The following is a 56,423-nucleotide window of genomic DNA, read 5'->3' on the forward strand; positions in this document are numbered from 1 at the left end:
ACGATTTCATCTGGCTGGTCAACGACTTCGTGCGCAAGGTGCACGGCGTCAGCCACGCCCTCGTCATGTCCTCCGACGGCTTCCCGCTCACCGCGTCCGAGCGGGTGACCCCCGACGAGGCCGAGCAGCTCGCCGCCATCGCCAGCGGGTTGCTGAGCCTCGCGGGCAGCAGCGCCGCGTTGTTCGACAAGGGCAGCTGCGAGCAGATCATCATCCGCCTGTCCCGCGGTTACTTCCTGTTCATGGGCATCAGCTCGGGCGCGGGCCTCGCCGTGCTGACCGAGCCCGAGGCCAACATGAAGGTCGTCGCATACGAGATGACCCAGTTCGTCACCAATGCCGGCCATGTCCTGACCCCGGAGATGCGCGCCGACCTGCGTCGTGTGCTCACCGCCCGGCGGCAGCAGGCCTGAGCGAGGGATGTGATCACCATGGCCGGCACGCACGCCGACCCGAACACCGCTGCGGAAAGCAGCGATCCGGACACGAACGGCCACCGGAAGCCGCGCAGCAAGCGGATCAGGCCCTACGCCCTGACCGGTGGGCGCACCCGCACCCGCCACCACCTGCTGGTGGAGACGCTGCTGTCGGTGCCGAACTACGACCCGGCACTCGCCGACGCGCTGATGCCGGAGTCGAGAGCCCTGTACGAACAGGCGCGCGGGCGGATCTCGATCGCCGAGCTGTCCGTCGCCCTGGCCCTGCCCTTGGGCGTGGTCCGCGTGCTGACCAGCGACCTGGCCGCACAAGGGGCGATCTTCATCCACCCCACGACCTACGCCTACAAGCAGGACACCATGATGCTGGAGAGGATCCTCGATGGACTCAAGCAGCTCAGCGTCTGACGCGGGTCTGCTCACGATCTCCGCGAAGATCGTCGTCGCCGGTGGCTTCGGGGTCGGCAAGACCACCTTCGTGGGGTCGGTGTCCGAGGTGCCGCCGTTGAACACCGAGGCGTGGATGACCGAGGCCGGTGCGCAGACCGACCCCGTGAGCGAGGACTCCCACAAGACCACCACCACGGTCGCGATGGACTTCGGCCGGATCACCCTGCACGACGACTTGTTGCTGTACTTGTTCGGCACGCCGGGCCAGCCCCGGTTCTGGTTCCTGTGGGACGACCTCTCGCGTGGCGCGCTGGGCGCGATCGTGCTGGTCGACACCCGCAGGCTGGACCAGTCGTTCGCGGCGATCAACTACTTCGAGAACGACTCGGACCTGCCGTTCATCGTCGCGGTCAACAAGTTCGACGGGCGGCTCGCGCACGACCTCGACGAGGTCCGCGACGCGCTGGCGATCAACGACGACATCCCGTTGATCACCTGCGACGCGCGCCAGCCCGCGTCCTGTGTGGACACGCTGAAGTCGTTGGTGACCCACACCCTCGAGCTGGCCACGGTGTCGGGGCCCGGCCAGCCCGCACCACCTACCCACCTCGTCGCGGACGACGACACGAATTCCTGGAGGACCGCCAGCCATGCGTAAGATCCTGATCGTCGGGGCAGGCCAATCCGGGTTGCAATTGGCGCTGACGCTGCAGGAGAACGGCTACGACGTCACGGTCATGTCCGCGCGGACCCCCGACGAGATCCGCAACGGGCGCGTGATGTCCACCCAGGGCATGTTCCACGAGGCGCTGCAACACGAGCGCGACCACAAGCTGAACCTGTGGGAAGACGAGTGCGTCAACATCGACGGCCTCGGCGTCTCGGTCATGGGCCCTGAAGGCAACCGGATCATCGACTGGTTCGCCGAGCTCGACCACTACGCGCAGTCGGTGGACCAGCGCATCAAGATGTCCGGCTGGCTGGAGCTCTTCGAGGAGCGCAGCGGCAAGGTCATCTACCACGGTGTGACCACCGCGGACCTGAACAAGCTCGGCGAAATGTACGAGCTGGTCATCGTGGCCGCGGGCAAGGGCGAACTGGTGCAGCTGTTCGACCGCATCCCGGAGCGCTCGCCGTTCACGGCGCCGCAGCGCGCGTTGTCGCTGGCGTACGTGCACGGCCTGGAGCCGCGCCCGGAGCACCCGGACAAGAACGCGGTGCGGTTCAACATCGTGCCGACGGTCGGCGAACTCTTCATGATCCCGGGCCTGACCTTGTCGGGCAACTGCGACATCCTGTTCTTCGAGGGCATCCCGGGCGGGCCGCTGGACGTCTTCGGCGACCAGCCCAAGCCGCGGGAGCTGCTCGGCCGGATCCTCGAGCTGATGAAGCAGTTCGTGCCGTGGGAGTACGAGCGGGCACGCAACGTCGAGCTGACCGACGAGAAGGCCACGCTCGCCGGCGGGTACACCCCGGTCGTGCGCGAGCCGGTCGGCGAGCTGCCGTCGGGCACCTTCGTGCTCGGCATGGCCGACGTCGTCGTCGCCAACGACCCGATCACCGGCCAGGGCTCGAACAACGCCGCCCGCTGCGCGGCCGTGTACCTCGACGAGATCCTCAAGCGCGGTGACAAGCCGTTCGACCGGGCGTGGATGCAGCAGACGTTCGACACCTACTGGAACTACGCCCAGCACGTGACGACGTGGACCAACGCGATGCTGATGCCCCCGCCGGAGCACGTGCTGGAGATCATCGGTGCGGCAGGCCAGATCCCGGCCGTGGCGCGTCGCTTCGTCAACGGCTTCACCGACCCGTCGGACTTCCAGAACTGGTTCCTGGACCCGGAGAAGGCGAAGGCTTACCTGGCTTCGGTGGCCTAGGCTCGCACACGCACACCCGGCGCATTCCCCATCCGCGCCGGGTGTTTTGTGTGCTATTGCGTGGTCCAGTAGATGTCGTCGACCGCAGCCGCGTTGTGGGACGGGATCCTGGTGTACGGCAGGTACGCCGAGGTGTCGGACTTCGCCAGCTTGTACGACCGCTCCAACTCGGCGGAGTACGTCCTGGAATACGCCATGCCCACGGTCAGCTTCTGGCCGAAGAGTTCAAGGTCCACACCGACCTGGCCGGTCTGCTCCGAGCCGACCTTCGCGCTCCATTCGCCGCTGCCGTCGCGGATGGCCAGCGGCTGCGACCACAGGCGGCACTCCGCCCGGATCTCGCTCTCCGGTTTCTGGCAGTAGTCGTCCACCGGGGCGATCGCGCACTGTTTCGCCACGCCCTTGCCGATGTCGACAACCGTGGCCCGCATACCGAAGGCCACCGCTTCGCCGTTCACCAGCGTGCGGCCGATCTCCAGCCGCAGGGTCGCCGGGACGAGGTACTGCAGGCACTGCCCGTCGGCCGTTTCCCACGCCTGCCCGAGGGTGACCGTGGCCGAAGCGGTGCCGGACGCGTTGAGGCCGACGATCGCGATCTTGCCTTCGACCTTCTCGGTGCGTGCGACGTTGAAGCTCTCCGTGGCGGTGCACCCCGCGTTCTTCGGGCAGTGCAGCCGCATGATCGGCAGGTCGATCGGCCGCTCGGTGGCCGGCTGGTCGTGCTCGGGTTCGAAGGCGACCACCAGGTCCGAACCGAAGAACCGGCCCTTGCGGTACATGACATCCGGCGTGCCCACGAGCTGACGACCCAGCCCGGACACGTAGTTGTTGTCCTGGAACCTCGACGCCATCGACGGGTCGTAGGAAACGGTCACCTGGTTGTCGGGCGCGTAGAGCATGTGCGCGGTCGCGAGATCCTCGCCGGACTCATCGATTTTCCAAAGGTCCGCATATCCGGGCAGGTGCGCAGGCGGGACGACCGCGAAGTCCAGTTCGCGCATGGTTGCCTGCGGGAGCGAAACGTTGCCGTCGAAGTCGAAGGACTCGAACAGCGGCGAAGTCCACAAGGCCTTGGCTGCCGGTTCGGCGTCGACCAGTTCGAAATCCTGGACCGTGAGTTCCATTTCGACCTCCGTGCGCGCCCAGGTACTGGATCGGCGGCACGAATGGACCTGTTACGAGCAGGCCTGTTACGAGCGGGCGCCCCTCGTGGCGCCCGCCGAGGCGGCCACCACGCACAGGACGGCGAGCCATTGCGTCAGGTGCAGTGCCTCCCCGAGCACGACGAGGCCGATGAGGGCGGCCAACGCCGGTTCGAGGCTCATCAGGATGCCGAACACGCGTGGCGGGATCTTGCGCAGGGCCTCCAGGTCCAGCGAGTACGGGATCACCGACGAGAGCAGCGCGACCCCCAGCCCCGCGAGCAGGATCCACGGCTGCAGCAAGGATGTCCCGCTGTCGGCCACCCCGACCGGCACCGCCACGACCGCCGCGATGATCATGCCGAGCGCCAGCCCGTTGCCCTCGGTCGTGTGCCGGCCCAGCGCCGCGCCGAGCAGGATGTAGAGACCCCAGAAAACGCCGGCGCCGACGGCGAACAGGAAGCCGACCAGGTTCAGCTCGCCCCGGCCTTCCATGAGCAGCACCACGCCGCCGGCCGCGAGCACGGCCCAGCACGCGTCCAGCCACCGCCGCGACCCGACCAGCGCCACGGCTAGCGGGCCAAGGAACTCGGTCATCACCGCGATCCCCAGTGGAATCCGCGCCAGGGCCAGGTAGAAGCACAGGTTCATCAGGCCGAGGACGACCCCGTACGTGAGCACCACCGTCCACGTGCGACGGTCCAGGCGCAGCGACGGCCGCCACAGCACCACGAGCACGACCGCCGCGAAGAACAGCCGCAACGAGACGGTCCCGAAGCTGCCCACCTCGGCGAAGAGGTGCTTGGCCAACGCGGAACCGACCTGCACGCTGACGATGCCGAGCACCACCAGCACGGTCGGCGGGATGGCCCCGAACGCGCGCCCGATCGGTCCAGGCGACACCTCAGGGGTGACCAGCGCCGCCGCGGTCACGTCGTTCTCGGTAGCCACCCACCGCACAACACCCGACGACGCCGGTTGCTTCCCGCCCCGGCTACTTGTGGCGCTTGGTCCACCAGTGCGACAGCAGGGCGCTGATCACCGCCACCGACAACAACTTCGTGCGCGAACCACCGTCCACGACGTTCGGCCGGATCACGGCGGGTGGCGGCGCGGGTGGCGGTGTGGGCGAATCGCGGATGGTGCGCATCGCCGTCCACACGGTCGTCAGCAACAACATCCGGGCGGCCAGGTAGATGAACACCAGCAGACCGATCAACGCGCCGAACGCGATCACCGTCGGCGAGTAGCTCAGCAGCCGCAGGTACAGGTTCCCCAGCTGCTTCAGCACTTCGAAGCCCAGCGCCGCGTACACGGCACCGCGCACCGCGTACCGGAACCCCACGGGCCGGCGCGGCAGGCGCGCGATGACCCACAGCAGCACCAGCCAGTCGGTGAACAACGCGAGGACCACAGTGGACACCGCGAGCACGGTGCGCGCGACGAAGGTGTCCTCCAGGTTGAGCAGGTTCAGCCCCCAGTCGTTGACGCCGCTGCCGAGGGCGGTCAGCACGAACGAGAACACCAGCGCGGCGCCGAGCCCGATCAGGTTCAGCACGTCGGTGACGACCATCCGGAGGATGCTCACGTCCGGCTTGTCCTGACCCCACATGGCGGTCAGCGCGTCCCGCACGTTGCTGATCCAGCTCCACCCGGAGTACACGGCCACCACGAGTCCGAGCACCCCGAACTGCTGGCGGTTCTCGATGATCGAGCCCACCAGGTCGTCGACCTGCCCGGCCAGCGACCGCGGCAACGCCTGGACCACTACGCGCCGCACCTCGCCGACCAGCGCGGCGTCGCCCGCGACCACGAACCCGACCACCGAGGCGCTGATCATGATCAGCGGCACGAGGGACAGCAGGCTGTAGTACGTGATCGCGGCGGCGTAGTGGTCGCCGTTGTACTCGATGTAGCGCCCAAGGGTCGAGGACAGGTTGTCCAGCCACGAGTGCCGGTCGCGCAACCGGCGCAGCAGGGAAGGCCGCGGCTCGGCGGTCATCACACACTCCCTGTTCCGGCGGACCGGACAATCATCCCTGATGATCGCCCGGGTCGCGGGATCAGGTGTCGGGGCTTTCGGTCAGCGGCAACCGGACCTGGAAGACCGTGTTGCCCGGCACCGACCGCACGCGCAGATCACCGTGGTGGCGGTTCACCACGATCCGCCACGAGATGTCCAGCCCCAGGCCGGTCCCCTCACCCACCGGCTTGGTGGTGAAGAACGGCTCGAAGATGCGCTGCTTGATGTCGTCGGGCACACCGGGCCCGGTGTCGCCGATCTCGACGAGCACGCACTCGTTCTCCTTCGACGTGCGCAGGGTCAGCGTGCCCCGGCCTTCCATGGCGCTGACGGCGTTGTCCACCAGGTTGGTCCAGACCTGGTTCAACTCGCCCGCGTACGCCGGGATGCTGGGCAGCGACCGGTCGTAGTCCTTCTCGACCTTGATGTGCTCGAACTTGCTGTTGAGCATGACGAGCGTCGAGTCGAGGCCGTCGTGGACGTCGATCCACTGGAACGGCGCGCGGTCCATCTGGGAGTACTGCTTGGCCGCGGCGACCAGCGTCGACACGCGGGTGGTGGAGTCCTCGATCTCCCCCATCAGCATCTCGGTCTCCAGCGCGTACCCGAGCCAGCGCAGCGCCGGTTCGAGGAAGTCCTCGCCGACCGCCACGGCGACGTCCTCGAGGCTCTGCGTGGTCAGCCCCGCGTTCACGAACGTGTCCGCCATGTCCCAGCCCTGGCGGATGTCGTGGTCGTCGAGCCAGTCGGTGATCTCGTCCTCGAGATCGGTCTGCTGCAGCGCGGTGAGCTTCGGCGCCTCCGGCACCTTCTTGACGAAGTTCTCCTGCACCTCGATCAACGACTCGAGCAGGCCGGGGTTGATGTCCTTCTTGGCCAGCATCGCCAGCTTGTTGCGCATCCCGGCGACGCGCTCACGCAGCGCGGCCGTCGCACGCACCGCGGCGGCGGCCGGGTTGTTCAGCTCGTGGGTCAGCCCGGCGGACAACTCCCCCAACGCCTGCAACCGCTGCCGCTGACCGATCACGGCGTCGCTGTTGCGCCAGCCGAGGTACATGCCCGAGAGCAGGTGCGTGGCCATCGGGAACCACTCGCGGAACTTCTCGGAGAACTCGGCCGCGGGCACGCTCAGCAGGCTCAGGTCGCTGATCGCGGTGACCGACGCGGAGTACTGCGACCCGCCCTTGCCGTCGACGAGGAACTGGGTCGCGCCGAAGTACGAGCCGACCTGGTCGCTGCGGGTGATCTCCACGACCGAGCCGCTGACCAGCCTGGACATCGACATGGTGCCGCCGAGGAGCACGTAGAAGCAGGTGGCCGGGTCGCCCTCGGCCACGACCGTCGCGCCCGCGGCGAAGGTTTCCCTGCGCGAGTTCGCGCTGATCCAGTCGAGCTGCTCCGCGGTGAGGTGCTCGAAGAGGAAGAGACGGCGCAACTCATCGTGCGTCATGGTGTTTTCGGTGCTCATCGCTCCTCCAGGTAACGGTGCACGAGCGTGACGGCCATCGCGCCCTCGCCGACGGCGGACGCCACCCGCTTGACCGACTGGGCCCGGACGTCGCCGGCCACGAACACGCCGGGAACGCTCGACTCCAGGTACAACGGATCGCGGTCCAGAGTCCATCCCGGTGGACGGCGTCCTTCCACCAGGAGATCCGGTCCGGTGCAGACGAACCCGTGGTCGTCGCGCACGACGGCGTCGCCGAGCCAGTCGGTGCGCGGCGCGGCGCCGATGAAGACGAACAGGTGGCTCGCGTCGACCTGCTCGGTGATCCCGCTCTCGGAGCAGTGCAGGCTCAGGCTTTCCAGGTGCTCGTCGCCGTGCGCCTTCTCGACCACGGTCGAGGTGCGCACGCTGATGTTCTCGATCGCCTCGATCTGCTCGATGAGGTAGTGCGACATCGACGAGCGCAGCGACGCCCCGCGCACCACGAGCGTCACGCTCGCGGCGTAGCGGGAGAAGAACACCGCGGCCTGCCCGGCGGAGTTCGCGCCGCCGACGATGTAGACGGGCTTGTCCTGGCAGTCGGGTGCCTCCGTGGACGCCGAGCCGTAATAGACGCCGCGGCCGGTCAGCTCCTGCACGCCGGCCGCGTCCAGCGCGCGGTAGGCGACGCCGGTGGACAGCACGATCGCGTGCGCCTTGATCTCCGAGCCGTCGCCGAAGGTCACCACGCGCGCGGAGCCACGCACCTCCAGCCCGGTGACGTCGCGGGCGGTGAGCACCTCGGCGCCGAACTTCTGCGCCTGGCGCCGGGCCCGGTCGGTGAGCTGCGCGCCGGACACGCCGTCCGGGAAGCCGAGGTAGTTCTCGATCCGCGAGCTCTGCCCGGCCTGCCCGCCGGTGGCCTTGCGCTCGACGAGCACGGTCTTCAGGCCCTCGGACGCGCCGTACACCGCGGCGCCGAGCCCGGCGGGCCCGCCACCGATGATCACCAGGTCGTAGAAGTCGCCGGACGGCTGGGTGGACAGGCCCACGGCCTCCGCGATCTCCGGGCCGCTCGGGCTCACCAGCGCGCGACCGTCCGGCGTGATCACCACCGGGATGTCCTCGGGCTGCTTGCCCGCCGCGTCCAGCAGCCGCTGGCCCTCGGCCTCGTCCACGGAGTACCAGCGGTAGGGCACCGAGTTGCGGGCGAGGAAGTCACGCACCGCGTACGACTTGGCCGACCACCGGTGCCCGACCACCTTGGTCTCCTCGACGGGCGCGTCCCCCGCCGCGCGCCAGGCGTCGACCAGCGAGTCGATCACCGGGTAGAGCTTCTCCTCCGGCGGGTCCCACGGCTTGAGCAGGTAGTGGTCGACGTCGACGACGTTGATGGCCTGGATCGCCGCGTCGGTGTCGGCGTAGGCGGTCAGCAGGGCGCGGCGGGCCCTCGGGAACAGGTCCATGGCCTGCTCCAGGAACGCGATGCCGTCCATCTGCGGCATGCGGTAGTCGGCGAGGATCGCGGCCACGGCGTCGCCACGCAGCTTGATCTCGCGCAGGGCGTCCAAGGCGTCGGCTCCGGAGGTGGCCCGGACCACCCGGTAGTCCTGCCCGTAGCGACGGCGCAGGTCGCGGGCAACAGCGCGGGACACGGCCGGGTCGTCGTCGACGGTCAGCAGGATCGGCATGCTCATGACTGCAGTATCCCTTTCGACCTGCCGCCGCGGGCACCTCCGGTTCTAGACTGCCGCGGCCGCGACCGGACCGGTCCGCGGTTCACGCACTCGTCGAGGAGGATCCACCTTGAGAAACCGCGTGCTGGTCGCGGCGGCCGGGCTGGCCGTCGGGCTGTCCCTGATGACGGTCACCACCGCCCAAGCGGCCCCGAGCCAGAACAGCCAGGGTGGCCGCACCGCCACCAACGGGCCGTGCCAGTACACGGTCACCCCGGACGAGCCGCCGGCGCGCCCGGTGCCGTTGCCGCCCGACCCGGCCCACACGCCGGACCACGGTCAGGTCGGCGTCACCCTGGCCACCACCCAGGGCCTGATCCCCCTCACGCTGAACCGGGCGCAGGCGCCGTGCACGGTGCAGAGCTTCCTTCACCTGACCAAGCACCACTTCTACGACCTCACCACGTGCCACCGGCTCACGTCGTACCCGACGCTGAAGGTGCTGCAGTGCGGTGACCCGACCGGCACCGGCGAAGGCGGTCCCGGCTACTCCTACAAGGACGAACTGCCCGTGGGCCTGCCGCCCGCGCCGACCGACCCGACCGGCGCACGCAAGGTGTACGCACGCGGCGTGCTGGCCATGGCGAACGCGGGCCCGGACACCAACGGCAGCCAGTTCTTCGTGGTGTACGGCGACTCCGCGCTGCGGCCGAACTACACGATCTTCGGCACGGTCAACGCCGTCGGCCTGTCCACTTTGGACCACATCGCGGCCGGCGGCACGGTGGTCAACGACGACAACCCCACCGGCGTCGACGGCACCCCGGTGCGCACCACCGAGATCCTCCGGGCCGTGCGCACGCCCTTCCCCTGGTGAACTGACTGGTCTCCTCAGGCGGCAGCAGCCTGCTCGCGCGCAGCCTGCTGCCGCCTGCCCCACATCGACGTGCCGACGACCAACGCGGCGAGCACGACGTAGGGCAGCACGTTGTTGATCACCACCATCGTCGCCACCGGCAGGAACAGCCCGAGCAGGATCCGCAGCACGGCTTCACCGAGGAAGGCGACGCCCCAGACGACGGTGAGCATGCGCTGCCCGCGCCGAAACCCCTCGTACTGCCAGAGGCCGTTCCACCAGGCGATCTTCTCCGGCGTGCCGTCGGTGGCGAACTTGCGCCCGAAGTAGAACATCAGCGGCCGCTTGGCCAGCAACGACGCCAGCAGCACGACCCCGAACAACCCGGTCAGTGCGGATTCCTTGATCAGCAGCACGCGCGCGCTGGTGAACAGCAGCGATGTCAGCACGCCGATGACGAGGAAGATCAGCACCATGATGCTCAACTCGTCGAAGTGGCGCGTGCGTGCGTACGACAGGCCCAGCTCGACCACCGGCCAGATGCCGCTGAGGATCAGCGCGGGCACGTCGGCCATGCCGTTGCCCGAGAGCACGATGTAGGTCGCGATGGGCAACGCGACGTTGAAGACCATGGTGGGGACCCACGTGCGTAATGGGCTCGGCGACGCGCTCATGACCACCCCGATATGTGACATAATCCGTGACGGTCGTGAACGATAACGCATCCGATGAGGCTCGGCACCGGTTCCTCGCGCGCGGCGCGGGACCGGGCATCGTCGCCTTCCTGTTCGGCGTCGCCGGCCGCACCGCGCTGCCTGGCCAGGTCCTGCACCGGCTGCTGACCGACCTGGAGATGACCGATACCGCAGCGCGTGCGGTGATCGCCCGGATGCGCCGCGACGGCCAGCTCGAGTCCGTGCGCCACGGCCGCACCGCCGAGTACCGGCTGGCCGGGCCCTTCCTCGAGTCGTTCCACCGCGTGCGCGACAGCGGCACCCGCCGGCCGACGCCGTGGACCGGCGCGTACCACGCCGTGCTGCACCAGGTGCCCGAGTCGCGGCGGGCCTACCGGGACGCGCTGCGCCGCGCGGCTGTGCTCGGCGGGTTCGGCATCCTGCAGCCGGGCGTGCTGATCTCGCTGACCGACCGGACCGCCGCGCTCGGCGACCTGCTGACGACGGTCCCGGACGGCGCGCGGGTGTACCGCGCGATGCTCACCATGGACGTCCACGAGGCCGCCGCCGCGGCCTGGGACGCGTGGAACCTGGCCGAGGTCGGCGCCCTCTACCGCACGCATGTGGCGACGCTGACCAAGGCGGTGCGCGAATCCGACGAGCACCAGCCGCCGACCGCGGAAACGTTGCGCCGCTTCACCGAGCTGGGGCGCCTGCCGTTCGTCGACACCCTGCGCGACCCGGGCCTGCCGCCCGAACTCGTACCGCCGGACTGGCCGGGTCCGGCGTTGCAGCGCGCGACCGTCGAGGTGGCCCGCCGCTTCGCCCCGGCCGCGAACGCCTACGTGATGAGCCTTCTCGGGCCCTGATCCGGAAACGCCTGCAGCGCCCGCAACGCGGCCCCGATCTCGGCGACGTCCGCCGGGTCGGCCAGCGATCGGCCGAGTTCCGCGGCGATGCGCTTGAGCCGGTAGCGGATCGTGTTGGCGTGGCACGACATCCGGTCGGCGGTGAGCTTGGCCGAGCCTTGGCAGTCGAACCACGCGCGCAGCGTGGCGAGCAGCACCTGCCGGTCTTCGCCGGGCAGGGCCAGGATCGGGCGCAGCACCTGCTGGGCCAGCCGCACGGAGGTTTCGGGCGCGCTCGCCACCAGCCCCGCGAGCGGCGACTCCCCGAACCGCACCACGCCCACCGCGCCCGGCGCCATGCTGCCCAGCGCCACCAACGCGAGGTGCAACGCCTTGGCGGAGTTGTCCAGCCCGCGGTAACCGGGGCTGACGCCGATCCGGGTGGAGTCGTTGCGGCGCAACAGGTCCAGGAGCACGTCGAGCGCCCCCTCCTGCCGTACCGAGACGACGCCGACCCGCCGCTCGGGCGAGTCGCGCCACGCCGAGGCGATGTGCGCCTCGGTCAACCGGGTCTCGATGTCCGGCAACGGTTCCCGGCCCAGGGCCGGCGCCTCGGCGGCGACCACGACGTAGTCGCCGTCCACGGCCAGGCCGAGCACGCGGGCGATGTCCCACAGGTTCCCGTCGAGCGCCGCGCCCCCGGCGAACAACGCGTCGAGCAAAGGTTCGCGACGGGTGCGCAAGCTGTCCGCGGTGGCGTCCCGGTAGGCCTCGGCGACCACGTCGGCGAACCGGTCGAGCAGGCGCCAGAGCATCCCGGCGGTGGCGACCAACTCGGCCGTGTCGTCCGGACGGCCCGTGGCGGTGATGTCCACGACCTGCTGCCACAGCTCGGTGAGCGCGATCCGGTGGAGGTGCAGGACATCCGGCAGCGGCACCTCGGCGGCGGCGTTCTGCCGGGCCGTGACCCGCAGCGGGGTCAGGTCGGGTTCGACGCCGGGACCCAGGGCCCGCACGGCCCAGTCGAGGTGCAACGCGACAGTCTTGCGCACCTCGACGTTGCTCGCGTGCCGCGGCATGTCGTCGATGACCCGCTCGACCGCGTTCTTGACGATTTGCGGCATGCGCAGGGCGAGCTCGCGCGCGACCCGCATCACTCACCACCCGCCGCCAGGGAGAACGCCTGTGCCAGCGATTGAACACGATCACGACGGACCTCGCCCGCGCCCGCGAACCGCCTCCGCACCTGCGGCTTGGCCGTGGTGTCGGGCCCGCACCTGCGGTCAAGGGGCGAGCGACTTGCCCTGCGCTGCGAGCGCCTCCTTCAGGATGCCGAGCGCCTTCGGGCCCATCCCGTGCAGCTTCTTCAGTTCTCGTTCGCTCACGCCGTCGAGCTCGGCCAACCCGCCGTACCCGGCATTGGTCAAAGCCCGCGTGGCCGGCTGACCGATCTTCGGCCACTCATCCATCGCGACTCCCTTCGTCGAGGTCGCGGCGACGCTACCGTGGCGGGGTGACAATCCGACGCATCGCGGAAAGCTGGTACCTGCGGCGGCTGCGCACCCAGGTCGGCGCGGTCCCCCGCCACGTCGCGGTGATCATGGACGGCCACCGGCGGTGGGCCCGCGAGCGCGGCCTCGACGTCCAGGAAGGCCACGCTCGCGGCTTCGACCACGTGGCAGACCTGCTCGGCTGGTGCGCAAGCGCGGGCGTCGAGTACGTGACGGTGTTCTGGGCCTCGATCGACAACCTGCGCAAGCGGTCGGACGCGGAAGCCGACGCCCTGATGCTGGTCATCGAGCGCGTGATCGGCGAGCTGGCGGCGCCGTCGGTCGGCTGGCGGATCGAATCGGCCGGCCGCCTTGACCTCCTCCCCGACCGGACCGCACACGCGATCAAGGACGCGGTGGAAGCAACACACACCATCAAGAACCGCGTTCTGACCGTCGCCGTCGGCTACGGCGGCCGCGAGGACATCGTCGAAGCGGTGCGCGCCCTGCTCGACGACGCCGCCGCGGACGGCCGTTCGCTGGCCGAACTGGCCTCGACGATCACTCCGGCCGACATCGCCCGCAACCTGTGGACCGGCAACACCCCGGACCCGGACCTGGTGTTGCGCACCAGCGGCGAGCAACGGTTGTCCGGATTCCTGCTGTGGCAGTCGGCGCACGCGGACCTGCGGTTCGTGGACGTCTACTGGCCCGGCTTCCGCGAGATCGACTTCCTGCGCGTCCTGCGCACCCGCCGCAGCTGACGGTCACGCGAGATCGCGAGCACGCGCGGAGCGCGGGCCGACTCCGCGCTCCGCGTGGTGCTCACGCCTACCGGGTGGTGATCACCACGGATGCCTTGTCCCCCACGGGAACCCGGATCTCCAGGCCACGCGAGGTCGGCACGGCGGTGAACTGGACCGCGTGCCCGTTCACCGTCACCCCGGCCACCCGGGCGTCCGCGGGCAGCACCGCCCCCGCCACCACCGAGGCGTGCAGGCCGGCGGACCGCACGTCGGTCCGCCACACCTTCCCGTTGTGGGACGCGGACACGTCCACCGAACCGCGGCCGAGCACGATGTCGTTGCCCGCCACGCGGTTCTGCCCGGCGGGCACCTGCGGCACCACGAGCACCTTGCCGCGGCCGAGGTCCGGTGACACACCGAGTTGCTGGTGCACCACCGGCCACAGCACGCCGTAGGTACCCCACGCCTGCAACGCCATCGACCGCGTCGTGAACGAGTGGTCGATGTTCGCCGGGAAGTCCGGTGACGGCGCGATCTCCGGCATGGCGCCGGGCAGCTCCCAGATCGACGGGTCGAGCTGGATGCGTGCGTTGCCCGTGGTGTAGCGGCCCTGCTGGTCGGCGGCGAGCCGGCCGTAGTTGCCTTCGGCCACGGCCATGATGGAACTGTTCAGCGAGAAGATCTCCCGGTCGCTGGCCACACTGGACACCACGCTGTCGCACGACGCACCCGGGTTGCCCTTCGGATCCGACGTCGGGCCGGTGCCGGTGTGGTAGAGGCCGAGATCGCCGGTGTAGCACGGGGTTTCGCGTTGTTGCAGCGCCGTCAGGCCGTGCTCCGCTGTCGACAGCGGCGACGTCGACCCGTCCGGCTTGGTCAGCTCGACCTCCATCGGGGTCACGCCGATCCAGTGCCGCTGGAAGATCTTCGTGTTGTCGTTGGCCGGATCGGCCACGTCGTCGATGGAGTCGGCGTAGGCCTTCGCGTCGCCGCCGTACCACCACTGGTCGTCGAAGCGCTTCTCCAGGTCGTCGGCCTTGCCGGTCGCCCACGCCGCCGTGGCGTGGTCGCCCTTGCTGGTGGCGAGGTCGGCGAGGTCGCGCAGGCCGCGGTCGAGGTAGACCGTCGAGTCCAGCTTCTCGCTGCCCATGCCCGGCCGCTCGACGTTGGCCAGGCCTTCGGGCCAGCCGTCGTGGTCGGCGTCGAGGTGGTCGTAGACGTAGTGCAGGTTGCGGGTGGCGAAGTCGTACATCTCGTCGCGGAACCCGTTGTCCCCGGTCCACCGCCACACCAGCGCGACGATGCTGGGGAACTTCACCGTCTCGTCGGTGTTGCCGGCGTCGGCGTTCGCTCCGAAGTAGACGTCCCCAGTGGACACGACCTCGTGCGCGACCTTGCCGCTGTGGTCGTTGAGCACCTCGCTCACGTCGCGCAGCGCGCGCATGTGGTCCTTGACCACATCGGACTGCCCGGCGGCCACGGCGGCGAACGCGGTGTACTCGCCGTCGGTGGCGAAGAGCCAGGGGTAGTCCGGGAATCCGGCGCCGTACCAGCGCGCCTTGGCGACCGTGCCCTTGGCCGGCGGGTACGCGGTCCCGGCGTTCACCGGCCGCACCTGCAGGTCGCGGGCCTGCTGCACCGAGTCGGCGAGGTTCTGCTTGCTCCACTCGACGCTCTGCTGCAGCAACCGGTCCCCGGGCAGGTCCACCGACGTGTGCGCGGCGACCTGACGGCGGGTCGCGAGCACCTGGCCGAGCGCCTTCTCGGGGTCACGCAACGCGGCGGCCACGGTCGCCTTCGCGTCGCCGACCCCGGTGTCGCCACCGCCGACGGCGAACCACACCGTCTGCGCCGTGCCCGCCTTCAAAGACACCTGGTAGTCCAGCTGTCCGCCGGTGCCCTTGCCGAACGGCGAGTCGTCGCAACGGTAAGGCGCGTCGCCGGTGGCCGGGCACACCACGGCGGGATCCTGCGGGCCACGGTGGTCCTTGCCGAGCTGGTGCCCGGACGGCGCCCGCGAGCCGGCCACGACGGCCGCGTAGTCGCGCTTGGCCTGCCCCGGCGGCGTGCCGGTGTCGGTGAAGACCAGTGCACCGCCGGCGTAGGCGCCCTGGTCGGGGGTCTCGTCGGTCGCGCTGGGCGTCGTGCCGCCCCACGGGTACGCGGGCATCAGCTCGGAGTGCGCGTCCACGGCCAACGACACCGTGCGCGAGGTGGCGCTGCGCAGCGTCAGGCCGACCACGACCGCACGCGACCCGGCGGGCACGAACTCCACGCGACCCGCGTCGAGGCCACTGCTGTGGTAGTCGAAGCGCTGGTAACCCCAGCCTCGGTGATAGGCCGCCGCGGGCACGTCCTTGCCGAGCCACGAACCGTTCACACCGAGCCAGAGCCCGTCGAGCAGCTTCACCGGCGGCGTCCAGTAGCCGCCCATCTCGCCGAGCGTGTGCCACCCGGTCGCCGGGTAGAGCCCGGTCTCATCGCCCATCGCATAGGCGCGTTCGCCGGAGACGAGCGCGCGCCGGTCGGCCAGCCGCGCGGTCTCCGACATCTCCCGGGTCGGGTGCCCGGCCAGGACGCCGGGCATCACCTGGCCTGGTGTCGCGGCCGCCGAACTCGCCGCCGCGGCGGTGGTGAGAGTCGTGGTGAGCAGTGCCGTGCACACCGCTAACGCGGCGCGTGCCGTGCCTTTCATGTCACGCTCCTGGCCGTGGGGGTGGGGATCGGGGCGCTCGCCCTGCTGACGATCTCGCCACGCAGGAGCACCCGGACATCGTGGTGGCCGTCGCCGCCGACGAGGGAGCGCACGAGGGCCTCGGCGATCCGTTCGACCGGCTGGCGCACGGAGGTGAGCCCCGGCTCGACGACCGAGGCGAGCATGGTGTCGTCGAAGCCGGTGACCGCGACGTCCTTGCCGGGCACGAGGCCGCGCCCGGCCAGCTCCTGGCACACGCCGAGCGCGAGCACGTCGCTCACGGCGACCATCGCGGTGGGCGGGTCGGCCAGGTTGAGCAGCCGGCGCGCGGCGGCCCGGCCGTCGGCCATGGTGTCCGCGATCGCGCGCACGACCAACGGGTCGCCGTGCGGCAGCCGGTGCTCGGCGCATGCGGCGCGCCAGCCACGCAGCCGGTCCTGCATCGCGCCGATGCCGTGCCACCACCCGAGGAAACCGATGCGCTGGTGGCCGAGGGAGACCAGCCCGGTGACGATGTCGTGGATCGCCGCGGCGCCGTCGACATCGACCCACGGGGCCGGCTGCTCGCCGTGCGCGGGCCACGTCCGGCCGAACGAGGCGTAGCGGATCTTGCGCTCGGTCAGCCAGCGGTGGCGCGGGTCGTCGTCCACGGCGTCGGAGAGCACGAACGCGTCGACCGCCTGCTGCGCGACGAGGTTCTGGTAGGCGGACATGTCGCCATCGCCCGCCGTGAACAGCAACACGTGCCGGTTCACCGCCTCGGCGGCATTGCAGAGCGCGTGCAGGAAGGTGTCCATCAACGGACCGGCGGGCCGGGACGGGACGCAGTACCCGATCAGCTCGGCGCTGCGGGTCTTGAGGCTGCGCGCGCTGCGGTTGGGCCGGTAGCCGAGGGCTTCGACGGCCGTGAGCACCTTGGCCATGGTGCGCGGGTCGACCCGGTCGGGCGCGTTGAACACATTGGACACCGTCTGCCGGGACACGCCCGCGCGAGCGGCGACGTCCCGCACCGTGGGCGACGACACCATGGGTCGCATCCCTCCCCGACGAGGTATGTTTGACCGTTCAAACAGGCCGCTACTGTTGTCTACGCCACGTCCGCTGTCAACCCCCGGAAGTCGGATTCACGCAGCGTTGATCGCTCGCGAAATACCGACAATCGGCAACGCCCATCAATTCGGGCACAGACACAAGTGTGCCGGGTATCGGTCGTCGATACCCGGCACCACAGGTGCTCGACATTCAGCCGGAGAAGGCGGTCTTCGCGCGACCACGACCCTTGGCCTTCGCCTTGGGGGCGGCCTGGGCGGCTTCGTATGCCTCAACAATGGTCGACGAGAGTCGGCCACGTTCCGACACGTCGTGACCGTTGGCCTTGGCCCAGTCACGGATTGCTTTGGTCTCCTCGCGACTGCGGGCGTCGCCGGACTTCGCGCCAGGGACATTGCGGCGGACACGACCGCCGGTGCGCCGGGCGGAGGCGATGAAACGCTCGAGCTCGCCGCGCAACGAGGCGGCATTCTCCTCGTTCAGGTCGATCTCGTAGTTCACGCCATCAAGGCTGAACTGTACCGACTCGATGTCGCCATCGGTGGAACCGTCCAGGTCATCGATCAACTGGACGATGGTCTTCTGGGCCATGTGCTACCTCATACAAAACGGCGGTTTTGAGGACAGGCGAACCATATCAGGCTTTGCGCCGACCGGTCTCCACGGCGGCACGGGTCACATTTAACCGCACAACAAAAGCCGGAATTCGGTCCGGGCCGGACCGTCCACATCGCACACCCGGGCCCCGGCTCGGTTGACAGGCCCGTCGCGTCGGTGGTTACATACGAGACGAGACGGTCTAGTTTTGTATAGGAGAAGGACATGGGGATCGCGGTGGGCGACGAGACGCGGGTGGCCACGGGCAAGCGCAAGCGCGGCGTGCTGGGGTCGTGGCTGGCCTTGGTGCTGGACGGCGTCATACCGCTGGCCGGCTACTACCTGCTGCGCCACTACGGGATGAGCATGACGATGGCGCTCGCGCTGACCTCGGTCGTGCCGGCCCTGCGGGTGATCTGGGTGGCGGTGCGGGAGCGGTCGACCGAGCCCCTGGCCACCGCGGTCCTGCTGGTCACGGTCATCAGCATCCCGATCGCGTTGATCGGTGGGTCGCCGCGCCTGTTGCTGGCCAAGGAGTCGATCGGCACCGGGCCGGTCGGGCTGTGGGTGATCGTCAGCGCGTTGCGCGGCAAGGGCGCGATGACCGAGCCCTACCGCGCTTTCCTGGTGCGGTCCGCACGCGCCGCGGACGCGTGGGACCGGCTGGTGGCCGGCAACCGCCGGTTCCAGCGCTCGGTGCGGAGCATTTCGCTGGTGTGGGGCATCGCGCTCGTCGTCGCGTTCGCCGTGCACCTGCTGCTCGCGATGACGCTGCCGATCGACACGGCCGTGTGGGCAACGGGCCTCGTCGTGCCGGCCATGGTCGTGGTGGCCTCGATCTGCACCGGACCGATCACCGGCTACCTTCAGGACGAACTGAAGAAGGGGGCGGACGCGTGAGGTTCGGCGTTTATCCACTGGGGGTCGTGGGCGGGCCGGACGGCGTCGTGAGCGGCCCTCCGGACGACATGAATCGGGTCATCGCCGCCCTGACCGAACTGCGGGGCGACAAGGCACCCGTCGTGCCGCGCATGTACGTGCCGTGGACCGGCGACGATTCCGCGGCGCGGTTGGTGGCGCAAGTCGCGGGCGTGCCGTGGGATCTGGTGCTTTGCTACCGCCACGAGACCGGTGACGCGGCCGGGTTCGCCGAATTCGTCGCGGACGTCGTTCGCGCGCACGGCGACACGCTGGATTCGGTGCAGGTGACCGGCGAGCCCAACATGGGCGCAATGCCGTTCGCGGCCGACGGCGCGTTCCCGGACGTGGTGCCCGCGATGGTGCTCGGCGTGCAGGCCGCGGCGGCCGCACGACGGGACGGGCAACCGGTGCGGATCGGTATTGGTCTGGTGCCGTCGGAATTCGAGGATTCCGATTTCTGGTCGAAGGTGGCGGCTTGCGACGCGCCGGCGTTCGCCTCGGCCCTCGACTACGCCGCGCTCGACATCTATCCGGACGTGTTCGGCGGACGGGTGCCGCTGGAATCGGTGCCGGACGTGGTCGAGGGAATGGTCGGCCGATTTCGCGCCACGCTGACCGAGTTCGGCGTGCCCGCCACGACGGAGCTCCGGATCGGCGAGAACGGCTGGCCGACCGGCGCCGACCGGCCGGAAGAGCTGCAGGCCGACGTGCTCGAGGCGGTCATCAGGACGTGCCACAGGCTCGAGGTGGGCCGCTGGCAGCTCTTCGCCCTGCGTGACGCGAACTCCTCCGGAGCCACGCCGTTCCACCACTTCGGCGTGCTGCGCGACGACTACTCCCCCAAGCCGGCCTTCCACCGGTTGCGCATGCTGATCGAGGAACTGTCCGACTAACTGGTCTCCTGCAGTTCCACCGGCAGCTTGCCGCCGAGCTGGGCCTTGGTCCAGTGCTTCACCAGCACCGCGTGCACGATCATGCGCTGGGCGTTGGAGAACTTCGGGTGGCACGTGGTCAGGGTCAGCAGGGCCTTGCGGTCGTCCGCGGGCACGGCCGAGTCCGGCTGGCCCGGGATCGCGTCGACCACCTCGCCCTGCGACGGGTCGACGATGGTGCGCCCGGTGGTCTTGGCGTAGGGGCCGGTGAGCCGGTTGACCTTCTGCTCGCCGTTGGGGCCGCGGCAGAGCGGGTTGTTCGCCCAGCCGGTGCTGCCGTCGTCGAGCGGGAGCATGCGGTAGACGTACCAGTCGCCCTTGGTCTCGACGATGATCGCGTCGCACGGCTCGACGAGGTCGATGTCGTTGAAGGGAGCGCCCTTGCCGACCCGGTGACCGGCAACGGCGAAGTTGCCGGGCTGGCCGGGCAGCTGCGAGCGCGTGTAGTGGCCCGGCCCGATGGCGAGGTCGTCGTCGGTGGTGCCCTCGATGATCGTGAACTTGTAGTCCTCGCCGAGCGCCGGGATGTAGAGCTTCGCGATGCCCTGCCCGTCGGCGGCACTGAGGTGTTCGGTGCGCCCGTCGTCGACGGCGCCGCCCTGGTTCCACTGCTGATCAAGCGCGGCGGTGGCATCGGCCTGGCGGCCCGCGGAGATCAGGTCGGTGATCCACACCTCGTAGACGACGAAGAGGAGCACGACCATGCCGGCGGTGAGCAGGATCTCGCCCGCGAGCTTCGCGTAGGCGGAAACCTTGTCCTTGGGTGGTTCCTCGTCGCCGTCTTCGTCGTAGTAGTCGTCGTCTTCGTAGTAGTCGTCGTAGTCGTCGTCGTAATAGCCGTCGTCGATCCGGTCGATGAGATCGGTCGGCGCGTCCGCCACCCGCGAGATCAGCTCGGTGGGACGTTCCGACGGCGGCAAACCGTTGCCCCGCCCGGAGAGCAGCGGCGGCTCGCCCTCGGGGAGGACGGGCCCCGGCGCCGGCGCCGGCCGCCCCCGGTCGACCGGGGCGACCACCGGCAGGACGGCTTCGGTGGGTGCGTCGGCACTCACCGGGCGGCCGTGCCGACCCGACACCGGCACGTCGGCGACGACTGGGCCATCGAGCGAACCCGAGCGCCCCCGGTCGGGACGGCCTTCCGGGGCCAGGTCCGGGTCGTCCAACCGGCCAGAACGACGATCCGCCGAGTGACCGGTTCGCGGCGTACCGGGCTCGGGGCTACCGGCCACCGGCGGCCGGCCGTTCCTTGTCATGTAAGGCGGAATCGGGTCCGCATCGCTCGCATCGGGCGGCACCGCGCCGGGAGCGCCAGGGCGACCTGTGCTCGACCGACGGCCAGCCGCCGGAACCGGGGCGCCAAGGCGGCGGCGACCGGCCTCCGGCGGACGACCGGTTTGCGCACCGTCAACCGGATCGCCGTGCCGGCCGAAGCCGTCTTCGGGCAGGCGCCCGCTCTGCGGTCGATCAACCGGACCGCCGTGCCGACCACCCTCCGGCACGCGACTGTTCGAGCGACCGTCGACCGGATCGCCGTGACGGCCTAAGCCGCCTTCGGGCAAGCGACCGTCCGAGCCACCATCGATCGGACCGTCATGACGACCAGAACCGCTCTCCGCCGAACGACCGTCAGGGCGGCCATCGACCGGGCCGCCGTGCCGGCCGAAGCCGCCTTCGGCCGAGCGGGCGTTCTGCGCTGCATCAACCGGACCGCCGCGCCGACCAGAACCACCCTCCGGCACGCGACCATTCGAGCGACCGTCGACCGGCCCACCGCGACGGCCGAAGCTGTCTTCGGGCAAGCCACCGTCAGGGCGGCCCTCAACCGGACCGCCATCACGGCCAGAACCACCCTCCGGCACGCGACCATTCGAGCGACCGTCGACCGGGCCACCGTGGCGGCCGAAGCTGTCTTCGGGCAAGCGACCGTTCGAGCCGCCATCGAAGGGACCGCCGCCGCGCCGACCAGAACCACCCTCAGGCGAACGACCGTCAGGGCGGCCATCGACCGCACCGCCGTGGCGACCTGAGCCGCGGTCCGCGGTGCGACCGTTCGGAGCATCCGCCGGCGGGCGACCGTGGCGGGCTTCGCCGGCCGGCTGGGGACGTCCGTCGCGGCCGGCCGCCGAAGTATCGGGCTGCCGGGCGGGGCGGGGACGCGGGCTGGGACTTGGACTGGGGCTTGGCTTGGGGCCTGGACTGGGGCTGGGGCGCGGCGGGCCCGCCTGGTCCTGCTCCACGGCGTCCACCTTCGGGAACTCGTCGGTCGGCTGGTCGCCGGGCGGTTTGCGCTGGCCTTGCGGCTGGCCGGCGCTACCCAGGGACCCCTTCTGCGGGGCGAGCCAGCGGTCGGGGCGATGAGCGCGCGGGCCTGCCCGGTGCCTGGTCGGCCGATCCACCACTTCCCCTCCCCTGACCGGTCGCGAGACCTCTTGTGCATACGAGCATGTCATGCCCCGCACAAAGGACCTGTGAACCGGTCAGCCGGCTCACTGTTATACGTCCGCCGACCGCGTCCGGTTGCCCGCCAAGAACGACCGTGAAGTTGCTCCGGTTGGAAACTTTCAAATTGGTGTCCCCCACGGTTATTCTGTGTTCACCGTCACTCTGCCCCGAGGAGGCCGGCCCATGAGCCGCGCGCGACGCACGATCCGATGGGGAGCCGCGATCGCGGCCTTGGCGCTTTCCGCGACGGTGGCCAACACCGTCGCGTCCGCTGCCTCCGCCGATGCATCAGCCACCCCGCTTGCCCTGACGTCCCAGCAACTCGCCGGCCAGCGGGTCATCTACTCCTACCCCGGCCTGACCCCGCCGCAGTCGCTGTTCAACGACATCCGTGCCGGACGTGTCGCCGGGGTGATCTTCTTCGGCGAGAACATCTCCAGCACGACGCAGATCGCGGGCGTCGTCCAGCAACTGCGCGACGCCTCGGCGCAAAGCCCGGTGCAGCAACCACTCCTGCTGATGACCGACCAGGAGGGCGGCCAGGTGCGCCGGCTGCCCGGTGCGCCCGTGTTGTCGGAAAAGCAGGTCGGCCTGTCGAGCAACCCGCCGCTCGAGGCGACCAACGCGGGCACCGGCGCCGGGCAGAACCTGCGCAGCGCCAAGATGAACGTCAACCTCGCCCCCGTGCTCGACGTGTACCGCACGGCGGGCGACCTGATGGACCAGTACGGCCGTTCCTACAGCCAGGACTCGGCCACCGTCGGCGTCCTCGGGCGCAACTTCATCCGCGCGCAGCAGGCCACCGGCGTCGCCGCGACGGCCAAGCACTACCCCGGGCTCGGCGCCGCGTCGAGCACCCAGAACACCGACACCCGCGCCGTCACGCTCAACGTCTCGCTGTCCGACCTGCGGACCAAGGACGAGCCGCCGTACTACGCCGCGATCGACGCCGGCGTGAAGCTGGTGATGGTGTCCTGGGCGGTCTACCCGGCGCTGGACTCGAGCAGGCCCGCCGGTCTTTCCCGCACCATCGTGCAGACCGAACTGCGCCACAACACCGGGTTCCAGGGCGTCACCATCACCGACGCGCTGGAGGCGGGCGCGCTGCAGGCGTACGGCTCGACCGGCAACCGGTCGGTGCTGGCCGCCGGCGCCGGCATGGACCTGATCCTCGCCTCGGCGCGGGACGTCAGCCAGGGCGAGGCCGCGGTGAACGCGCTCGCGGCGGCGTACGACAACGGAACGTTGAACCAGGCGGAGTTCACCGCCTCGGTCAACAGGATCACGGCCCTGCGATCCACCCTGCCGTGATTCTCCTTGCGAGGGCACAGAAAGGATCCACATGAAGTTGTCGGTCCCCGTCCGGAGGCGGCTCTTGGGCGCCGTCACCGCGGCGGTCGCGTTGGGCGCGACGCTGGTCTGCACGGCCACCGCGGGCGCGTCGTCGAGCAACGCACCGTCGGTCGAACCCGATCACGCGATGGGCTGGAGCATCCGCGCCCATGAGGGTGTGGCCGGGAAGCCGGCGCCCAGCCTGCTGGCCACCCAGACCCCCGGCCTGGACGTGAGCCACTACCAGGGCTCGATCAACTGGGCGACGGTCAAGGCGAACGGCGCGAAGTTCGCCTGGATCAAGGCCACCGAGGGCACGAGCTACCACGACCCGTACTTCAGCCAGAACTACCTGGCCGCCTACAACCAGGGCATCATCCGCGGCGCCTACCACTACGGGCGGCCGGACGTGAGCAGCGGAACCGTGCAGGCCGACTACTTCGCCAGCAACGGCGGCGGCTGGTCCCGCGATGGCCTGACCCTGCCGGGCACGCTCGACATCGAGTGGGGCACGGCCGGCGAGGGCGGCGACTGCTACGGCAAGTCGCACTCGCAGATCGTGCAGTTCATCCTGTCGTTCTCCAACGAGTACCACGCCCGGACCGGCCGCTGGCCAGTCATCTACACGGCGACGAGCTGGTGGACCGAGTGCACCGGCAACACCGGCGACTTCTCCAGCACCAACCCGTTGTGGGTGGCGCGCTACAGCACGAGCGTCGGCACGCTGCCGTACAACTGGGGCTACCAGACCGTGTGGCAGTACGCGGATTCCGGGATCTTCCCCGGTGACCAGGACCGGTTCAACGGCGACTACAGCCGGGTCCAGGCCCTGGCCAACGGCTGACCGGAGGTGGTGAAGGCCGTGGGTCCCGGCGGGGTCCACGGCCTTCGTCACGTCGCGGTGGCGGCGACCGGTTGCTCCTGGGCCAGGATCGTCCGCTTCTCCTTGCGCCGCACCAGGAGCGACTCCGCGGTGATCATCGCCAGGGCCAGCCAGACCAGGCCGAAGCCGACCCACCGCGCGGTGGTCATCGACTCGTGGAACACGACGAGCCCGATGGTGAACTGGATGCTCGGCACCAGATACTGCAGCAACCCCATGGTCGTCAACGGGACGCGGGTGGCGGCGGCGCCGAAGCACAGCAGCGGGATGGCCGTGATGATGCCGGTGCCCGCCAGCGCGATCGCGTTGCCGAGGCCGAAGTGGCCGAAGGTCGCGTGGCCGGCGAACCCGGTGATCAGCAGGTAGCCCAGGGCGATGGGTGCGAGCAGCACCGTCTCGACCGTGAGCCCCTCCACCGTGCCGACGTCGGCCTTCTTCTTCATCAGCCCGTAGGTGCCGAACGAGCACGCGAGGGTCAGCGACAGCCACGGCACCTGGCCGTAGTCGAAGGTCAGCTCGACCACCGCCGACGCGGCGACGGCGAGCGCGAGCCACTGGAACCAGCGCAGCCGCTCGCCGAGCACCAGCACACCGAGCACGATGGTGACCAGCGGGTTGATGAAGTAGCCGAGCGAGGTCTCCACGACGTGGCCGGTCAGCACACCGAGGATGTACATGCCCCAGTTGATCGCGATCACCACGGCGCCGACGGCCAGGAACCGCACCTTGCGACGGTCGCGCGCCAGCACGCGCAGTTGTGGCAACCGCCGCGTCGCCGCGACCAGGATCGCGACGACGATCAGCGTCCAGACGATCCGGTGCGCGAGGATCTCGAACGCGCCCGCGGGGGCCAGCAACTGCCAGTAGAGCGGGAAGAAACCCCAGGACAGGTAGGCCAGGAGGGCGAGCACGAACCCGCGCCGCTGCTGACCCACGGCCTGCCTCCGATCATCCCATGACTGCGCCGCGCCCAGTGTGGCATCCGGGAGCCGGGGTCCGGTACGCGAGCCTCGTCACGCCCTCGCGGGTTCGCCGGTGTGGCCGAGGAACCCGTTACACCGCAGCGGTTTCCGGGGCACGGCGGTCGCTGCGCACCAGCTCGGCGTACCGGCCGTCGAGGGACATCAGCTCCTCGTGGGTGCCGCGCTCGACGACCTTCCCCTTGTCCAGCACCACGATCTGGTCGGCACCCCGCACAGTGGACAGGCGATGGGCGATGGTGATCGTCGTGCGGCCCTCGGACAACGCGTCCAGCGCCTGTTGCACGGCCTGCTCGGTGCCGGTGTCGAGCGCGCTGGTCGCCTCGTCCAGCAACAGGATCGGCGGGTCGCGCAGGATCGTGCGGGCGATGGCCAGCCGTTGCTTCTCGCCGCCGGAGAAGCGGTAGCCGCGCTCCCCCACCACCGTGTCGTAGCCGTCGGGCAACGACATGATGTGGTCGTGGATGCTGGCCGCGCGCGCGGCGCGGTACAGCTCCTCGTCGGTCGCGTCGGGCTTGGCGAAGCGCAGGTTCGCCGCCACCGACTCGTGGAACAGGTAGGTGTCCTGCGAGACGACGCCGACCGCGTCGGCCAGCGCCGCGAAGCTCAGCGACCGCACGTCGACGCCGTCGATGGTGACCGCGCCGCCGGTCACGTCGTACAACCGCGGCAGCAGGTAGCTCAGCGTTGTCTTGCCCGAACCCGTCTCACCGACGATGGCCAGGCTGGAGCCGGCGGGCACCGTGAGGTCCACGTGCGACAGGGTCGGCGTCTCGTCGTAGCCGAAGCTCACGTCGTCGAACCGCACGTCGCCCCGCACCTCGCCGAGCGCACGCGGCTTCGCGGGTTCCTTGATGTCGACCGCGAGGTCCAGGTACTCGAAGATCCGCCCGAACAGCGACAACGAGGTCTGCACGTCGACACCGGTCCGCAGCAAGGACACGGTCGGGCGGAACAACGTCATCTGCAGGGTGGTGAACGCGACCACCGTGCCGATCGAGGTCACGTGGCTCAGCCCGGCGGTCAGGTAGATCACCGCGGGCAGCGCGGACATCACGATCTGGATGGTGGACTGCCGCCAGCGCCCCGCCATGCTCGACCGGACCTCCAGGTCGGCGAGCTCGTCGGAGGCGTCGGTGAATCGGCTGGTCAGCGCGGGCGACTGGCCCATGGAGCGACCGAGCAGGACACCGCTGACCGACAGCGATTCCTGGACCATCGCCGACAGCCCGGCGAGCTTGCGCTGGCGCTCGCCGGCGATCCGGCGCCGCTCGGCGCCGACCTTGCGGCTGATCGCCACGAACACGGGGAGCAGCAGCAGCGACACGACGGTCAGCCGCCAGTCCAGCACCAGCATCGCGACGATGGTGGCGAGCACCGTGGTCAGGTTGGAGACGATCGAGGTCGCGGTCGAGGTGACGACGGACTGCATGCCCCCGATGTCGTTGGCGATGCGCGACTGGATCTCACCGGTGCGGGTGCGGGTGAAGAACGCCAGCGACATGCGTTGCAGGTGCCCGTACACCGCGGTGCGCAGGTCGTGCATGACCCGCTGGCCGACCGTGGTGGAGATCAACGTCTGCAGCACGTCGAACACGCTGGTGATCACCGCGACCGCGACCATGCCGGCGACGAGCGCGGCCAGCAGTCCGGTGCGGCCGTGCGGGATCGCCACGTCGAGGATCTCGCGCAGCAGGAACGGCGACGCCAGCGCCACCAGCGACGACAAGATGATGAAGAGCCCGACGACGGCCAGCCGGCCTCGGTACGGGCGGAACAGCCGGACGATGCGCCCGATCGGCGCCTTTGGTTCCTCGCTCACTCAATCCCCTCTCATTTTCGGACGTAAGCTCAAACAGAGGTTACCTCACCTTTATTCCTCTCAACACTGAGTTACCCTCACGCCGTGGACAGCGAACTCGCCGACCTCGTCCACCGCGTGGGTCGCAGGCTCAAGCACGGCTACGCCGCCGGGTTCGCGCCGCTGGGGTTGAGCCCAGGTCAAGCGCGGGCCCTCGGCGCCATCGCGCGCGCGGGCGAGCCGCTGCGGATGGTGCAGCTTGCCGACGCGCTGCGGATCGCGCCGCGCTCGGTCACCTCGGTGATCGACTCGCTGGAGGAGGCCGGCTTCGTCCGCCGGGACGTCGACCCGGCCAACCGGCGCTCGACCCTGGTCAGCCTCACCCGCGAAGGCCAAGATGCGGTGACCGAGGTCGCGGAGATCCGTCGCGACGTCGCGACCCACACGTTCGGCGTGCTGACCGAGGAGCAGCAGGGCCGGCTCGCCGATCTCCTGCGTGCGGTCGACGCCGACTAGTCCGGAGGTAGTCGTGCCCGTTCCCCCGCGCGAGGGCCGCGGCCCCATGCGCAACCGCGTGACCCCGATGGGCGACATCGTGGCCGTCGAGCTGCGTGGCGCCTGGTGCGGCAACCGCGGGGTGCTGCACGAAGGCTTCGACGTCGTGCGGTTCCACCGCAGCCAGCTGTGGATCACGTGTGCGCTGCGGTTCAAGGACTGGCGGCTCGCGCAGTGGGAGCCCAGCCACTTCACGCTGCTGTTCTTCCACGACGAGGCCGTGTCCTTCGCCGCGGGCCACCGGCCGTGCGCCTTGTGCCGCCGCGCCGACTACAACGCCTACCGTGCGGCCTGGGTGGCCGGGCTCGGCGTGGCGCAGCCGTCGGCCAAGGAGATGGACCAGCAGCTGCACAGCGAGCGCATTGTCCGGGGCACACACCGGCGGCGCCTGCACCCCACGCCGTGGCGGGACATCCCGGAAGGCGCGTTCGTCGCTCTCGACGACCAGCCGGCGCTGGTGCTGGACGACGCGGTCGTGCCCTGGACCACCGAGGGCTACGGCACGGCGCGATCGCGGCCGCGGACCGGGTCCGCCGACCTGATCACGCCGCCGGCGTCGGTCGCCGCCTTGCGCGCGGGGTACGAACCTCAGCTCGACCCGTCCGCCACGGCGCACCGCTGACGCCACCGCTCGATGTCGATGTAGTACTCCACCTCGCCGTGCTCCGTGCCGGGGATCGGGTCCGGCCAGTCGACGACGAACGTGCGCACGTACTCCAGGCCGGCCTTCTCCATGACCCGCCGGGATCGGGCGTTGACGGCCATGGTCTGGGCGATCACCCGTTCAGCGCCGTCGTCGAAAGCCTTGCGCAGCAACGCTTTCGCGATCTCGGTGCCGTAACCGCGACCCCATGCCGCCCGCACCAGGCGATAGCCGAGCTCGTACGTGCTGAACCCCTGGAAGGTCAGTTCACCCCAGCCGAGGAACGCGCCGGTCGCGCGCTCGATCGCCGCCCAGTAACCGCCGCCGTCCACGTAACTGCCCAGGATCGATGGCAGGGTCTTCTGCTCGACGTCCTCGCGGGTGCGGGGCTTGCCGGTGTCGAGGTAGCGCATCACCTCGGGGTCGCCGTCCAGCGCCACCAGCTTGTCCACATCGGACTCGGTGAACCGGCGGAAGCGCACCCGCGCGGTGTCCGGGACGGTCATCGCGCCACCTCCAGCAACTCGTCGACGACCTGATCACGGCCGTCGGACAACCGGCCGATCGCGTGGAACGTCGCGTTGACCTTGGTCCACTCGTACAACCGGTCACCGTCGAGGCCACAAGCGACCGCCACTCGTTCGCATCGTGCATCGATTCCTTCCCGGCCTGCGCCGTCGACAACCAAGTCGAACGCATCGAAGCACGGGTCACCGACACAAACCTTCGGGTCGATCGCGACCAGGCCGTCGGCACCACCGTCGAGGGCGTTGCCCAGGTGCAGGTCCCCGTGCAGCAGGACGGTGCGCGACTGGGTGTCCAGCAGCCGACGGCACCGCTCTTCGGTGGCACGCCACAACTCCCCGCTTACGTTCGCGCCGATCGCGGGCTCCGCCAAGCGTTTGCCGATCCGCGCGAGCGATTCCTCGCACCGGGCGCGCAACGTCCGCGTCAGGCCCTCGGGCGGCGCGACGGCATGCAGGTCGGCGAGCAGGCCGCCCCACAGCCCGGGCAGCGACTCCGCCGGCAGGTGCTCGGCTTCGGTCCCCGGCCTGACTTCCGTCAGCACCACGGCACCCTGGTCCTGGTCGGCGGCGAGCACCGCGGGCACGCGGCCGGATGCCCCGAGCAGACGCAGCATCCAGACCTGGTCGCCGAGCAACGCGCGGTCCGGGCTCAGCTTCAGCACGGCAGGCGTGCCGTCGGTCCACTCGCACCGGAACACCACCGAGGCCGCCCCGCCGGCGAACAACTCCCCCAGCTCCATCCCCCAGCGCCGCGAAACCCGTTGCGCCACAGCGGGAACCTCGTCGATCCAGGACCGGACCCCCGGCCCGAACCGCTCCTCGATCCAGCGGAACACCTCGTCCACACCCACCTCCGCCGTCCACGATCGCACGGTCGGCAACTCGAATTCGGCTCGAACGCCTGTTCGAGAGGTGGTGTACAGTGGTCGCCATGCCCGAAGCACTGCAGGCCAGCCTGCTCGACGTGACGGACGAGGTACGCCTCGCTCCGCTCGCGAGCTCGGTGCGCCGCGTGCCGTTGAGCGCGGGCGCGTGGATCGATCTCGCGCCTGGCTGGCTGTCCGGTGCCAGTGCGCTGTTCGAACGACTCGCGGCCGACGTGCCGTGGCACGAGGAGCGGCGCGTGATGTACGACCGCACCGTTACCGTGCCGCGACTGCTGAGCTTCTACGGTGAGGGCGACCCCTTACCGCACCCGGTGCTCGACGAGGCGCGGGACGCGTTGAGCGCGCACTACGCCGGCGAGCTCGGCGAGCGGTTCCGCACCGCCGGGTTGTGCTACTACCGCGACGGTCGCGACAGCGTGGCCTGGCACGGCGACACCATCGGCCGGGGCAGCACCGAGGACACCATGGTGGCCATCGTGTCGGTCGGCGCGCCGCGAGCGCTGCTGTTGCGCCCGCGCGGAGGCGGGCAGACCATCCGGCACGGCCTGGGTCACGGGGACCTCATCGTGATGGGCGGCTCGTGCCAGCGCACCTGGGAGCACGCGGTGCCCAAGACCGGCAGGCCGGTCGGCCCGCGGATCAGCATCCAGTTCCGCCCGCGCGGCGTGCGCTGACCCGTGTGACGGCGCATTCCGGATCGCCCGCGCCAACCACCACTGCGGCCAGACAGCGCCGAGCCTCACCACGAGACCAAGCCAGCTGCGCCGCTGAGGCCCGCTACCAACGAGACGTGGCGGCAACGGGTGCCGCCGAAGCCCGGGCAATTTCGAGCGCAAGCCGGGCACCACGCGCGCTGTCAAGCCTCACCGGCACAAGGCCAAAGCAGTCACACAAGCCCGCTGAGGCCCGGTGCCAACGAAACCCAGGCCGCAACGGCAAACCGGTGCCGCCGAAGCCCGCACCACCCCCACTGCAAGACGCACACCGCGCCACTGACGACCAGCCGCCAGCGAGACCAAGCCGCACCGACATCGCCACCCAACTCGAGACCCACCCGGACCAGCGGGCACACCGGGCCGAAGCAGGGGACACACCGGGTCGGAGCAGGGGACACACCGGGTCGGACGAGGGGACACACCCGGCCTGAGTGTGGGACACACCCGGAATGCGTGAACCCCGCTACCAGGCCGAACCGCAACTCCGTCAGGTGGGTTCCGGACCACAGGCCAGGCCAAGCCGCGACCGCACCAGGTCATGGTCTGCACGGCGGCCACACGCTGGGACCGCTGGAATGATCGTGGAATGGGACCTCATCGGCAGGACCGCCACGCGCAGCTCTCAACCAGACTTGCGTCGTGCAGCGACATCGAGCTCGCCGCACTCGCGCCCGTCGACCAAGCCATCGGCGTGGGCGGCGGGTCCGGAGTGGCCGAACTCGACGGGCTGCCGGTGTTCGTCAAGCGGATCCCGCTGAGCGACCGGGAAGTCGAGCGGCCGCAGTGCACGGCGAACCTGTTCGGGCTGCCGGTCTTCGCCCAGTACGGGGTGGGCGGCCCGGGGTTCAACGCCTGGCGTGAGCTGGCGGCGAACCAGGCGGTCACCGACGCGGTGCTGGCCGGGGAAACGACCGCCTTCCCGCTGCTCCACCACTGGCGCGTCCTGCCGGGACGTCCGGCGCTCGCGGACGAACACGCCGACCTCGACTCGGTCGTCGCCGCGATGGCGGGTGATGCGGCCGTGCGTGCCCGGCTCGAAGCGTTGGCGGGCGCGACGCACAGCCTCGTGTTGTTCTGCGAGTACCTGCCGGTGGCGATGGACGACTGGCTGGGCGACGATCCGGTCGGCAAGGCGGAGCTCGTCGAGCGGCAGTTGGCGGAAATCGTGGCGTCGTTGCGCCGTCTGGAGTTGCTGCACATGGACGGGCACTTCGGGAACATGCGCTGCGACGGCGACCGGATCCACCTGACCGATTTCGGCTTGGTCACGTCGCCGCGGTTCGAGTTGTCCGCGGCTGAGCAGGATTTCGTGCACCGCAACGCCCGGCACGACGCGGGGTACGCGGCGATGACGTTGGTGAACTGGTTGGTGCGGGCGGTGTGCCTGCCGGACCGCGGGATCCCGGAGCGTTACGAGTACGTGCGGCGCTGCGCCGATGATGGCGTGGCCGGCGACGTGCCGCCCGGCGTGGCCGCGGTGCTCGGCCGGCACGTACAGGTCGCCGCCCGGATGAACGACTTCTACTGGAGGGTGTTCGGCGGGGACGTCCTTGCCGAGTACGCGGATCCGTACGTGGAGGTGGCCGGGTGATCGAGCGGGAGCGGGAGTGGCCGTCGGCGGACGTCGGCGTGCCCGAAGCGATCATGGCGTTCTTCCGGTTCCTGCACACGACGTGTGTGAACAAGGTGGCCGGGTTGACCGAGGAGCAGGCCCGCACCGCACCGGTCCCGACGTCCGATGTGGTCAGTCCGCTGGGGTTGGTCAAACACCTGACCGCGGTGCAGCGGCAGCACTTCCAGCGGCACATCGGCGGGAGTTCGTTGCCGTTGCTGTGGGGCGCCGAGGACACGACGCTGGACTTCCGGGTCGGTCCACAGGAGACGATCGAGTCGGTGGTCGCCGCGTTCGACGCCGAGTGGGTGCGCTCGCAGGAGACCCTGGCCGCGGCCGACTGGGCCGCCACGGTGAGCGTCTACGACCGGCCGGTCCGGGTCGGCCGGCTGGTGGTGGACGTCCTGCAGGAGACCGCACGGCACGTGGGACACCTGGACATCGTGCGGGAACTGATCGACGGCGCCACCGGGGAATAGCCTGCCCCGCAAAGAAAAGACCGGCCGTCCCCGAGGGGACGGCCGGTCTTTTCGGCCAGGCTCAGTGGGTGAGCATCACCGGCGGTGCCTCGGTGGCGTCGCCGTCCGTGCTGGGCGCGGGGGCGGGCTTGCGCCACGGCAGCATCATTGCCGGGATCAGGCACAGGGCGATCAGGATCGCCGCCCACGTGAAGGTGTGGGCGAACGCGTCCGTGGCCAGGGTCGGCGCCTGGGCGTGGGTCGGGAACCTCGGGTCGCGGATGGCGACGGTCGCCACCAGCTGGCCCTGCTCGGTCGGCACGCCGAAGCGGGTCGCGAGCAGGCCGGCCAGGATGACCGACATGATCGCCGAGCCGATGGCACCCGCGGTCTGCTGGACGATGTTCAGCGTGGTCGACGCGTTCGGCACGTCCTTGTGGGTCAAGGTCTGCAGCGCCGCCGTCATGATCGGCATCATCGTGAAGCCCATGCCGAGGCCCATCAGGAACAGCGTCCCCATGATCTGCCAGTAGTTGGTGTCGGCCTCGATCTGGGTGAAGATCGCCATGCCGACGATGATCAGCCCCAGCCCCGGCAGCACCAGCTTGCGCACGCCCGCCTTGTCGGCCAGCCGGCCCGCGATCGGCATGGTCACCATCGCGCCCAGGCCCTGTGGGGCCAGCAGCAGACCGGCGTGCAGCGCCGACTGCTCCCGCACCAGGATGAAGTACAGCGGGAACAGCAGCATCGCGCCGAAGAACGCGACGGCGAAGAACGTCATGGTGATCACCGACGAGGCGAACACCTTGTTCTTCAACAGCCGCAGGTCGATCAGCGGGTTCTCGAACCGCAGCGCGCGGAACACGAAGCCGGCGATCAGCACGACACCCGCGAGCATCGGCAACCACACCTTGGTGTGGCTGAACCCACCCGCGCTCGGCACGTTCGACACGCCGTAGATCAGCAGCGCCACGCCGGGCGAGAGCATCAGCATGCCGGGGAAGTCGAACTTCTTCGCCCCCTCCGGGTTGTCCTTGGGCAGCACCCGCCAGGCCAGCACCAGCGCCACGATGCCGATCGGCACGTTGATGAAGAAGATCCAGTGCCAGCTGAACGAGTCGACCAGCCAGCCACCGAGGATCGGGCCGCCGATCGGGCCGAGCAGCATCGGCACGCCGAGCACGGCCATCACGCGGCCGACCCGGGCCGGGCCCGCCGCCTGGGTCATGATCGTCATGCCGGCCGGCATCAGCATGCCGCCGCCGAGACCCTGGATGACCCGGAAGAGGATCAGCGACTCGATGTTCCACGCCATGCCCGCGAGCACGGAGCCGACGAGGAACATGAAGATCGACAGCATGTAGAGGCGCTTGGTACCGAAACGCTGGCACGCCCAGCCCGTGACCGGGATCACGGTCGCGAGGGCGAGCATGTAACCGGTCGCCACCCACTGGATGGTGTCCAGCGAAGTCTTGAACGCCTGGCTCAGCGCCTGCAGCGCGACGTTCACCACGGTGACGTCCACGATGGACATCACAACGCCGAGGACGACGACGCCCGCGACCTTGAGCACGCCACGGTCCAGCTTGTCTGACGCTGGGCCTGCGGATATATCGGGTTGTGCGGTCATGAGGTCCGTTTCGATACAAGGCCGTGTCATGGCCTGGCGAGCAGTCCGTGGAGCCCCCAGCCGTCCCCCGAACGGCGGCTCATCTTCAGTGTGCCCGAACCCACCGACAATTTCCGCTCATTTGTGCATGAATGCACAAGCTAACGATTATCGTGATCAATCAGGCACACAACGTCATCGACCGACCGTCCCCAGTGGACTCGGCGCCTGCCGCCCGAGTTCGCCCAGCGCGTGCCCCGACGCCACGATCAAGGTCTGCTTGGCCGACTCGCGCAGCCGGGCGTCGACGGTGACGACCGGCACCCGCGGATCGATGGCCAGCGCCTCGCGGACGTCGTCGGCCGTGTGCTGGTGGGTGCCCGCGAACTGGTTGATGGCCACCACGAACGGCAGCCCGCGGGACTCGAAGTAGTCGATCGCACCGAAGCAGTCGGTGAGCCTGCGGGTGTCGACGAGGACCACGGCGGCCACGGCGCCGCGCGACAGGTCGTCCCACATGAACCAGAATCGGTGCTGGCCCGGCGTGCCGAACACGTACAACACCAGGTCGGCCGCCAGCGTGATGCGGCCGAAGTCCATCGCCACCGTCGTGGAGGTCTTGCCTGGCGTCGCACTGAGGTCGTCGACGTCCATGCTCGCGGCCGTCATCACCGCCTCGGTGCGCAGCGGCTGGATCTCCGACACGGCGCCGACGAACGTCGTCTTGCCGACCCCGAACCCGCCGGCCACCACGATCTTGGCCGACGTGGTCCGCTCAGAGCGCACGAAGTCCACCGAGCACCCGTTCGATCAGGTCACGGCGCTCGTCCCACGTCGCGTCACCGCTCAGCGTGGCGTGCACCGAAACAAGCCCCTCGTCGACGAGGTCGCCAACGAGCACCCGGGCCACGCCGATCGGCACGTTCAGCAGCGCGGCGATCTCGGCGACCGACCTCGGCTGCGTGCAGAGGTTGGCCACCGACCACAGGACGCTGGTCTCCTCGTGCCGCCCGGTCCAGTCGGACATCGTGGTCTGGATCAGCGCCTCGAGCGCCAGTTCGACCGTCGGCCGGGTCCGGCCGTCGGTCAGTGCGTACGGACGGGCCAGCGCCGCGGGCTTGCCCGCGGGTCTGGCATCAAGGGGGTCCGCGGTCATCATGTACTCCTGGCTCCAGCCGCCCCCACCGGCCCGCGCATCGGCGTGTCGATCACCTTGCCGACCCGGTCGACGAGCAACGTCATCTCGTAGCCGACAAGGCCGATGTCGCACCCGGGCGCGGCGAGGACGGTCAGGTTGGACCCGTCGCCGACGCTCATCAACATCATGAAGCCGTGCTCCATCTCGATGACCGACTGCACCACGCGGCCCGCGGTGAACAGGTCGGCGGCGCCCACGGTGAGGCTGGACAAGCCGGACGTGAGGGCGGAGAGCTGGTCCGCGCGGTCACGGGGCAACCCGTCGCTCGCTGCGACGAGCAACCCGTCGGCGGACACCAGGACGGCGTGCGCGACTCCCGGCACGTCCCTGGTGAACTCCGATACCAGCCAGCCGAGCGAAGGCTGCTGCTCCTGGCGCTGCTGGTGACCCGGCCCGCTGCTGGTCATGTGCCCCTCCTCCATCACCGCTTGTCCGGCTCTGCCTTGGTGCGCTGGCGTGCCCTGCGCATACCTTCGTAGTGGCGGGACAAGTTGTTGCGTATCGCCGCCGGATCGCGGAAATCACCGCGATCGGTCGCGGTCCCGCTGCCCTTGCCGCCCGGGGTCGCCGGGCGTGCAACGTTCTGGTTGTTCGGTTGTGCGTTGGTCAACGCGCCCGGCGCGAGCCGGGCCCCGGGCTTGCGCATGGGCAGCCCGGCCGACGTGGTGCCGCCGACGGGCGGCGGCGGTGTGGGGACGGATTTCGCCGGCGGGCCGACCGCCTCGCCAGCGGCACGCCAGGCGGCGTCGGCCGGGGTGTGCCACACCGGCGGCTGGGGCGGCTCGTCCTCGTCCACCGGCTCCGGGGTGAACCACCGGGACGCGAGCTGGTCGAAGATCGGCGTGGCCGGCGGGCGGCCGGGCGCGGTGTGCCCGTTGGTGGCCGTCGGCGCGGGGTTGCGCGGTGGGACCGGCCGCGCGTGCAGGCCGGAACTCGGCTGGAACGTCGGGTTCGCCTTCACCGTGGGCAGCGGCTGCGAGACCGCGGGCGCCGGGGCGGGCGCCGGGATGTCCGGCAACAACGGCTGCGACGGCTGGGTCGACTGCAGCGGCTGCATCGGCTGCAGTGACGGCATCGACTGCGACGGTTGCAATGGCTGCGATGGTTGCGTTGAGGGCGGGACCGGTTTCTGCGAGTGGCGGGACTCGGCCTCGGGCCCGCGTTGCGCGCCTTCGGCGTCGGTGCCGCCCGCGACGATCAGGTCGCCCGGCACGTGCACGCTCGCGGTGATGCCCGTCTTGCCGGCGGTGGACGTGGTGGACCGCAGCCGCACGGTCACACCGTGCCGCTCGGCCAGCTTGCTGACCACGAACAGGCCCATCCGGCGGGTGGTGTCCGGGTTCGCGGCGCCGGTCGCGGCGAGCCGTTCGTTGGCCGCGGCGAGGTCCTCGGCGGTCATGCCGAGACCGCGGTCCACGACCTCGACGAGCAGGCCGCCGTCGGTGCCGCGGTCGGCGGTCAGCAACACCTTCTGGTCCGGCGGGGAGAACCGGGTGGCGTTCTCCAGCAGCTCGGCGAGCACGTGCACGACGTCCGCGGCGGCGTGACCGCGCAGCAGCGCGGACGGCGCGCGCCCGACGCTCACCCGGCGGTAGTCCTTCACCGCGGACGTGGCCGCGCGCAGCAACTCCACGACGGTGACCGGGCCCTGGTCGCGGCGGGCGGGGGCGCCGCCCGCGAGCACCTGCAGGTTCTCGCCGTTGCGGCGCAGGCGGGTGGCGAGGTGGTCGAGGCGGAAGAGGCTGTCGAGGCGTTGCGGGTCCTGCTCCTGCGACTCCAGCGTCTCGATCTCCGAGAGCTGCAGTTCGACCAGCGACTGGCTGCGCCGCGAGAGCGTCATGAACATCTCGCTGACCTGGCGGCGCAGGTCGGCCTGCTCGGCGGCCATGCGCACGGCCTGGCGGTGCATCTCGTCGAAGCCGCGGGCGAGCTGACCGATCTCCTCGTTCGAGCTCACGCCGACCGGTTCGATGCGGGACCAGTCCACGGCCTCGCCGGCGATGATCCTTTGCACGGTCTCGGGCAGCTCTTCCTCGGCCGCCTTGCGCACGGCGCGGTGCAGCCGGCCGATCGGGCGGACGATCGAGCGGGCCACCAGCAACGCGATCACCAGGGCGACCAGCAACGCGACGACTACGATGATCCCGTCGCGCAGCGCGCTGTTGCGGGCGTCGGTGGTGCCGGCGGTGATCTGGTCGGCGAGGGTGGTGACGTAGCCGTCGAGGATGCCGTTCAGGCTGTCCAGTTCGGACTCGATGCCCGGCAGCAGCCCGCGCAGCTCCGCGGTCAGGTCGATCGACAACGCCGAGTCGATCACGTCGTGGCGGCTCGGCGCGCTGGTGGTGGCGTCGGCGAACGCGGCCGCGGTGTCGCCGTGCACGGCACGCGAGAGCTGCTGTCCGAGCACCGTCTCCTCGGAGGCGGCGCGCTGCGCGCCCTGGATCGTCACGGCCGGGATCGATCCGGACTCGACCGAGCGCAGCAGGCCTTCCTCGACCGAGAGCGTGGACTGCAACTGCAGCAGCAGGCGCACCGAGTTGGCCGCGGTGTCCAGCTCGCTGCTGTTGGCCGAGGCGACCACGCCGGTGACGACCTCGCTGAGCTGGCCGACCACCTCGTGGTAGCCGGCTGAGGTCGTGACCGGGTCGGCCCGGCCCGCCGAACGCAGCGCGCTCAGCCGGCCGATGGCGGCGCTGAGCGCGCGGCCGACCTCCGGGGGCAGCCCGGCGTGGTCGGCGGCGTTCTGCACTTCCGTGCTCTTCTGGTCGACCGCCGCGGCCCGGACCTTGATGTCCAGACCTTCCGGCGGGGTGGCGGCGACCGCGGTGATGGTTTCCTTGTCCACCAACCCGGCGAGCTCGATGACGCCGCGCAGGACGGTGACCTGGTCACGCACGGAACTGAGCCGGCTGGCCTCGTCCCATTGCGAGCTGACGCGCATGCCGCCGAGCCCCAACGCCACGACCACGGGGATCAGCAGGACCACGGCGACCTTCGTGCGCAAGCGCCAGTCGTCGAGCCATGACGTCCACGAGAACCGTCGAGCACGCTGTTCGGCGGGCTGTGGTTCGACCATTCGTGCGGCCTCCGGTGCAACGCTCGGTACTGAGGTCCGTGCGCCCCCGTGCCCTCGGACAACCCCCTCCATACGTCCGGGCGCGTTCACTCGACCGGACGCATCGCGACACCCTTGTCGCGATCCGGTCTGCACACAATCGGACTAGCGTTGCCTTGTCAAGCCTTTCGAGCAGTGGTGCTCTTCTCGTCTTTCCCCAAAGGGAAATGCGCTTCACGGACCGTGTTGCGGCAGGCACCCGACGTTGCGAAATCGCCATCGCGCCAACGAAAACCCAAGATCACTGTGGTCGAGGACACGTGCCGCCGGATAACCAGAAGCGCGCACGTCCGGTGAAGAAGCAACGTCCATTGATCATTTCGGATCCCATATTTACCAATAGGGCCGAAAGCCTCTGGGAATTGCGGAGCCGGAGCATGATCACCCCGGCTGGGCCGCCGGGCGCCACGGCTTCATCCACGGGCTCTCCGGCCAGCCTTCGGCGGCGGCCATCAACGGGTACGCGGTCGCGCCGTCGACGTGCTCGCGGACGATGTCGGCGTGCCCGGCGTGGCGGGCGGTCTCCTGGATGAGATGCAGCAGCACCCACCGCACCGACCACGAGCCCTCGTCGGGGAACCAGGGAACGCCCTTGGGGATCGGCACCTCGGCGCCGAGGTCGGCGAAGCCCGCCACCACGCTCTCGGTGCGCGCCGCCACCTTGTCGTAGAACGCGAGCACGTCGGCGAGCGTCTCGTCGTCGCCGAGCCGGAAGTTCGCCATGTACTGCTCGGGGTCCATGGCCTGCGGCTGCTGCAGGACGGTGTCCATCCAGCCGTCCTCGGTGTGCGCCACATGCTTGATCAGCCCGCCGACGCTCAGCGTGCTCTCGGTCGGCGTCGCGCGCGCCTGCTCGTCGGTCAGGCCGTACGCGGTCAGGCGCAGCACGTAGCGCTGGTGGGCGAGGTAGTTGACCAGCCCTTCGCGTTCGTCGGCGATGGGGAGGACGTTGCCGGGCATGGTGGCACCTCTCGGTCGGGAAGCTGGTGGTCGGTCGGGAAGCTGGTGGTCGGTCGGGAAGCTGGTGGTCGGTCGGGAAGCTGGTGGTCGGTCGGGAAGCTGATGGCGCCATCGTCGCGCGACCCACCGACAATTTTCGGCGGCCGGACGGCCCGGTTACGGTGAGCGCATGCCGGGACCATCGGTGCTGATCGTCGGGGCGGGCTTCGGCGGCCTCGCCATGGCGCTGGAGCTGCGCAAGGCCGGGCTGACCGAGTTCACCGTCCTGGAGCGGGCGGACGACCTCGGCGGCGTCTGGCGGGACAACACCTACCCCGGGGCCGGCTGCGACATCCCGTCGCCGCTGTACTCGTTCTCGACGGTGCCGAACCCGGACTGGCCGATGCGCTTCTCCTTGCGCGAGGACATCCACGACTACATGCGGCGGGTGGTCGACGAGCACGGGCTGCGCCCGCACCTGCGCTTCGGCGTGGCGGTCGAGGCCGCGGCCTACGACGAGGCCGAGGCCGAGTGGGTCGTCACGACCGGCACCGGCGAGGTGCTGCGGGCCGACGTCCTCGTCCCCGCCGTCGGCCAGCTCTCCCGCCCCGCGCTGCCGGACATCCCCGGCATGGCGGGCTTCCGCGGCCCCGCGTTCCACTCGGCGCGCTGGGACCACGGGGTCCCCCTCGACGGCAAGCGGGTCGCGGTCGTCGGCACCGGCGCGAGCGCGATCCAGTTCGTGCCGCACGTGGCCCGCGAGGCGAGCCGGCTGACGGTGTTCCAGCGGTCGGCGCCGTGGGTGCTGCCCAAGCCCGACGTCCGCTACCGGCCCTGGCACAAGCGGTTGTTCCGCCGGCTCCCGCTGACCCGGCTGGTCGAGCGGTTCGCGATCTGGCTGCTGTGCGAGGTGCTCGCGCTGGGCCTGGTCGACCTGCCGGTGCTGCGCAAGGCGGTGGCCTGGCTCGCGGGCTGGCACCTGCGCCACCAGGTCGCCGACCCCGGTCTGCGGGCCAAGCTGACGCCCGACTACGCGCCGGGGTGCAAGCGCGCCTTGTTCTCCAACGACTTCTACCCGGCCATGACCCGGCCCAACGTCGAGCTGGTGACCGAGAAGATCACCGAGATCACCACTGGTGGTGTGCGCACGGCCGATGGCATCGAGCACCCGGCCGACGTGATCATCTACGGCACCGGCTTCGCCGCCTCGGAGTTCCTCGCGCCGATCGCGATCCGCGGGCGCGGCGGCCGCGCCCTGGCGGAGGCCTGGTCGAACGGCGCGCGGGCGTACCTGGGCATGACCGTGCCCGGCTTCCCGAACCTGTTCCTCATGTACGGGCCGAACACCAACCTCGGCGTCGGCTCGATCATCTACATGCTGGAGTCGCAGGCGCGCTACGTCGTGGACCTGCTGCGCACGGTGCGCCCCGGTCGCGCGCTGGAGGTGCGCGCCGAAGTCGCGGACCGGTTCGACCGGGAGATTCAGGCCCGGCTGCGGCGCTCGGTGTGGACGCTGTGCTCGAGCTGGTACCGCGACCAGGCCGGGCGCATCACGAACAACTGGCCGGGCACGGTGACGGCGTACCGGGTGAAGACCAGGCGCGCCGAGCGATCGGACTATCACGAACATGGCTGATTACCCGCCGTCCCCTTGGCGGCTCGTCGGCGACGCCTACCTGTCCGGGTGGGTCCTGGATGAGCTTCCCGCTGTGCCGCAGGGAATCCGTCCGATCGAGTTCGGTGGTCGCGGGCTGGTCGTGACCGCGTGGGTCGACTACCGCCACGGCGGGGTGCTGGCCTACCGGGAGCTGATGGCCACCGTGGCCGTCCACAACGGACACGGCATCGGCGCGTGCATCACGCACATCTGGGTGGACAGCCCCGTGTCGCGGGCCGGTGGCCGCGCGTTGTGGCACATCCCGAAGGAACTCGCCGAGTTCTCCTTCGGTGAAAGCCTTGTGGCGGAGTCGATCGCTCGGGCGGTGTACCGGCCGGTGGCGGGCTTGCCGGTGCGGCTGCCGGCCGCGTTCTCGGTACTGCAGGACGGGCCAGTGCGGGACGGGCCGCTGGTCAGCCCGGTGCGGGTGCGGGCGAAACCGGTGGCCGCACGGTCGGCCTGGCAGGTGGACGAGGACGGCCCGCTGGGGTTCTTGCACGGCCGCTCCCCCGCCTTCAGCGCGATCGCCCGCGACTTCCGGATGCGGTTCGGCCGGTGAGGCGCAAGCTGACCTCGCCGCTGCCGCAACGCCACGGGCTCGACGCGGCCCGCCTGCGGCTGCCCGCCGCGGGCCCGTGGGCGACGATCCGCGACCACCTCGTCGAACGGCTGCCGATGGTCGAGCCGGACCGGATCGACCAGATGCTCGCGGCCGGCGAGATCGCCGGCGAGCACGGGCCGATCGCGCCGGACGCGCCGTTCGTGCCGCACGGTGTCGTGTGGCTGCACCGGGACCTGCCGCAGGAGGTGCCGGTCCCGTTCGAGCTCGCCGTCGTGCACCGCGACGAGAACCTGCTGGTGGTGGACAAGCCGCACTTCATGTCGACCATCCCCCGGGGCAAGCACGTGCTGCAGACCGCACTGGTGCGGCTGCGCACCGAACTCGGCCTGCCCGAGCTGAGCGCGGCCCACCGGCTCGACCGGGTCACCGCCGGCCTGGTGATGTTCGTGATCCAGCGCGAACGCCGGGGCGCCTACCAAACGCTCTTCCGCGATCGCAAGGTGCGCAAGGAATACCGCGCGATCGCTCGGTACGACCCCGAGCTGGAACTGCCCCGCACCGTGCACAGCCGGATCATGAAGGAGCGCGGTGTCATCACCGCGTGCACCGTGGCCGGTCCGCCGAACGCCGAGACCCGGATCGAGCTGCTGGAGCACCGCGACGGCCTCGGGCACTACCGGCTGCTGCCCGCGACCGGCCGGACCCACCAGCTGCGCTTGCACATGAGCGAGCTCGGCATCCCGATCCTCGGCGACACGTTCTACCCGACGTTGCACGACACCCCGCTCGACGACTTCCGCCGGCCGTTGCAGCTGCTCGCGAGCGTGCTCGAGTTCACCGACCCGGTGACCCGCGAGCACCACCGGTTCGAGACCTGCCGCTCGTTGCGCGCGTGGACGTCCATCGAGGACTGGGAGACCGGCGCCTTAGAGTGAACTCATGACCGCCGAGAAAGCCGCAGCGCTGCTGGAGCTGCACCGCGCGCCCGAACTGCTGAAGGTCGTGAACGTCTGGGACGTGGTGTCGGCGAAGGTGATCGCCGAGCTGCCCGGGACCAAGGCGCTGGCCACGGCGAGCCACTCGATCGCCGCGTCGCACGGCTACCCCGACGGCGAGAAGATCCCGGTCGAGGAGATGCTCACCGCGATCGGCCGCATCGCCGCGGCCACCGACCTGCCGGTCACGGCGGACCTCGAGGCCGGTTACGGCGACCCCGGCGAGACCGTGCGCCGCGCCATCGGCCTGGGCGTCGTCGGCGCGAACCTGGAGGACCAGGTCAAGCCGCTGCCCGACGCCGTCGCCGCGGTCGAGGCCGTGGTGCGGGCAGCCGAGGCGGAGGGCGTGCCGTTCGTGCTGAACGCGCGGACCGACGTGCTGCTGCGCGGCACGACGCCGGAGAAGCTGGCGGACGCCGTCGAGCGGGGCAAGGCGTTCCTGGACGCGGGCGCGCCGGTCGTGTTCGTGCCGGGTGTGCTGGACGAGGCGGCGGTGACGACGCTGGTCGAGGCGTTCGGCCCGCGGCGGCTGACCCTGATCAAGCTGCCGGGCTCGCTGCCGTTGCGGCGCATGGAAGAGCTGGGCGTGGCACGGGTGTCCTACGGCCCGTTCAGCCAGCGGATCGCGCTGACCGCGTTGGCGGAGTTCGCCGAGGACGTGCTGGGCGGCGACGGCGACGTGCCGCAGGGCACCCGCATCCTGAACTGATGGCGGAGACCCAGCGGGAGCCGGTGCCGCGCGTCGACACCGGTGAGCTCGACACGGCGTTGGCGTTCCTGTCCTTCGCCCGGCACTGCGTGCTGAAGAAGGCCGAAGGGCTCGACGAGGAGCAGCTGCGCCGGGTGCTGGTCGACAGCGGCACGTCGATCCTCGGGCTGGTCCAGCACCTCACCGATGCCGAGCGGTGCTGGTTCGGCCACCACCTCGCCGGTCGGCCGTGGGCGGGCGACTTCAGCATGGTGGTGCCCGCCGACCGGCCGGCCGCGGACGTGCTGCGGGACTACCGCGACGCGATCGAGGAGAGCGACCGGCTGATCGCGGCCGCGGGCGACCCGGAGGCCCGGTTCGCGATCCCGGTCGAGGGCAACCACCACACGCTGCGCTGGGTGCTCGCGCACATGACCGGCGAGACCACCCGGCACGCCGGGCACGCGGACATCCTGCGTGAGCAGATCGATGGGACGACCGGGCGTTAGATGCGCTGCGCGATGCCGTCGAGCAGGCAGGCCAGGCCCAGTTCGAACTGCTCGTCGGGGCTTTCGGGCACGGCGTCCGCCGACATCATGCTCGTGAACAGCTGGGTGATCCGCGGGTAGAGCGTGGCCGCGTGGCCCGCGTCGAACCACTGCTCGGCCACCGCCTTCACGTCGTCGATCGAACGGAAGTCGTTGGCGCGCCACATCTTGCGCTCTTCGGCCTGCTGCAGGGCCGAGCCCAGGACGTGCCCGTCGACCAGCTGGGCGAAGCCGCGTGCGGTCGGCAGCGCGACGCCTGCCTTCTCGAACACCGCGAGCAGGAACTCCTGCTTGCGCAAGGAGTTCGGCCCGGCGGGCGGTCTGCTGTGGACCAGTTCGGCGAACCACGGGTGCCGGCCGGTCATGGCCCACGACGACCGCGCCACCGCGAGCACGTCGGCCCGCCAGTCCGCCCCCGGCTCGGCGGGCACGTCGACCTCGGCCATCGCCGCGTCCAGCATCAGGTCGACGAGGCCGTCGCGGTTGTGCACGTACCGGTAGAGCGACATCGGCGTGGACGAGCCGACCGCGGTCGCCACCGCGCGCATGGTCACCGCGTCGGCGCCGCCCTCGTCGCCCAGGGCGATCGCGGCGCGCACGATGCCGTCGCGGTCCAGGCCCCGCTGGCGGCGCGGCGCCTCGGGCAGCAACCAGATCGGCGGTGTCACACCCATCGGCCACCTCCTTGTGTACATCGTACAGTGCGTGTACAACGTACATGTACGTTGTACACGCATGAGGGGGTCGACATGACCAAGACCGGAGTCCTGATCGTCGGCGGTGGCGTCACGGGCCTGACCACGGCGTTGCTGCTGCAGCAGTACGGCACGCCGTTCCTGCTGGTGGAGCGGCACGCGGGCACGTCGCCACAGCCCAAGGCGCGCCGGTTCAACCAGCGCAGCATGGAGGTGTTCCGCCGGCTCGGCGTCACCGACGCGATCGGCGCGGCGAGCAAGGCCCTGGCGAACTTCCAGGGCATGCTGACCGGCGCGACGCTCGCGATGGCGACCTGGCCGGAGCTGACGCCGAACCTGACCGAGCGGATCGCCCAGCACGCCGCTTTCGCCGAGCTCTCCCCCGAGCCGAGCGTGCTGTGCCCGCAGGACGTGCTCGAGCCGGTCCTGCGCGACGCCATCGATCCGGCGTTCCTGCGGTTCGGGACCGAAGTGGTGGACCTGCACGACCAGACCGCGGTGCTGGCCGATGGGTCCACAGTGGAATTCGAGTACGTGGTGGCCGCCGACGGCGCCCGCAGCCCGATCCGCGAGCGGCTGGGGGTCGCCCGCAGCGGGATCGGGCACCTGGCGGCCAACCTCGACATCTACTTCCGCGCGGACCTCGCCGAACTGGTCAGGGGTCGCGAGTTCAACCTGTGCTCGATCGAGAACCCGGCGGCGTCGGGCGCGTTCGTGTCGATCAACGGGACCGACCGGTGGTTGTTCTCCACCACCGACGGCGAACGGGACCTCGACCACTGGGTGTCGACCTTGCGCACGGTGATCGGCATCGACGTACCAGTGGAGATCATCAGCATCCTGCCGTGGGAGTCGGGCATGTACGTGGCCGACACCTACCGCGGGGGCCGGGTGTTCCTGGCGGGCGACTCGGCGCATGTCATGCCACCGATGGCCGCGGCTGGGGCCAATACCGGCATCGCGGACGCGGACAACCTGGCGTGGAAACTTGCGTTTGTTCTGAGCGGAGTCGCCGGTGAGGGTTTGCTCGACACTTATCATGCCGAGCGGTATCCCGTTGGATACGCCACCGCGGAGTTCTCCAGCGGGAGCGCTGGGCATCTTGGGGACATGATCAAGAGTATTACCAGCGAGAAGGTCGCGTTTGACATGGGGGCGGCCGTTTTTGGAGCGCAGTATGGCGAGGGCGGGGCGTTTGTGCCGGATGGCCGGAGTGAATCGCCGGTGGATCAGTATGCACCTGGGGGCCGGCCTGGGACTCGAATCCCCCATGTTTGGGTGAAACCCGGGATGTCGTCGTTGGACCTCGTCTCCGGCTTGACGTTGCTTGCCACGGCCGAGGCCTGGGAGATGGCAGCTTCGGCGGCTGGGGTTCGGTGTGTTGCGGTCGACCCCGAGTTCGCCAAGCTTGCCGGGTTGCTTTCGGGTGGAGCCGTGCTGGTTCGGCCCGACGGGATCGTTGGGTGGCATTGTGCCGAGATGCCACCTGAGCCCTCTGCCTTGTTGGCTGATGCTGTTCGACGGGTTACTTTTGCTCAACCTCGGGCGTAATTGTTCAACGCGGACGAGGTTGAAGGAGCAGTCTGGCGTTCACGTGGGTTTGGCCTGCTCGGTGACCTTCACTGGAGGCTTCTTATCGACCATTCAGCCTAGCTTTGTGACATCATTGACGTATGGATCTTGGGGAGCTTCACTCAACGAAGATCCACTTTGCAAACAGGCGCTAGCACCGGGTCTAGGTCTAGCGGGGAAGCCTCTAGACCTAGAGGCCGGGACGGGGTTGGACGGGTTGGTGGTGAAACCCGTACCGCATGGCGCAACCCGGGCCTGAGAGACACAAGATGCCGTCCCCGCAGAGGGAACTACAGAGCAGGCTCGACCTAGCGCCCCCATCGGGCACCGTGCGGACTCCGACAGCCGATTGCTCGACTCAACATCAACTGCTATTGCAGCGTTCCCGCAGGTCAACCACAGGAGCGCCACATTTCTGCATCCTAATCGCCACCCTTTCGGCGCCCTGAGGACGACCGCACGGCGTGCCTTCCTGAGTGGTTGACCAGTTACGCTTGGTGCTTCAGCGCAGGTAGGGCGGGCCGCCGAGGGGTGATCATGGGTCGCGAAGGCCAACGCAGGTCGGTGGAGAGTCGTACATGCGGGTGCGGCACACGGTTGTCGGTGTGGAACCCAGGCACCCGGTGTTCGGCCTGCGAACGCATGCACGTAGAGACGATGACCCGCGACGAGCCGCCGATGATGCCCTACGAGTTCTGGACGTCCCCCCGATTTCGGAGCGCGTTCGAAGCCCGTGACATGGGCAAGATTCTTCGCCTGTTCCGCACTGCTGAGGATCATCACGACCAATTCGGACCGGACGGCATCAGTCAAGATCTGCTGGCAATTTGGCTTCGCACGACGCAAACGCAGATTAGCTTGCTGGAAAACGGCAAATCAGTAGTCGACTCAATGAGCAAGATGATCAGATGGGCTGAGACCCTTTCCATTCCCAACGACTTGCTGTGGTTCGACCTCACTACCACCAACCGCGTTCCCGTTGACCCCAAGCTTGATGATGAGCAAGGGACGCCGAGGCGGGTCGGGCTTGCCGTGGCTCGAAAAGCTGCTGGTCTCAGCCAGGAACAACTGGCCGAAAGGCTTCATGTTGATCGATCGACGATAATGCGTTGGGAATCCGGTCAGCATGTGCCACAACCCTATCTATGGCCAAAGCTGGCAAAGGTTCTTGAAATCTCGCGAGATCGGCTCGCTGAGCTACTGAACAAACCGGCCGGACCCGAATCGGGACCAATTGCAGAACAGTCCGACCGAGGGTACGTCAACAGGCGTGGCTTCCTCGGGACGTCGGCCGGTGCCCTACTGGGATTCTCGGCCGCGATGCATCCTCGACTCCGTTTCAGTGTGGGCGAGAGCGATATCCGCTACTTGTTGGATCGAACCGCTCGCCTGCGACGCTTGGACAACTACCTCGGCGGGCGTGACACGTACCAAACATATCTCTCCGAGCTCACTTCGACGGTGGAGTATTTCGCACACTCAAGCAGCACGGCAGATATTAGAGCACGACTACTTGGCGTCATCTCGGAACAGGCGCAACTCGCCGGTTGGGCGGCATTCGATGCTGGAATGCACGCCGAGGCCACGGGTCACTATCGACGTAGCCTTGACGCAGCGAAAGAGGCAGGCGATGCGGCACTAGCTGGAAACGCGCTCGCCTTCCTCGCCTACCAAGACGTTAGTGCCAGTTCTCCAAACATCGAACTTGCTGAAGCATCTTTCGCTACGGCCGAGAAGCACGCTACGCCGAAGGTTCGCGCACTCCTGCTCGAAAGAAAAGCGCTGACTTACGCCTCTGCCAAGGACGGTTATGCAACTGAAAAAGCACTCTCCGACGCTCGAACCGCACTGAACACAGAAACAACGCGTGCTGAACCGGACTGGGTATTCTGGGTAGACGAAAACGAAATAGACATCATGTCAGGGCGCTGCTGGACGGAACTGGGTCAGCCGTCTCGTGCCATCTCGGTGCTGGATAAAGCTCTGGCCAAGTTCGACAGCACTCAAGCGCGAGACAAGTCTCTGTACTCAGCTTCACTCGCTCACGCCCTGATTGATAACAACGAGATCGAGCGAGCAGCGGCTGTCACGATTGAATGCATTCAACTGGCCGAAGGTGTGGCATCAGTTCGACCAGGCATGCACATTGGCTCGGTTGTCCATCGATTGAGAATGCATCGCGCTCTGCCGAGAGTCGCGGAAGTGTTCGAGATGGCGCAGAACTAAGCGTCAGGACTCACGGTGCGCCGAATCCATTCGAAGTAGGCGTCAGTTCCATGCGTCATTTCGATTGCTGTAATTTCGGGGTTATCCCAGGGATGCTCTGCGAGCAGGTGTTCTCGCAATTCAGCGTACCGCGCTGTTTCGGTCTTCAGAACGATTACCCATTCCTGTCCCTCGCCGAGTTCGCCAAGGTGCCAAAAGACGGTTGTCGCCTGCCCGAGGATTTGCGCACTGGCCGCAAGGCGCTGACCGACAGCAGAACGTGCGATACGGATAGCCGTTTCTTGTGTATCGGCAACTGTAACGACTTGCAGGAACTCAGACATGCCAGCGATTCTAGCCGCTTAGCGTTCATCGGTTCTGGGATGCGATGCGATCAGGCATGGCGGGTCGTCGTGAACGTCCAGCGTTCAACCGCCTGGTGGGTCGCGCAACGGCCGGGGCAGCCGCCACGAACGCAGCACCCACCAACAGCAGCCGCGCGCCAGCACCAGCTACTTCAGCAGGACCGGCAGGGACTCGACACCGTACACAATGGACACCTTGCGGAACGCCAGCTCCGCCGGGTCCACCGCGAGCTTGATGTCCGGGAACCGGTTCACCAGGGCGGGGTAGGCGATCCGCAGCTCCATCCGGCCCAGCTCGGCGCCGACGCAGCGGTGGATGCCGTAGCCGAACGCCACGTGCGGTGACAGCGGGCGGGACGGGTCGACCGAGTCCATGTTCTCGCCCAGGCGTGCGTCGCGGTTGGCGCTGGACAGCGACGCGACGACCACGTCGCCCTTCTCGATGTGGACTCCCCCGATGTCCAGGTCCTTCTTGGCGAACCGCGGGAACGCCACCTGCACGACGGTCAGGTAGCGCAACAGCTCCTCGACCAGCTTGTTGACCTCTTCGTCCGTGCCGGCCGCGGCCTTCATGCACGCGGGATCGCGCAGCAGCACGAGCGCGCCGAGCGACACCATGCTGGCCGTGGTCTCCAGGCCGCCGGTGAGCAGGCCGTCGGCGATGCCGGCCAACTCGTCGTCGGTGAGGTCGTCGCCGTGGTCCTTGACCAGGCCGCCGAGCAGGCCGTCGCCGGGGTTGCGGCGCTCCTTCTCCACGATGTGCTTGAGGTACTCGACCGACTCGGAGATCGCGCCGACCGCGGTGGCCGCGCCACCGAACAGGTCGAAGCGCGCGGTCGACAGGCGCTGGAAGTCGGCGCGGTCCTCGTACGGCACGCCGAGCAGCTCGCAGATGGCCAGCGACGGCACCGGCAGCGCGAACTTCTGCACCAGGTCGACAGGGCCGTCCTCGGCCGCCATGTCGTCGAGCAGCGACTCGACGATCTCCGTGATCCGCGGCTGCAGCCGGCGCAGCCTGCGCATCGTGAACTCGGGCGTGAGCATCTTGCGCAGCCGCGTGTGATCGGGCGGGTCGGCGAACCCGAGGCCACCCGGGTTGCCCTCCGTGATCCCCGCGCTGCCGACCAGGTTGCCGAAGTCGTTGGAGAACGCGTCGTGCATGCTCAGCACCTCGCGCACCTCGGCGTGCCCGCTGACCAGCCACGCGCTGAAGCCGAACGGCGCGTCGAGGTGTTTGATCGGCTCGGTTTCCCGGGCCTGGGCGATCTCCGGCACCGGATCGAGCTCGTCGCGCTTGAGCGGCCACAGCAGCTTGTCGGGCAGCTTCGACAGGTCGAGCCCGTCGCTGCCGACCTTGGCCAGATACCGCCGTCCAAGCCACGCAATGACCCGGGCTCGCAGCCCCCGCAGCATCGTGTTCACCGGCACCCGATCAGCGTAACGAAGTGCGGGCAGCGGCTCCGCGCCCGGCAGGAGAACAAGGAATTTCCGGGACCAATCAGACACTCGTCTGGTTGATGATCGGTGATCGATTCACACTGGGTGGACGATGCGGCCGGAACTTCGCGAGGAGCGCGGCATGCCCAGGGAACGGCTGACCACAGACCAGCGGAACTCTTTCATCGCGGCCCAGCTGGGCTGGACCATGGACGCCTTCGACTACTTCATCGTGCTGTTCGTCTACGCGGACATCGCGAAGAGCTTCCACATGCAGAAGACCGAGGTGGCCTTCATCACCACGGCGACGCTGCTCATGCGGCCGGTCGGCGCGCTGCTCTTCGGGTTGTGGGCCGACCGGGTCGGCCGGCGCATCCCGCTGATGACCGACGTCGTCTTCTACTCGATCGTCGGCTTCCTGTGCGCGTTCGCGCCGAACTTCACCGTGCTGATGGTCCTGCGCCTGCTCTACGGAATCGGCATGGGCGGCGAGTGGGGCCTCGGAGCGGCGCTCGCCATGGAGAAGATCCCGCCGTCACGGCGCGGGTTCTTCTCCGGGCTCCTGCAGGAGGGCTACTCGTTCGGCTACCTGCTCGCGTCGCTGGCCTCGCTGCTCGTGCTGAACGCGATGGGCCTGTCGTGGCGCTGGCTCTTCGGCCTCTCGATCATCCCGGCGCTGATCAGCCTGATCATCCGCTCGCGCGTGCGGGAGTCGGAGGTCTGGGAGAAGGCCCAGGACCGGATGCGGGTCACCAAGACCAGGCTGCGCGACGTGGTGACCAATCCGGTGATCGTCCGCCGGTTCGTCTACCTGGTCCTGCTGATGACCGCGTTCAACTGGATGAGCCACGGCACCCAGGACGTCTACCCGACCTTCCTGTCCGCGCACCAGGACGGCGGCGCCGGCATCGACAGCGTCACCGCGAAGTGGATCGCGGTCGTCTACAACATCGGCGCGATCATCGGCGGGCTGGTCTTCGGCTCGCTGTCCGAGCGCTTCGGCCGCCGCTACACGATCGCGTTCTGCGCCGTGCTCGGTCTGCCGCTCGTGCCGCTGTTCGCCTACTCGCACACAGCGTTCCTGTTGTGCCTCGGCTCCTTCCTGATGCAGGTCATGGTGCAGGGCGCGTGGGGGGTCATCCCGGCGCACCTCACCGAGATGTCCCCCGACGCCATCCGCGGTTTCTACCCCGGCGTGACCTACCAGCTCGGCAACTGCCTTGCCGCGTTCAACCTGCCGATCCAGGAGTCGCTGGCCGAGTCGCACGGTTACCCGTTCGCACTGGCCGTCACGATCATCCCGGTGCTGATCGCGGTCGCGGCGCTCACGCTCATGGGCAAGGAGGCCAAGGGCATCCGGTTCGGCACCGACGAGAGCGCCACCCAGCCGGTCTCATCCACTGCGGCGAGCGCGGCCGACTGACCGGCCGACCTCCTCGTCGTGCGGCGTGTCCTGCATCTTGAGCCCGACCTGCGGCGTGGGCCGCGGGCGGCGGGGCTCGCGCACGCCCGCGCCGCCACCGCCCGTGCGCGTCCACAGCTTGATCGGCGAGCCGGGCGAGACCACCGCGCCGGACTCCGGGCTCTGGTCGGTGACCACCGCGCCGCCCAGGATCAGCTGGGCGATCGGCACGTCGCCGTCGTCGGCGGAGATGCCGACCAGCCCGCGGCCCTGGAGCGTGTCGCGGGCGTCCTCGACCGTCATGCCGATCACCGACGGCACCGTGACCGTGGCCCCCCGCCGGGCCATGCGAGCCGCCGCGCGCGACAGGACACCCGCCGGCGCCGGCTCCTGCTCGCCCGGCTCGGCATCGACGTCGCGCCAGCGCTCCCAGGCCGACTGACGGGTCACGCCCAGCTTGACCGCGATCTCCGCCCACGACCGGCCCTCGCGGCGGGCTGCGCGGACCGCGGCGAACTCGGTCTCGTCCAGCAGCCGGCGCAGCTGACCGATGTTGTGCAGCGCGGCCAGGGCATCACCACCGTCCTGGATCCGTGCCCAGGCAAGCAATTCCGCCCAAGACTGCTCACCCTCGCCCCAAGCATCCCGCTGAACCATCGCTTGCCTCCCCAAATCTGTCAGGCCACCCTGACTGTGCTGCAAGGCTACCCTGACGTCACCTCGCGGCGCACCTCTCGTTGAGCGTTTGGTGCCCCCTCACGCGTGGTAGGTGAGACGCATGACCCTTGAGCTCGGCACCGGCGCCGTGCTGCCCGGCGGCTACCGGATCAGTGAACGCATCGGATCCGGTGGGATGGGGGTGGTTTTCCGGGCGGTCCACCAGGACAGCGGCAAGACCGTCGCGATCAAGCTGTTACGCCCGGGCTCGACCGACCGGCGCTTCCGCGAGGAGGGCCGGGTGCTGGCCCGGCTCGACCACCCGGGGCTGGTCGCCGTCCTCGACGAGGGCGAGTACCGCGACCGCCCTTTCCTCGTGCTCGCGTACGTGCCTGGCCCGACGCTGCGTGAGCTGCTGGAACTGGGGCCGATGCGGCCCGGCGAGGTCGCCCGCATCGGCGCCGACCTGGCTCGGACGCTCGCCTACGTGCACGGCCAGGACATCGTGCACCGCGACGTGAAGCCGTCCAACATCCTGATCACCCAGGACGGCAGACCGGTGCTCAACGACTTCGGCGTGTCCTACCGCCAGGGCCGGACGCGGTGGACGCAGAGCGGCTTCGTCAACGGCACGGCCGCCTACCTCGCGCCCGAACAGGTCAAGGGTCAGCCGCCCTCGGCCGCACTCGACGTCTACGCGCTGGGCCTCGTGCTGCTGGAGTGCCTGAGCGGGTTCCCCGAATACGACGGCACCGCGATCGAATGCGCGCTGGCGCGGCTGCACCGCACGCCACGACGGCCGCACAACGCACCGGACTGGCTTTCCGACGTCCTGTTGCGGATGACCGCCACCGATCCGGCCCAGCGGCCGACCGCCGCGCAGGCAGCGGAGCTGCTCTCGAGCGAGGGCCAGGTGGCCGTGCTCGCACCGAACCGCAGGCAGCGGGCCAGGACGGCGTTGCTGGCCGGCGCGGCGACGGTGGCCGCGGCCGGGCTGGTCACGGCGGCGTGGCTACCGGCCTCGTCGTCGGCGAACACCAGCGGCGAACCGGTGCCCGGGCAGTTCGCGCCGGTGGTGGCCGACCCGCCGGGCACGATTCGCCCCACGACCGGCAACAGGGTCGTGCCCGCGGCGGAAACCGTTGCCGCGCACGACAACGCTCACCCGCCGACCCAGGCCCAACACCCCAAGCCCGCCCCGGAGAAGACCGCACCCAAGACGCAGGTCAAGACCCAGGCCAAGACCAGTCCCCCGTCGGCTCAGCCCGGCCACGGCCCGGGTAGCGGGAAGGGCAAGGGGAAAGGTGACCACGTGGCGGGATCGCCCTCGTCGGACCCCGCCACGTGATCACGTGAACTAGCAGGCGCCGTTGTCGGTCCAGACGCCTTGGCTGTTGTTGCCGGGGGTGTCGCCCTGGGTCCACCACTTCGCGGTCCACTTGTGCCCGTTGTAGGTCACCACCGAGCCACCGGTGTACGCCTGGGTCGAGTTCCAGGCCGCCACCGAACCGCAACTACCGGCAGGTGGCGTCGACCCACCACCACACACCCCGTTGTCGGTCCAGACGTTCTGGCTGTTGTTGCCCGGGACGTCGCCCTGCGTCCACCACTTCGCGGTCCACTTGTGCCCGTTGTAGGAGACGACAGCCCCGCCCGTATAGGCCTGGCTCGCGACCCACGCCGGTTCCGTGCAGCTCTGCGGCGGCGTCGTGGTGGTCGTCGTCGTGGTGGGCGGCGTGGTCGTCGTGGTGGTGGTCGGCGGCGGACCGTCGCATGAGGACGGTGTGGACGCCAGACCGTCGACGACCGAGTGGAACAAGGTCGACGCCGGGTCGAGGTCGTACAGCGAGAACATCATCGCCCCGCCGAGGCCCTTGCAGTGCACGTAATCCATCCGTGCCTTGATCGACTGCTTGGACTCGCCGGTGTAGAAGTTGTTCCCGTCGTAGAACCACGCGGACTGGGTCGTGTTGTCGAAGAACGTCGTCGACGGGTTGTCCACCAGCCCCGTGAGTTCCTTGTACATCGCCGTTCCCGGCGTGTTGCCCGACATCGGGTGCCCCGGCGACGGCCCGGACGCGGCCTGGTAGAGCCCGTGGTTCGCGCCGGCCGCGACACCGGTCCAGCCGCGGTAGTAGAACGGCACACCGAGGTTCAGCTTGTTCGCCGGGAACCCGCCCGCGATGCCGTACGCGGGATCACCGTGGATGTAGGCGTTGAAGATCCCGTCGATCGAGTACTTCTCGTTGCCCGGCGGGATCGGCGTCGACGGGTCGTTCGGCGCCGGGTACAGCGGGTCCTGGAAGTTCGTCGGACCGGTCGCGTCCCACGCGCCGTGCATGTCGTAGCTCATGACGTTGGCGAAGTCGAGGTACTGGTGGATCTTGCCGGTCTCGATCTTCGCGACCTTGTCCTGGCCGCCGGGCAGCGCGGCGGAGAGCTTGTAGCCCGACCCGGCCGCGTTGAGCTGGCTGCGGAACTCGGCCAGCAGCGCGGTGAAGTTCTGGGTGTCGTTCGGGCTGGTGTGGTTGCCGAGGTGACCTGCGCCCGAGGCCGGGTACTCCCAGTCGATGTCGAAGCCGTCGAAGATGCCGGCCGCGGTGCCGGGCCCGCCGAAGCCACCGGCCGCCGGGATGTTGCCCTTGATGAACATGTCGACGCAGGAGCTGACGAACTTCTTGCGGGAGGCGTCGGTGGCGGCCGCGTCGGAGAAGTACTTCGAGTAGGTCCAGCCACCAAGGGAAACAAGGACTTTCAGGTTCGGGTGGCGTGCCTTGAGTTCCTGCAACTGGTGGAAGTTGCCGACGATCGGCATGTTCCAGGTGTCGGAGGTGCCGTCGACGCTGATGCTCGAGTCGAAGGTCTTCTGGTAGTCGGCGAACTGGTCGCCCGCGCCGTCACCCGCGTTGGGGTTCTGCTCGCCGGTCGGGCCGGTGTCGCTGGCCTTCGTGGCCTCGAAGCAGGTGAGGTTGGCCGGGTCGATGTTCTCGAAGTCGTACAGGATGTAGTCGAGGTTGTTGGCGATGGCGTCGACGTTCTTGAGGTAGTACGCGTTCGCGTAGATCGACCACTGGTCGAAGTAGGCAACGCGCACGCCGCCGCTGCCGGCGGCCGCGTGCGTCTCGGCCGGTGCGGCCGACGACGGCCCGGCCGTCGCGAGCACCATGCCGCTGACGACGGCGGCCGCCGCGGCCGCCGCGCTGATGGCGGCGCGGGTGGACTTTCTCATCGTGGGTTCTCCCGAGGGGAAGGGAAGAGGCGTTGGGGTGGCCCCGCGGTGGGCGGTTTGGTGTGCGCCCGTGCCCACCGCGGGACCATGTTCTGGGGGATCAGCGTTCTTGGGATCAGCAGGAACCGTTGTCGGCCCAGACGTTCTGGCTGTTGTTGCCCGGGGTGTCGCCCTGCGTCCACCACTTCGCGGTCCACTTGTGACCGTTGTAGGTCACCACCGAACCGCCCGTGTACGCCTGCGTGGAGTTCCAGGCCGCGACGGAACCGCAACTACCGGCAGGTGGCGTCGAGCCACCACACGCACCGTTGTCGGCCCACACGTCCTGGCTGTTGTTGCCCGGGATGTCGCCCTGCGTCCACCACTTGGCCGTCCACTGGTGGCCGTTGTAGGAGACGACGGATCCGCCGGTGTAGGCCTGGGTCGAGTTCCAGGCCGGCGCGGTGCAGTTGCCGGGCGGTGAGGTGGTCGTCGTCGTGGTGGGCGGCGTGGTGGTGGGCGGGGCGGCGCCCGCGAACTCGGTGGTGAACTTCGTGAAGTCCCAGTCGTTCTGGGGCACGTTGCTGCACACACCGTTGTCGGTGGTGCCGCTGCACTGCCGGTCGCGGTTGACCGACCAGAAGGTGAACCGGGCGAGGTGGTGGCTCTTCGCGTAGTCGAGCACGGTGCGGAAGTCCGCCTGGTAGAACATCTCGGCCGCGTCGGACTTGCCGTTCATGCCGGAGAAGCCCTCGTGGCCGTAGGCGGTCGCGCTGTCCCAGCCCATGTGCTGCATCAGCAGGCCGTGCAACGCCTCGAGCGCGGAGACCTGCGACGAGCCGCCGTTGAAGCCGCCGTCGAAGGGCATGATCGAGAAGTTGTTCGGGGTGAAGCCGATGGACTTGGCCTTGTCGATCAGCAGGGTGCCGAACCAGCCGGTGCCCGCCGCCGT

General features: G+C 69.4%; 55 protein-coding genes (2 of these 55 only partly in view). 27 read left to right on the plus strand and 28 right to left on the minus strand.

What is annotated here, in order from left to right; all coding sequences use genetic code 11:
* The 4 genes in view from EV186_RS15680 to EV186_RS15695 are tightly spaced (at most 18 nt apart) and all read left to right on the plus strand, a layout consistent with a single transcriptional unit that may run on beyond the window.
* Positions 1-413, plus strand: the 3' portion of a protein-coding gene (locus tag EV186_RS15680; RefSeq protein WP_133850278.1) for a roadblock/LC7 domain-containing protein. 10 nt of this gene lie to the left of the window's left edge; 413 of the gene's 423 nt are visible here — the last part of the coding sequence; its start codon lies beyond the left edge, outside the window; the stop codon is at positions 411-413.
* An 18-nt stretch (positions 414-431) separates the two neighbouring features.
* Positions 432-845 (plus strand): DUF742 domain-containing protein, encoded by a 414-nt coding sequence (locus tag EV186_RS15685; protein ID WP_133849947.1) that lies wholly within the window; start codon positions 432-434, stop codon positions 843-845.
* Positions 820-1,485 (plus strand): GTP-binding protein, encoded by a 666-nt coding sequence (locus tag EV186_RS15690; RefSeq protein ID WP_133849948.1) that lies wholly within the window; start codon positions 820-822, stop codon positions 1,483-1,485. Before EV186_RS15685 ends, EV186_RS15690 begins: the two co-directional genes overlap by 26 nt.
* Positions 1,478-2,707, plus strand: a complete 1,230-nt coding sequence (locus EV186_RS15695) for a styrene monooxygenase/indole monooxygenase family protein (RefSeq protein WP_133849949.1) — start codon at positions 1,478-1,480, stop codon at positions 2,705-2,707. The genes EV186_RS15690 and EV186_RS15695 overlap by 8 nt, the downstream gene beginning before the upstream one ends.
* Positions 2,708-2,760: 53 nt before the next feature.
* Here EV186_RS15695 and EV186_RS15700 read toward each other — a convergent pair whose 3' ends face one another.
* From EV186_RS15700 to EV186_RS15720, 5 genes are all read right to left on the minus strand, one after another.
* Complete coding sequence (locus tag EV186_RS15700; RefSeq protein WP_133849950.1) at positions 2,761-3,831, minus strand: hypothetical protein; 1,071 nt, start codon at positions 3,829-3,831, stop codon at positions 2,761-2,763.
* 66 nt (positions 3,832-3,897) lie between these two features.
* A complete protein-coding gene (locus EV186_RS15705) occupies positions 3,898-4,767 on the minus strand; it encodes an EamA family transporter (protein WP_243754096.1) in 870 nt (289 codons plus the stop codon).
* Between the two features lie 76 nt (positions 4,768-4,843).
* Positions 4,844-5,851 (minus strand): YihY/virulence factor BrkB family protein, encoded by a 1,008-nt coding sequence (locus EV186_RS15710; RefSeq protein ID WP_133849952.1) that lies wholly within the window; start codon positions 5,849-5,851, stop codon positions 4,844-4,846.
* 61 nt (positions 5,852-5,912) lie between these two features.
* The gene (locus tag EV186_RS15715) at positions 5,913-7,340 is read right to left on the minus strand and encodes an ATP-binding protein (RefSeq protein ID WP_133849953.1); all 1,428 of its coding nucleotides are present in this window, start codon (positions 7,338-7,340) and stop codon (positions 5,913-5,915) included.
* Positions 7,337-8,995: an NAD(P)/FAD-dependent oxidoreductase gene (locus EV186_RS15720; protein ID WP_133849954.1), complete on the minus strand. Its 1,659-nt coding sequence runs from the start codon at positions 8,993-8,995 to the stop codon at positions 7,337-7,339. The genes EV186_RS15715 and EV186_RS15720 overlap by 4 nt, the downstream gene beginning before the upstream one ends.
* Positions 8,996-9,158: 163 nt before the next feature.
* Here EV186_RS15720 and EV186_RS15725 point away from each other — a divergent pair, with 163 nt between their 5' ends.
* The gene (locus tag EV186_RS15725; protein ID WP_133850279.1) at positions 9,159-9,851 is read left to right on the plus strand and encodes a peptidylprolyl isomerase; all 693 of its coding nucleotides are present in this window, start codon (positions 9,159-9,161) and stop codon (positions 9,849-9,851) included.
* Between the two features lie 14 nt (positions 9,852-9,865).
* Here the strand turns inward: EV186_RS15725 and EV186_RS15730 are convergent, their stop codons facing one another.
* Positions 9,866-10,504 (minus strand): VC0807 family protein, encoded by a 639-nt coding sequence (locus EV186_RS15730; protein WP_133849955.1) that lies wholly within the window; start codon positions 10,502-10,504, stop codon positions 9,866-9,868.
* A gap of 35 nt (positions 10,505-10,539) precedes the next feature.
* Here EV186_RS15730 and EV186_RS15735 point away from each other — a divergent pair, with 35 nt between their 5' ends.
* Positions 10,540-11,373: a PaaX family transcriptional regulator C-terminal domain-containing protein gene (locus tag EV186_RS15735; RefSeq protein ID WP_133849956.1), complete on the plus strand. Its 834-nt coding sequence runs from the start codon at positions 10,540-10,542 to the stop codon at positions 11,371-11,373.
* Here the strand turns inward: EV186_RS15735 and EV186_RS15740 are convergent.
* Complete coding sequence (locus EV186_RS15740; protein ID WP_133849957.1) at positions 11,346-12,506, minus strand: PucR family transcriptional regulator; 1,161 nt, start codon at positions 12,504-12,506, stop codon at positions 11,346-11,348. The genes EV186_RS15735 and EV186_RS15740 overlap by 28 nt on opposite strands.
* A 129-nt stretch (positions 12,507-12,635) precedes the next feature.
* Complete coding sequence (locus EV186_RS15745) at positions 12,636-12,821, minus strand: helix-hairpin-helix domain-containing protein (protein WP_133849958.1); 186 nt, start codon at positions 12,819-12,821, stop codon at positions 12,636-12,638.
* Between the two features lie 44 nt (positions 12,822-12,865).
* Here EV186_RS15745 and uppS point away from each other — a divergent pair, with 44 nt between their 5' ends.
* Complete coding sequence (gene uppS, locus EV186_RS15750; protein ID WP_133849959.1) at positions 12,866-13,606, plus strand: polyprenyl diphosphate synthase; 741 nt, start codon at positions 12,866-12,868, stop codon at positions 13,604-13,606.
* A gap of 67 nt (positions 13,607-13,673) precedes the next feature.
* Here uppS and EV186_RS15755 read toward each other — a convergent pair whose 3' ends face one another.
* The 3 genes from EV186_RS15755 to EV186_RS15765 form a co-directional block, all read right to left on the minus strand.
* On the minus strand, positions 13,674-16,283 hold the full coding sequence (locus EV186_RS15755) for a glucosidase family protein (RefSeq protein ID WP_208115609.1): 2,610 nt from the start codon (positions 16,281-16,283) through the stop codon (positions 13,674-13,676).
* Entirely contained in the window at positions 16,280-17,311 is a 1,032-nt protein-coding gene (locus EV186_RS15760) for a LacI family DNA-binding transcriptional regulator (protein ID WP_133849960.1), read from the minus strand. The genes EV186_RS15755 and EV186_RS15760 overlap by 4 nt, the downstream gene beginning before the upstream one ends.
* Before the next feature lie 214 nt (positions 17,312-17,525).
* Positions 17,526-17,924: a histone-like nucleoid-structuring protein Lsr2 gene (locus EV186_RS15765; protein WP_133849961.1), complete on the minus strand. Its 399-nt coding sequence runs from the start codon at positions 17,922-17,924 to the stop codon at positions 17,526-17,528.
* 231 nt (positions 17,925-18,155) lie between these two features.
* On the opposite strand from EV186_RS15765, the gene EV186_RS15770 reads away from it, so the two are divergent.
* Complete coding sequence (locus EV186_RS15770) at positions 18,156-18,830, plus strand: VC0807 family protein (RefSeq protein ID WP_133849962.1); 675 nt, start codon at positions 18,156-18,158, stop codon at positions 18,828-18,830.
* Complete coding sequence (locus EV186_RS15775) at positions 18,827-19,744, plus strand: hypothetical protein (RefSeq protein ID WP_133849963.1); 918 nt, start codon at positions 18,827-18,829, stop codon at positions 19,742-19,744. Before EV186_RS15770 ends, EV186_RS15775 begins: the two co-directional genes overlap by 4 nt.
* Here EV186_RS15775 and EV186_RS39435 read toward each other — a convergent pair.
* Positions 19,741-20,835, minus strand: a complete 1,095-nt coding sequence (locus tag EV186_RS39435) for a class E sortase (RefSeq protein ID WP_243754052.1) — start codon at positions 20,833-20,835, stop codon at positions 19,741-19,743. The genes EV186_RS15775 and EV186_RS39435 overlap by 4 nt on opposite strands.
* A 342-nt stretch (positions 20,836-21,177) precedes the next feature.
* Here EV186_RS39435 and EV186_RS38925 point away from each other — a divergent pair, with 342 nt between their 5' ends.
* The 4 genes from EV186_RS38925 to EV186_RS15795 all read left to right on the plus strand — a co-directional run bounded on the left by EV186_RS38925 (position 21,178) and on the right by EV186_RS15795 (position 24,401).
* The gene (locus tag EV186_RS38925; protein ID WP_166659186.1) at positions 21,178-21,327 is read left to right on the plus strand and encodes a hypothetical protein; all 150 of its coding nucleotides are present in this window, start codon (positions 21,178-21,180) and stop codon (positions 21,325-21,327) included.
* 108 nt (positions 21,328-21,435) lie between these two features.
* Positions 21,436-21,810, plus strand: coding sequence for a hypothetical protein (locus EV186_RS15785; RefSeq protein ID WP_133849964.1), 375 nt, complete (start codon positions 21,436-21,438; stop codon positions 21,808-21,810).
* A gap of 598 nt (positions 21,811-22,408) precedes the next feature.
* Complete coding sequence (locus EV186_RS15790) at positions 22,409-23,536, plus strand: glycoside hydrolase family 3 N-terminal domain-containing protein (RefSeq protein WP_133849965.1); 1,128 nt, start codon at positions 22,409-22,411, stop codon at positions 23,534-23,536.
* Positions 23,537-23,567: 31 nt separating this feature from the next.
* Positions 23,568-24,401: a GH25 family lysozyme gene (locus tag EV186_RS15795; RefSeq protein WP_133849966.1), complete on the plus strand. Its 834-nt coding sequence runs from the start codon at positions 23,568-23,570 to the stop codon at positions 24,399-24,401.
* A 47-nt stretch (positions 24,402-24,448) separates the two neighbouring features.
* Here EV186_RS15795 and rarD read toward each other — a convergent pair whose 3' ends face one another.
* Together rarD and EV186_RS15805 are read right to left on the minus strand one after the other, a co-directional pair.
* Positions 24,449-25,375, minus strand: coding sequence for an EamA family transporter RarD (gene rarD / locus EV186_RS15800; protein WP_133849967.1), 927 nt, complete (start codon positions 25,373-25,375; stop codon positions 24,449-24,451).
* 118 nt (positions 25,376-25,493) lie between these two features.
* On the minus strand, positions 25,494-27,242 hold the full coding sequence (locus EV186_RS15805; RefSeq protein ID WP_208115611.1) for an ABC transporter ATP-binding protein: 1,749 nt from the start codon (positions 27,240-27,242) through the stop codon (positions 25,494-25,496).
* A gap of 84 nt (positions 27,243-27,326) precedes the next feature.
* Here EV186_RS15805 and EV186_RS15810 point away from each other — a divergent pair, with 84 nt between their 5' ends.
* Entirely contained in the window at positions 27,327-27,737 is a 411-nt protein-coding gene (locus tag EV186_RS15810; RefSeq protein WP_133849968.1) for a MarR family winged helix-turn-helix transcriptional regulator, read from the plus strand.
* Between the two features lie 13 nt (positions 27,738-27,750).
* A complete protein-coding gene (locus EV186_RS15815) occupies positions 27,751-28,398 on the plus strand; it encodes a hypothetical protein (RefSeq protein WP_208115612.1) in 648 nt (215 codons plus the stop codon).
* On the opposite strand, the gene EV186_RS15820 is transcribed toward EV186_RS15815, so the two are convergent.
* Together EV186_RS15820 and EV186_RS15825 are read right to left on the minus strand one after the other, a co-directional pair.
* The gene (locus EV186_RS15820; protein WP_133849969.1) at positions 28,365-28,925 is read right to left on the minus strand and encodes a GNAT family N-acetyltransferase; all 561 of its coding nucleotides are present in this window, start codon (positions 28,923-28,925) and stop codon (positions 28,365-28,367) included. The genes EV186_RS15815 and EV186_RS15820 overlap by 34 nt on opposite strands.
* The gene (locus tag EV186_RS15825) at positions 28,922-29,818 is read right to left on the minus strand and encodes an aminoglycoside phosphotransferase family protein (protein ID WP_243754053.1); all 897 of its coding nucleotides are present in this window, start codon (positions 29,816-29,818) and stop codon (positions 28,922-28,924) included. The genes EV186_RS15820 and EV186_RS15825 overlap by 4 nt, the downstream gene beginning before the upstream one ends.
* 59 nt (positions 29,819-29,877) lie before the next feature.
* Here EV186_RS15825 and EV186_RS15830 point away from each other — a divergent pair, with 59 nt between their 5' ends.
* The 3 genes from EV186_RS15830 to EV186_RS15840 all read left to right on the plus strand — a co-directional run bounded on the left by EV186_RS15830 (position 29,878) and on the right by EV186_RS15840 (position 32,640).
* The gene (locus EV186_RS15830) at positions 29,878-30,507 is read left to right on the plus strand and encodes an alpha-ketoglutarate-dependent dioxygenase AlkB (protein ID WP_133849970.1); all 630 of its coding nucleotides are present in this window, start codon (positions 29,878-29,880) and stop codon (positions 30,505-30,507) included.
* 628 nt (positions 30,508-31,135) lie between these two features.
* A complete protein-coding gene (locus EV186_RS15835; RefSeq protein WP_166659187.1) occupies positions 31,136-32,140 on the plus strand; it encodes a serine/threonine protein phosphatase in 1,005 nt (334 codons plus the stop codon).
* Positions 32,137-32,640 (plus strand): DinB family protein, encoded by a 504-nt coding sequence (locus EV186_RS15840; RefSeq protein ID WP_243754054.1) that lies wholly within the window; start codon positions 32,137-32,139, stop codon positions 32,638-32,640. Before EV186_RS15835 ends, EV186_RS15840 begins: the two co-directional genes overlap by 4 nt.
* Before the next feature lie 61 nt (positions 32,641-32,701).
* Here the strand turns inward: EV186_RS15840 and EV186_RS15845 are convergent, their stop codons facing one another.
* From EV186_RS15845 to EV186_RS15870, 6 genes are all read right to left on the minus strand, one after another.
* Complete coding sequence (locus EV186_RS15845) at positions 32,702-34,249, minus strand: DHA2 family efflux MFS transporter permease subunit (protein WP_133849971.1); 1,548 nt, start codon at positions 34,247-34,249, stop codon at positions 32,702-32,704.
* A 174-nt stretch (positions 34,250-34,423) separates the two neighbouring features.
* Positions 34,424-35,023: a GTP-binding protein gene (locus EV186_RS15850; RefSeq protein WP_133849972.1), complete on the minus strand. Its 600-nt coding sequence runs from the start codon at positions 35,021-35,023 to the stop codon at positions 34,424-34,426.
* Positions 35,004-35,384, minus strand: a complete 381-nt coding sequence (locus EV186_RS15855; protein WP_133850287.1) for a DUF742 domain-containing protein — start codon at positions 35,382-35,384, stop codon at positions 35,004-35,006. Before EV186_RS15855 ends, EV186_RS15850 begins: the two co-directional genes overlap by 20 nt.
* Positions 35,384-35,833 (minus strand): roadblock/LC7 domain-containing protein, encoded by a 450-nt coding sequence (locus EV186_RS15860; RefSeq protein WP_133849973.1) that lies wholly within the window; start codon positions 35,831-35,833, stop codon positions 35,384-35,386. The genes EV186_RS15855 and EV186_RS15860 overlap by 1 nt, the downstream gene beginning before the upstream one ends.
* A gap of 14 nt (positions 35,834-35,847) precedes the next feature.
* Positions 35,848-38,502 (minus strand): ATP-binding protein, encoded by a 2,655-nt coding sequence (locus EV186_RS15865; RefSeq protein WP_166659188.1) that lies wholly within the window; start codon positions 38,500-38,502, stop codon positions 35,848-35,850.
* A 420-nt stretch (positions 38,503-38,922) separates the two neighbouring features.
* Positions 38,923-39,501, minus strand: a complete 579-nt coding sequence (locus EV186_RS15870; RefSeq protein ID WP_133849975.1) for a DinB family protein — start codon at positions 39,499-39,501, stop codon at positions 38,923-38,925.
* 169 nt (positions 39,502-39,670) lie between these two features.
* Between EV186_RS15870 and EV186_RS15875 the strand changes: the two genes are divergently transcribed.
* Genes EV186_RS15875 through EV186_RS15895 form a run of 5 tightly spaced genes read left to right on the plus strand, consistent with a single transcriptional unit; the run spans position 39,671 to position 43,891 of the window.
* The gene (locus EV186_RS15875; RefSeq protein WP_133849976.1) at positions 39,671-41,116 is read left to right on the plus strand and encodes a flavin-containing monooxygenase; all 1,446 of its coding nucleotides are present in this window, start codon (positions 39,671-39,673) and stop codon (positions 41,114-41,116) included.
* Positions 41,109-41,696 (plus strand): acetoacetate decarboxylase family protein, encoded by a 588-nt coding sequence (locus EV186_RS15880; RefSeq protein ID WP_133849977.1) that lies wholly within the window; start codon positions 41,109-41,111, stop codon positions 41,694-41,696. Before EV186_RS15875 ends, EV186_RS15880 begins: the two co-directional genes overlap by 8 nt.
* A complete protein-coding gene (locus EV186_RS15885) occupies positions 41,693-42,634 on the plus strand; it encodes a pseudouridine synthase (RefSeq protein WP_133849978.1) in 942 nt (313 codons plus the stop codon). Before EV186_RS15880 ends, EV186_RS15885 begins: the two co-directional genes overlap by 4 nt.
* Positions 42,635-42,638: 4 nt before the next feature.
* Positions 42,639-43,403, plus strand: coding sequence for an isocitrate lyase/PEP mutase family protein (locus tag EV186_RS15890; RefSeq protein ID WP_133849979.1), 765 nt, complete (start codon positions 42,639-42,641; stop codon positions 43,401-43,403).
* Positions 43,403-43,891 carry a DinB family protein gene (locus EV186_RS15895; protein WP_133849980.1) on the plus strand — a complete coding sequence of 163 codons (489 nt, stop codon included), beginning with the start codon at positions 43,403-43,405 and terminating at the stop codon, positions 43,889-43,891. Before EV186_RS15890 ends, EV186_RS15895 begins: the two co-directional genes overlap by 1 nt.
* Here the strand turns inward: EV186_RS15895 and EV186_RS15900 are convergent.
* Positions 43,888-44,604: a TetR/AcrR family transcriptional regulator C-terminal domain-containing protein gene (locus EV186_RS15900; protein WP_243754055.1), complete on the minus strand. Its 717-nt coding sequence runs from the start codon at positions 44,602-44,604 to the stop codon at positions 43,888-43,890. The genes EV186_RS15895 and EV186_RS15900 overlap by 4 nt on opposite strands.
* A 75-nt stretch (positions 44,605-44,679) precedes the next feature.
* Between EV186_RS15900 and EV186_RS15905 the strand changes: the two genes are divergently transcribed.
* Both EV186_RS15905 and EV186_RS15910 read left to right on the plus strand, forming a co-directional pair.
* Complete coding sequence (locus tag EV186_RS15905) at positions 44,680-46,176, plus strand: FAD-dependent monooxygenase (protein WP_133849981.1); 1,497 nt, start codon at positions 44,680-44,682, stop codon at positions 46,174-46,176.
* 678 nt (positions 46,177-46,854) lie between these two features.
* The gene (locus EV186_RS15910) at positions 46,855-48,423 is read left to right on the plus strand and encodes a helix-turn-helix transcriptional regulator (protein WP_166659189.1); all 1,569 of its coding nucleotides are present in this window, start codon (positions 46,855-46,857) and stop codon (positions 48,421-48,423) included.
* Here EV186_RS15910 and cutA read toward each other — a convergent pair.
* The gene (gene cutA / locus EV186_RS15915; protein ID WP_208115614.1) at positions 48,420-48,746 is read right to left on the minus strand and encodes a divalent-cation tolerance protein CutA; all 327 of its coding nucleotides are present in this window, start codon (positions 48,744-48,746) and stop codon (positions 48,420-48,422) included. The two genes, EV186_RS15910 and cutA, sit on opposite strands and share 4 nt — an antisense overlap.
* 168 nt (positions 48,747-48,914) lie before the next feature.
* On the minus strand, positions 48,915-50,180 hold the full coding sequence (locus tag EV186_RS15920; RefSeq protein WP_133850290.1) for a cytochrome P450: 1,266 nt from the start codon (positions 50,178-50,180) through the stop codon (positions 48,915-48,917).
* A gap of 166 nt (positions 50,181-50,346) precedes the next feature.
* Here EV186_RS15920 and EV186_RS15925 point away from each other — a divergent pair, with 166 nt between their 5' ends.
* On the plus strand, positions 50,347-51,627 hold the full coding sequence (locus tag EV186_RS15925; protein ID WP_133849983.1) for an MFS transporter: 1,281 nt from the start codon (positions 50,347-50,349) through the stop codon (positions 51,625-51,627).
* Here EV186_RS15925 and EV186_RS15930 read toward each other — a convergent pair.
* On the minus strand, positions 51,598-52,263 hold the full coding sequence (locus EV186_RS15930) for a PASTA domain-containing protein (RefSeq protein WP_133849984.1): 666 nt from the start codon (positions 52,261-52,263) through the stop codon (positions 51,598-51,600). The genes EV186_RS15925 and EV186_RS15930 overlap by 30 nt on opposite strands.
* 121 nt (positions 52,264-52,384) lie before the next feature.
* Here EV186_RS15930 and EV186_RS15935 point away from each other — a divergent pair, with 121 nt between their 5' ends.
* Positions 52,385-53,611, plus strand: coding sequence for a serine/threonine-protein kinase (locus tag EV186_RS15935; protein ID WP_133849985.1), 1,227 nt, complete (start codon positions 52,385-52,387; stop codon positions 53,609-53,611).
* 9 nt (positions 53,612-53,620) lie between these two features.
* Here the strand turns inward: EV186_RS15935 and EV186_RS15940 are convergent, their stop codons facing one another.
* Together EV186_RS15940 and EV186_RS15945 are read right to left on the minus strand one after the other, a co-directional pair.
* The gene (locus EV186_RS15940) at positions 53,621-55,492 is read right to left on the minus strand and encodes a glycosyl hydrolase family 18 protein (protein WP_243754056.1); all 1,872 of its coding nucleotides are present in this window, start codon (positions 55,490-55,492) and stop codon (positions 53,621-53,623) included.
* A 115-nt stretch (positions 55,493-55,607) separates the two neighbouring features.
* Positions 55,608-56,423, minus strand: partial view of a chitinase gene (locus EV186_RS15945; protein ID WP_133849986.1) — the 3' portion only. The gene runs 579 nt beyond the window's last position; only the last 816 of its 1,395 coding nucleotides appear in the window; the start codon falls outside the window, past its right edge; its stop codon occupies positions 55,608-55,610.

The sequence above is a fragment of the Labedaea rhizosphaerae genome, assembly GCF_004362825.1.
Classification (GTDB): Bacteria; Actinomycetota; Actinomycetes; order Mycobacteriales; family Pseudonocardiaceae; genus Labedaea; species Labedaea rhizosphaerae.

Excerpts from the sequence above, each read along its gene's own strand:
- EV186_RS15890 (WP_133849979.1), top strand. The coding sequence starts at position 42,639 with ATGACCGCCGAGAAAGCCGCAGCGCTGCTGGAGCTGCACCGCGCGCCC.
- EV186_RS15865 (WP_166659188.1), bottom strand. The coding sequence starts at position 38,502 with ATGGTCGAACCACAGCCCGCCGAACAGCGTGCTCGACGGTTCTCGTGG.
- EV186_RS15820 (WP_133849969.1), bottom strand. The coding sequence starts at position 28,925 with ATGACCGTCCCGGACACCGCGCGGGTGCGCTTCCGCCGGTTCACCGAG.
- EV186_RS15720 (WP_133849954.1), bottom strand. The coding sequence starts at position 8,995 with ATGAGCATGCCGATCCTGCTGACCGTCGACGACGACCCGGCCGTGTCC.
- EV186_RS15860 (WP_133849973.1), bottom strand. The coding sequence starts at position 35,833 with ATGACCAGCAGCGGGCCGGGTCACCAGCAGCGCCAGGAGCAGCAGCCT.
- EV186_RS15740 (WP_133849957.1), bottom strand. The coding sequence starts at position 12,506 with ATGCGGGTCGCGCGCGAGCTCGCCCTGCGCATGCCGCAAATCGTCAAG.
- EV186_RS15940 (WP_243754056.1), bottom strand. The coding sequence starts at position 55,492 with ATGAGAAAGTCCACCCGCGCCGCCATCAGCGCGGCGGCCGCGGCGGCC.
- EV186_RS15700 (WP_133849950.1), bottom strand. The coding sequence starts at position 3,831 with ATGGAACTCACGGTCCAGGATTTCGAACTGGTCGACGCCGAACCGGCA.
- EV186_RS15835 (WP_166659187.1), top strand. The coding sequence starts at position 31,136 with ATGGGACCTCATCGGCAGGACCGCCACGCGCAGCTCTCAACCAGACTT.
- EV186_RS15725 (WP_133850279.1), top strand. The coding sequence starts at position 9,159 with ATGACGGTCACCACCGCCCAAGCGGCCCCGAGCCAGAACAGCCAGGGT.
- EV186_RS15730 (WP_133849955.1), bottom strand. The coding sequence starts at position 10,504 with ATGAGCGCGTCGCCGAGCCCATTACGCACGTGGGTCCCCACCATGGTC.
- EV186_RS15690 (WP_133849948.1), top strand. The coding sequence starts at position 820 with ATGGACTCAAGCAGCTCAGCGTCTGACGCGGGTCTGCTCACGATCTCC.
- EV186_RS15795 (WP_133849966.1), top strand. The coding sequence starts at position 23,568 with ATGAAGTTGTCGGTCCCCGTCCGGAGGCGGCTCTTGGGCGCCGTCACC.
- EV186_RS15745 (WP_133849958.1), bottom strand. The coding sequence starts at position 12,821 with ATGGATGAGTGGCCGAAGATCGGTCAGCCGGCCACGCGGGCTTTGACC.
- EV186_RS15925 (WP_133849983.1), top strand. The coding sequence starts at position 50,347 with ATGCCCAGGGAACGGCTGACCACAGACCAGCGGAACTCTTTCATCGCG.
- EV186_RS15875 (WP_133849976.1), top strand. The coding sequence starts at position 39,671 with ATGCCGGGACCATCGGTGCTGATCGTCGGGGCGGGCTTCGGCGGCCTC.
- EV186_RS15905 (WP_133849981.1), top strand. The coding sequence starts at position 44,680 with ATGACCAAGACCGGAGTCCTGATCGTCGGCGGTGGCGTCACGGGCCTG.
- EV186_RS15715 (WP_133849953.1), bottom strand. The coding sequence starts at position 7,340 with ATGAGCACCGAAAACACCATGACGCACGATGAGTTGCGCCGTCTCTTC.
- EV186_RS15760 (WP_133849960.1), bottom strand. The coding sequence starts at position 17,311 with ATGGTGTCGTCGCCCACGGTGCGGGACGTCGCCGCTCGCGCGGGCGTG.
- EV186_RS15710 (WP_133849952.1), bottom strand. The coding sequence starts at position 5,851 with ATGACCGCCGAGCCGCGGCCTTCCCTGCTGCGCCGGTTGCGCGACCGG.
- EV186_RS15765 (WP_133849961.1), bottom strand. The coding sequence starts at position 17,924 with ATGGCCCAGAAGACCATCGTCCAGTTGATCGATGACCTGGACGGTTCC.
- cutA (WP_208115614.1), bottom strand. The coding sequence starts at position 48,746 with ATGTCTGAGTTCCTGCAAGTCGTTACAGTTGCCGATACACAAGAAACG.
- EV186_RS15935 (WP_133849985.1), top strand. The coding sequence starts at position 52,385 with ATGACCCTTGAGCTCGGCACCGGCGCCGTGCTGCCCGGCGGCTACCGG.
- EV186_RS15695 (WP_133849949.1), top strand. The coding sequence starts at position 1,478 with ATGCGTAAGATCCTGATCGTCGGGGCAGGCCAATCCGGGTTGCAATTG.
- EV186_RS15930 (WP_133849984.1), bottom strand. The coding sequence starts at position 52,263 with ATGGTTCAGCGGGATGCTTGGGGCGAGGGTGAGCAGTCTTGGGCGGAA.
- EV186_RS15870 (WP_133849975.1), bottom strand. The coding sequence starts at position 39,501 with ATGCCCGGCAACGTCCTCCCCATCGCCGACGAACGCGAAGGGCTGGTC.
- EV186_RS15910 (WP_166659189.1), top strand. The coding sequence starts at position 46,855 with ATGACCCGCGACGAGCCGCCGATGATGCCCTACGAGTTCTGGACGTCC.
- EV186_RS15830 (WP_133849970.1), top strand. The coding sequence starts at position 29,878 with ATGCCCGAAGCACTGCAGGCCAGCCTGCTCGACGTGACGGACGAGGTA.
- EV186_RS15900 (WP_243754055.1), bottom strand. The coding sequence starts at position 44,604 with ATGGGTGTGACACCGCCGATCTGGTTGCTGCCCGAGGCGCCGCGCCGC.
- EV186_RS15685 (WP_133849947.1), top strand. The coding sequence starts at position 432 with ATGGCCGGCACGCACGCCGACCCGAACACCGCTGCGGAAAGCAGCGAT.
- EV186_RS15880 (WP_133849977.1), top strand. The coding sequence starts at position 41,109 with ATGGCTGATTACCCGCCGTCCCCTTGGCGGCTCGTCGGCGACGCCTAC.
- EV186_RS15855 (WP_133850287.1), bottom strand. The coding sequence starts at position 35,384 with ATGACCGCGGACCCCCTTGATGCCAGACCCGCGGGCAAGCCCGCGGCG.
- EV186_RS15895 (WP_133849980.1), top strand. The coding sequence starts at position 43,403 with ATGGCGGAGACCCAGCGGGAGCCGGTGCCGCGCGTCGACACCGGTGAG.
- EV186_RS15755 (WP_208115609.1), bottom strand. The coding sequence starts at position 16,283 with ATGAAAGGCACGGCACGCGCCGCGTTAGCGGTGTGCACGGCACTGCTC.
- EV186_RS15770 (WP_133849962.1), top strand. The coding sequence starts at position 18,156 with ATGGGGATCGCGGTGGGCGACGAGACGCGGGTGGCCACGGGCAAGCGC.
- EV186_RS15845 (WP_133849971.1), bottom strand. The coding sequence starts at position 34,249 with ATGACCGCACAACCCGATATATCCGCAGGCCCAGCGTCAGACAAGCTG.
- EV186_RS15790 (WP_133849965.1), top strand. The coding sequence starts at position 22,409 with ATGAGCCGCGCGCGACGCACGATCCGATGGGGAGCCGCGATCGCGGCC.
- EV186_RS15920 (WP_133850290.1), bottom strand. The coding sequence starts at position 50,180 with ATGCTGCGGGGGCTGCGAGCCCGGGTCATTGCGTGGCTTGGACGGCGG.